This is a genomic window from Paenibacillus sp. ALJ109b (assembly GCF_010747435.1).
Lineage (GTDB): Bacteria > Bacillota > Bacilli > Paenibacillales > Paenibacillaceae > Paenibacillus > Paenibacillus taichungensis.
The window spans coordinates 115,343-172,056 of record NZ_JAAIFP010000027.1 but is presented as its reverse complement, the minus strand read 5'-3'; the positions used below and the strand labels follow the sequence as shown (position 1 = coordinate 172,056).

48 protein-coding genes and 1 pseudogene (1 of these 49 cut by a window edge) are annotated in these 56,714 nt (G+C 42.9%); 15 read left to right on the top strand and 34 right to left on the bottom strand.

Annotated elements, in window-relative coordinates:
- Nucleotides 1-153 precede the first annotated feature (153 nt).
- On the top strand, nt 154-864 hold the full coding sequence (locus G3352_RS24035; protein WP_163760713.1) for a DUF421 domain-containing protein: 711 nt from the start codon (nt 154-156) through the stop codon (nt 862-864).
- 128 nt (nt 865-992) lie between these two features.
- On the opposite strand, the gene arsC is transcribed toward G3352_RS24035, so the two are convergent.
- The 5 genes from arsC to G3352_RS24010 form a co-directional block, all read right to left on the bottom strand.
- Nucleotides 993-1,412, bottom strand: coding sequence for an arsenate reductase (thioredoxin) (gene arsC / locus G3352_RS24030; protein ID WP_163760711.1), 420 nt, complete (start codon nt 1,410-1,412; stop codon nt 993-995).
- A gap of 29 nt (nt 1,413-1,441) precedes the next feature.
- Nucleotides 1,442-2,737 carry an arsenic transporter gene (locus G3352_RS24025; protein WP_163760709.1) on the bottom strand — a complete coding sequence of 432 codons (1,296 nt, stop codon included), beginning with the start codon at nt 2,735-2,737 and terminating at the stop codon, nt 1,442-1,444.
- 73 nt (nt 2,738-2,810) lie between these two features.
- A complete protein-coding gene (locus G3352_RS24020; protein WP_163760707.1) occupies nt 2,811-3,137 on the bottom strand; it encodes an ArsR/SmtB family transcription factor in 327 nt (108 codons plus the stop codon).
- Between the two features lie 145 nt (nt 3,138-3,282).
- Nucleotides 3,283-4,683 carry an NAD(P)-binding domain-containing protein gene (locus G3352_RS24015; protein ID WP_163760705.1) on the bottom strand — a complete coding sequence of 467 codons (1,401 nt, stop codon included), beginning with the start codon at nt 4,681-4,683 and terminating at the stop codon, nt 3,283-3,285.
- 79 nt (nt 4,684-4,762) lie between these two features.
- On the bottom strand, nt 4,763-5,209 hold the full coding sequence (locus G3352_RS24010) for a MarR family transcriptional regulator (RefSeq protein ID WP_163760736.1): 447 nt from the start codon (nt 5,207-5,209) through the stop codon (nt 4,763-4,765).
- 326 nt (nt 5,210-5,535) lie between these two features.
- Between G3352_RS24010 and G3352_RS31630 the strand changes: the two genes are divergently transcribed.
- A complete protein-coding gene (locus G3352_RS31630; protein WP_345940799.1) occupies nt 5,536-6,399 on the top strand; it encodes a cupredoxin domain-containing protein in 864 nt (287 codons plus the stop codon).
- 139 nt (nt 6,400-6,538) lie between these two features.
- Here G3352_RS31630 and G3352_RS31280 read toward each other — a convergent pair whose 3' ends face one another.
- Entirely contained in the window at nt 6,539-6,664 is a 126-nt protein-coding gene (locus tag G3352_RS31280) for a hypothetical protein (protein WP_063562644.1), read from the bottom strand.
- Between the two features lie 204 nt (nt 6,665-6,868).
- Between G3352_RS31280 and G3352_RS24000 the strand changes: the two genes are divergently transcribed.
- Nucleotides 6,869-8,317, top strand: coding sequence for an amidohydrolase family protein (locus G3352_RS24000; RefSeq protein ID WP_163760703.1), 1,449 nt, complete (start codon nt 6,869-6,871; stop codon nt 8,315-8,317).
- A gap of 168 nt (nt 8,318-8,485) precedes the next feature.
- Here G3352_RS24000 and G3352_RS23995 read toward each other — a convergent pair whose 3' ends face one another.
- The 11 genes and pseudogenes from G3352_RS23995 to pdxS form a co-directional block, all read right to left on the bottom strand.
- Complete coding sequence (locus G3352_RS23995; protein WP_163760701.1) at nt 8,486-9,967, bottom strand: glycoside hydrolase family 32 protein; 1,482 nt, start codon at nt 9,965-9,967, stop codon at nt 8,486-8,488.
- Nucleotides 9,968-9,978: 11 nt separating this feature from the next.
- Nucleotides 9,979-11,223, bottom strand: a complete 1,245-nt coding sequence (locus tag G3352_RS23990) for an MFS transporter (RefSeq protein ID WP_163760699.1) — start codon at nt 11,221-11,223, stop codon at nt 9,979-9,981.
- 205 nt (nt 11,224-11,428) lie between these two features.
- The gene (locus tag G3352_RS23985; protein ID WP_163760697.1) at nt 11,429-12,412 is read right to left on the bottom strand and encodes a LacI family DNA-binding transcriptional regulator; all 984 of its coding nucleotides are present in this window, start codon (nt 12,410-12,412) and stop codon (nt 11,429-11,431) included.
- A 199-nt stretch (nt 12,413-12,611) separates the two neighbouring features.
- Nucleotides 12,612-13,694, bottom strand: a complete 1,083-nt coding sequence (locus G3352_RS23980; protein WP_163760695.1) for an ABC transporter substrate-binding protein — start codon at nt 13,692-13,694, stop codon at nt 12,612-12,614.
- Nucleotides 13,695-14,032: 338 nt separating this feature from the next.
- Nucleotides 14,033-14,599, bottom strand: a complete 567-nt coding sequence (locus G3352_RS23975) for an LOG family protein (RefSeq protein WP_163760693.1) — start codon at nt 14,597-14,599, stop codon at nt 14,033-14,035.
- 161 nt (nt 14,600-14,760) lie between these two features.
- Nucleotides 14,761-15,602: pseudogene (locus tag G3352_RS23970) on the bottom strand (RCC1 domain-containing protein).
- Nucleotides 15,603-15,795: 193 nt separating this feature from the next.
- A complete protein-coding gene (locus G3352_RS23965; protein WP_413027949.1) occupies nt 15,796-17,145 on the bottom strand; it encodes an FAD-binding oxidoreductase in 1,350 nt (449 codons plus the stop codon).
- A 188-nt stretch (nt 17,146-17,333) separates the two neighbouring features.
- A complete protein-coding gene (locus G3352_RS23960; RefSeq protein WP_163760688.1) occupies nt 17,334-19,385 on the bottom strand; it encodes a serine hydrolase domain-containing protein in 2,052 nt (683 codons plus the stop codon).
- A 118-nt stretch (nt 19,386-19,503) separates the two neighbouring features.
- A complete protein-coding gene (locus tag G3352_RS23955) occupies nt 19,504-20,802 on the bottom strand; it encodes an ATP-binding protein (protein WP_163760686.1) in 1,299 nt (432 codons plus the stop codon).
- A 1-nt stretch (nt 20,803) separates the two neighbouring features.
- Nucleotides 20,804-21,544, bottom strand: coding sequence for a LytR/AlgR family response regulator transcription factor (locus tag G3352_RS23950; RefSeq protein WP_163760684.1), 741 nt, complete (start codon nt 21,542-21,544; stop codon nt 20,804-20,806).
- Nucleotides 21,545-21,756: 212 nt separating this feature from the next.
- Nucleotides 21,757-22,641, bottom strand: a complete 885-nt coding sequence (gene pdxS, locus G3352_RS23945; RefSeq protein ID WP_345940801.1) for a pyridoxal 5'-phosphate synthase lyase subunit PdxS — start codon at nt 22,639-22,641, stop codon at nt 21,757-21,759.
- A gap of 161 nt (nt 22,642-22,802) precedes the next feature.
- Between pdxS and pdxR the strand changes: the two genes are divergently transcribed.
- Entirely contained in the window at nt 22,803-24,263 is a 1,461-nt protein-coding gene (pdxR, locus tag G3352_RS23940; protein WP_240343200.1) for a MocR-like pyridoxine biosynthesis transcription factor PdxR, read from the top strand.
- A 165-nt stretch (nt 24,264-24,428) separates the two neighbouring features.
- Here the strand turns inward: pdxR and G3352_RS23935 are convergent, their stop codons facing one another.
- The 3 genes from G3352_RS23935 to G3352_RS23925 form a co-directional block, all read right to left on the bottom strand.
- Entirely contained in the window at nt 24,429-25,697 is a 1,269-nt protein-coding gene (locus G3352_RS23935; RefSeq protein ID WP_163760679.1) for a cytosine deaminase, read from the bottom strand.
- Nucleotides 25,666-26,946 (bottom strand): cytosine permease, encoded by a 1,281-nt coding sequence (codB, locus tag G3352_RS23930; RefSeq protein ID WP_113054333.1) that lies wholly within the window; start codon nt 26,944-26,946, stop codon nt 25,666-25,668. Before codB ends, G3352_RS23935 begins: the two co-directional genes overlap by 32 nt.
- A gap of 404 nt (nt 26,947-27,350) precedes the next feature.
- On the bottom strand, nt 27,351-28,757 hold the full coding sequence (locus tag G3352_RS23925; protein WP_163760676.1) for a family 4 glycosyl hydrolase: 1,407 nt from the start codon (nt 28,755-28,757) through the stop codon (nt 27,351-27,353).
- A 197-nt stretch (nt 28,758-28,954) separates the two neighbouring features.
- Between G3352_RS23925 and G3352_RS23920 the strand changes: the two genes are divergently transcribed.
- Nucleotides 28,955-29,785 (top strand): AraC family transcriptional regulator, encoded by an 831-nt coding sequence (locus tag G3352_RS23920; RefSeq protein WP_205525034.1) that lies wholly within the window; start codon nt 28,955-28,957, stop codon nt 29,783-29,785.
- A 100-nt stretch (nt 29,786-29,885) separates the two neighbouring features.
- Here the strand turns inward: G3352_RS23920 and G3352_RS23915 are convergent, their stop codons facing one another.
- Complete coding sequence (locus G3352_RS23915; protein ID WP_240343199.1) at nt 29,886-30,992, bottom strand: phosphotransferase enzyme family protein; 1,107 nt, start codon at nt 30,990-30,992, stop codon at nt 29,886-29,888.
- 391 nt (nt 30,993-31,383) lie between these two features.
- On the opposite strand from G3352_RS23915, the gene G3352_RS23910 reads away from it, so the two are divergent.
- The 3 genes from G3352_RS23910 to G3352_RS23900 are packed head-to-tail and all read left to right on the top strand — an operon-like array spanning nt 31,384 to nt 34,817.
- Nucleotides 31,384-32,988, top strand: a complete 1,605-nt coding sequence (locus G3352_RS23910) for a type 2 periplasmic-binding domain-containing protein (RefSeq protein ID WP_163760672.1) — start codon at nt 31,384-31,386, stop codon at nt 32,986-32,988.
- Between the two features lie 32 nt (nt 32,989-33,020).
- Nucleotides 33,021-33,911: an ABC transporter permease gene (locus tag G3352_RS23905; RefSeq protein WP_163760670.1), complete on the top strand. Its 891-nt coding sequence runs from the start codon at nt 33,021-33,023 to the stop codon at nt 33,909-33,911.
- A gap of 15 nt (nt 33,912-33,926) precedes the next feature.
- The gene (locus G3352_RS23900) at nt 33,927-34,817 is read left to right on the top strand and encodes a carbohydrate ABC transporter permease (RefSeq protein WP_163760668.1); all 891 of its coding nucleotides are present in this window, start codon (nt 33,927-33,929) and stop codon (nt 34,815-34,817) included.
- A 107-nt stretch (nt 34,818-34,924) separates the two neighbouring features.
- On the opposite strand, the gene G3352_RS23895 is transcribed toward G3352_RS23900, so the two are convergent.
- The 3 genes from G3352_RS23895 to G3352_RS23885 all read right to left on the bottom strand — a co-directional run bounded on the left by G3352_RS23895 (nt 34,925) and on the right by G3352_RS23885 (nt 40,879).
- Nucleotides 34,925-36,667, bottom strand: coding sequence for a cache domain-containing sensor histidine kinase (locus G3352_RS23895; RefSeq protein WP_163760666.1), 1,743 nt, complete (start codon nt 36,665-36,667; stop codon nt 34,925-34,927).
- Between the two features lie 22 nt (nt 36,668-36,689).
- On the bottom strand, nt 36,690-38,312 hold the full coding sequence (locus tag G3352_RS23890; protein ID WP_163760664.1) for a helix-turn-helix domain-containing protein: 1,623 nt from the start codon (nt 38,310-38,312) through the stop codon (nt 36,690-36,692).
- 302 nt (nt 38,313-38,614) lie between these two features.
- Nucleotides 38,615-40,879, bottom strand: coding sequence for a glycoside hydrolase family 3 N-terminal domain-containing protein (locus G3352_RS23885; RefSeq protein ID WP_163760662.1), 2,265 nt, complete (start codon nt 40,877-40,879; stop codon nt 38,615-38,617).
- Nucleotides 40,880-41,148: 269 nt separating this feature from the next.
- Between G3352_RS23885 and G3352_RS23880 the strand changes: the two genes are divergently transcribed.
- Together G3352_RS23880 and G3352_RS23875 are read left to right on the top strand one after the other, a co-directional pair.
- The gene (locus G3352_RS23880) at nt 41,149-43,104 is read left to right on the top strand and encodes an ATP-dependent DNA helicase (protein WP_205525033.1); all 1,956 of its coding nucleotides are present in this window, start codon (nt 41,149-41,151) and stop codon (nt 43,102-43,104) included.
- Nucleotides 43,105-43,249: 145 nt separating this feature from the next.
- A complete protein-coding gene (locus G3352_RS23875) occupies nt 43,250-43,777 on the top strand; it encodes a DinB family protein (RefSeq protein ID WP_163760660.1) in 528 nt (175 codons plus the stop codon).
- A 6-nt stretch (nt 43,778-43,783) separates the two neighbouring features.
- Here G3352_RS23875 and G3352_RS23870 read toward each other — a convergent pair whose 3' ends face one another.
- A complete protein-coding gene (locus tag G3352_RS23870) occupies nt 43,784-44,857 on the bottom strand; it encodes an NAD(P)H-dependent flavin oxidoreductase (protein WP_163760659.1) in 1,074 nt (357 codons plus the stop codon).
- 132 nt (nt 44,858-44,989) lie between these two features.
- Here G3352_RS23870 and G3352_RS23865 point away from each other — a divergent pair, with 132 nt between their 5' ends.
- Nucleotides 44,990-45,865, top strand: coding sequence for a LysR family transcriptional regulator (locus G3352_RS23865; RefSeq protein ID WP_163760657.1), 876 nt, complete (start codon nt 44,990-44,992; stop codon nt 45,863-45,865).
- 87 nt (nt 45,866-45,952) lie between these two features.
- Here the strand turns inward: G3352_RS23865 and G3352_RS23860 are convergent, their stop codons facing one another.
- Nucleotides 45,953-46,417: a phage tail protein gene (locus G3352_RS23860; RefSeq protein WP_163760655.1), complete on the bottom strand. Its 465-nt coding sequence runs from the start codon at nt 46,415-46,417 to the stop codon at nt 45,953-45,955.
- 19 nt (nt 46,418-46,436) lie between these two features.
- Nucleotides 46,437-46,916, bottom strand: coding sequence for a GyrI-like domain-containing protein (locus tag G3352_RS23855; RefSeq protein WP_163760653.1), 480 nt, complete (start codon nt 46,914-46,916; stop codon nt 46,437-46,439).
- 108 nt (nt 46,917-47,024) lie between these two features.
- On the opposite strand from G3352_RS23855, the gene G3352_RS23850 reads away from it, so the two are divergent.
- Nucleotides 47,025-47,987, top strand: a complete 963-nt coding sequence (locus G3352_RS23850) for a helix-turn-helix transcriptional regulator (protein WP_163760651.1) — start codon at nt 47,025-47,027, stop codon at nt 47,985-47,987.
- Between the two features lie 187 nt (nt 47,988-48,174).
- Here G3352_RS23850 and G3352_RS23845 read toward each other — a convergent pair whose 3' ends face one another.
- Nucleotides 48,175-49,206 carry a ketopantoate reductase family protein gene (locus G3352_RS23845; RefSeq protein WP_163760649.1) on the bottom strand — a complete coding sequence of 344 codons (1,032 nt, stop codon included), beginning with the start codon at nt 49,204-49,206 and terminating at the stop codon, nt 48,175-48,177.
- Nucleotides 49,207-49,250: 44 nt separating this feature from the next.
- On the bottom strand, nt 49,251-49,994 hold the full coding sequence (locus G3352_RS23840; protein WP_163760647.1) for an acetoacetate decarboxylase: 744 nt from the start codon (nt 49,992-49,994) through the stop codon (nt 49,251-49,253).
- A gap of 161 nt (nt 49,995-50,155) precedes the next feature.
- On the opposite strand from G3352_RS23840, the gene G3352_RS23835 reads away from it, so the two are divergent.
- Complete coding sequence (locus G3352_RS23835; protein ID WP_163760645.1) at nt 50,156-51,040, top strand: LysR substrate-binding domain-containing protein; 885 nt, start codon at nt 50,156-50,158, stop codon at nt 51,038-51,040.
- Nucleotides 51,041-51,098: 58 nt separating this feature from the next.
- Here G3352_RS23835 and G3352_RS23830 read toward each other — a convergent pair whose 3' ends face one another.
- Nucleotides 51,099-51,614 carry an AAA family ATPase gene (locus tag G3352_RS23830; RefSeq protein WP_163760643.1) on the bottom strand — a complete coding sequence of 172 codons (516 nt, stop codon included), beginning with the start codon at nt 51,612-51,614 and terminating at the stop codon, nt 51,099-51,101.
- 81 nt (nt 51,615-51,695) lie between these two features.
- Nucleotides 51,696-52,607 carry a helix-turn-helix transcriptional regulator gene (locus G3352_RS23825; protein ID WP_163760641.1) on the bottom strand — a complete coding sequence of 304 codons (912 nt, stop codon included), beginning with the start codon at nt 52,605-52,607 and terminating at the stop codon, nt 51,696-51,698.
- Nucleotides 52,608-52,716: 109 nt separating this feature from the next.
- Between G3352_RS23825 and G3352_RS23820 the strand changes: the two genes are divergently transcribed.
- Together G3352_RS23820 and G3352_RS23815 are read left to right on the top strand one after the other, a co-directional pair.
- Nucleotides 52,717-53,181: a VOC family protein gene (locus G3352_RS23820; RefSeq protein WP_163760639.1), complete on the top strand. Its 465-nt coding sequence runs from the start codon at nt 52,717-52,719 to the stop codon at nt 53,179-53,181.
- Nucleotides 53,171-53,752: a YdeI/OmpD-associated family protein gene (locus G3352_RS23815; protein WP_163760638.1), complete on the top strand. Its 582-nt coding sequence runs from the start codon at nt 53,171-53,173 to the stop codon at nt 53,750-53,752. The genes G3352_RS23820 and G3352_RS23815 overlap by 11 nt, the downstream gene beginning before the upstream one ends.
- A gap of 150 nt (nt 53,753-53,902) precedes the next feature.
- Here G3352_RS23815 and G3352_RS23810 read toward each other — a convergent pair whose 3' ends face one another.
- The 3 genes from G3352_RS23810 to G3352_RS23800 all read right to left on the bottom strand — a co-directional run.
- Nucleotides 53,903-54,871, bottom strand: coding sequence for a hypothetical protein (locus tag G3352_RS23810; RefSeq protein ID WP_163760637.1), 969 nt, complete (start codon nt 54,869-54,871; stop codon nt 53,903-53,905).
- Complete coding sequence (locus G3352_RS23805; protein ID WP_163760636.1) at nt 54,868-55,362, bottom strand: RNA polymerase sigma factor; 495 nt, start codon at nt 55,360-55,362, stop codon at nt 54,868-54,870. Before G3352_RS23805 ends, G3352_RS23810 begins: the two co-directional genes overlap by 4 nt.
- 330 nt (nt 55,363-55,692) lie before the next feature.
- Nucleotides 55,693-56,714 carry the 3' portion of a Gfo/Idh/MocA family protein gene (locus G3352_RS23800; protein ID WP_163760635.1) on the bottom strand. 43 nt of this gene lie beyond the right edge of the window, so only the last 1,022 of its 1,065 coding nucleotides appear in the window; the start codon falls outside the window, past its right edge — the gene reads right to left on this strand; it ends in the stop codon at nt 55,693-55,695.

The window sequence follows — 56,714 nt, the reverse complement described above, 5'->3', positions numbered from 1 at the left end:
TGATTTGTCTCACGTTATGGGGTCAGTCCATATCGTTAAGATAGCAGGCTCCATTTTTTCTTTCCTCTAAACTTACATGTTATGTATGTTTTCAATCTAATCGAACGGGTATATATTCATCAATGATCTGTTCATTTGGGAGGTCGGGTAATTATGTTTATGGAATTAACCATCAAGCTAGTAATTAGCTTTTTTGGGCTATGGGCCATCACTTTTATTACTGGTAGAAAAACGCTCAGCCAACTTACACCACTAGACTTCCTATCTTCACTAGTACTCAGTGAAATCGTAGGGAATACGCTTTATGATGATCAGGTAAACATATCTCAACTTATATATGCATTGGCAGTCTGGAGTGCCCTCTCTTACCTTTTTGAGAAAGTAACAACCCGATTTGTAAAATTCGGCTATGTAGCAGAAGGACGGGTTGCTCTTTTAATTGATAATGGAGAGGTGAATCAAAGCTTGCTCAAGAAATATGATATTGAGTTTAAACAATTGCTCTCCATGCTTCGAAAACAGAATGTTTTTTCGCTTCAAGAGGTCAAACATGCCGTCTTAGAAATAGATGGGTCTCTGTCCGTCCTTCGCAAACCTGAATATGAACCACCATCAGCCCAAGATTTGGGACTCGAAACACATTCCGATAGTTTTGCTATCACAGTGATTGATAAAGGGGAATTACTGAAGATGTCGATGAAAGGAAAGGAAATGGATACGGATAAGGTAAGAATCGAGATGCAAAAACAGGGATATGACAATATTAAGGATATAGCTTACGCGGAATATGGGGAGGATGGAACACTTTATATCATACCGAGAAAGAGAAAGAAAAACCGAACGATCATTAGAAATATGACATAAAACCTTAACTTTTCTCAGTAGAATATCCGTTTAAGTGATTTGGATATTGAGTAGATCCATATTATTTTCATTTCAAATATTCCTTTCAAATACGAAAAGCCGGGAAAAGTTACTCCCGGCTTTTCGTATTATTTTCCAGTTTCAGCAAACGTCTTTATCCGCACCCCAATCTGGTCACGAACCCTTTGGAATACAGCCCATTTCTCCTCTTCTGTACCTTGCGCTTTCGCGGGATCATCGAATCCCCAGTGTTCTCGCTTCACTTGTGGAGGGGTCATTGGACATTTATCCGCCGCATCCCCGCATAATGTGACGACGAAATCTGCACTGTTCAGTAACTCGGAGTCAATAATGTCCGAAGTTTGGCTTGAAATATCGATACCCACTTCGTTCATCGCTTCTACTGCTTTTGGATTCAAGCCGTGAGCTTCGATTCCTGCGCTATAAATGTTCCAGTCCTCACTTAGATATTTCTTGGCCCAGCCTTCAGCCATTTGGCTGCGACACGAGTTGCCTGTGCATAGGAAATAAAGTGTTTTTTTGCTCATGTTCATCATCTTCTCCTCGTTATTTGAATTTATAGAATGCTTAACCACAGATAGAGACCCACTAGCGTAATAAGTAGAGTCGGAACTGTGATAATGATACCTGTCTTAAAGTAGGTGCCCCATGAAATCTTGACGCCTTTGGTGCTGAGCACATGAAGCCAGAGTAGTGTTGCCAGTGAACCAATCGGTGTAATCTTGGGACCTAGATCGGAACCAATAATATTGGCGTAGATCAACGCCTCCCGAACGGTTCCCGTAGCCGTTGTTGCGTCAATGGCGAGTGCGTCAATCAAAACCGTAGGCATATTGTTCATCAGAGATGAAATGATCGCAGCAATAAAGCCCATACCAATCGTTGCGACAAACAATCCTTGATCTGCCACGGCCTGGATGGCTACGGCCAGCAGATCCGTCAGACCCACGTTACGCAAGCCATAGACCACGACATACATACCGATAGAGAAAAATACGATTGCCCAAGGGGCTTCCTTAACGACTACTTTAGTCGGTACAGCAGAGCTTCGAGAAGCCATAATCAGGAAGAATATAGCCACGACTCCTGCCACAATAGATACAGGCACACCAACAAATTCACTGCCAAAGTAACCGACGAGCAGGATGCCAAGTACAATCCATGACAACCGGAACATCCTCAGATCTTTGATCGCTGTTACAGGTGCTTTCAGTTCACTGGCATCAAACCGTTTGGGAATGCTTTTCCTAAAAAAGAGGTATAACACACCGATACTTGCAGCCAGTGAAAACAGATTCGGAATAAACATTCTGCCTACATACTCCATGAACGTAATACCGAAGAAATCGGCAGACACGATGTTTACCAGGTTACTTACAACCAGTGGTAATGAAGTTGTATCCGCAATAAATCCGCTGGCAATAATGAAGGGAAACACTTTTTTCTCATCAAAATTCAGTGCGCGTACCATAGCCAGAACAATTGGGGTCAGAATCAGTGCTCCTCCGTCATTGGCAAAGAAAGCAGAAACTACAGCTCCTAAGATGGAGACGTATACAAACATCCGAACCCCTCTGCCATGAGCTGCCTTCGCCATATGTAAAGCTGCCCATTCAAAGAAACCGATACGATCCAAAATCAATGAGATGATAATAATGGCCACAAAAGCAAGCGTGGCGTTCCATACCATTTGCGTAACATCCCAAACATCATGGAAATGAACTACGCCTACAAGCAACGCCAGAATTGCTCCGCCGCAAGCAGACCACCCTATGGACAGGTTTTTAGGCTGCCAGATGACGAGCACTAACGTGATCAAAAAGATTATGCAAGCAAGAAAAGTAGAAAACAAACATATACGCCTCCGATCAAATTAATTCCATTTGCATAATCATATAACAATATACTTATATATTGCTCAAAAATTAATTACATACGGATGAAATGTTCTCTTTATTTAAAGACTTAAGAATGGCTGCAGAATCTGGCATAAATTCCAACACAGATTTAATATAAGGTGTATCCTCTACATTCAAAGAGTAATATACCCATTGTCCACGTTTATTCTCTTTGACCAAGCCTTGATCCTTTAACTTGCGCAAATGCTGACTGACCCCAGGTTGTGACATGTCCAGAATGTCCACAAACTCACACACACACCATTCACGTTCTTTGAGGAGTGTAAGTATCGTCAGACGAGTCTTATCCCCCAGCAATTTTAACTTGTCCGCTGCTTCTTGAATAGAATTCAATATCACTTACCTCCTTCTCTCTATATAAGCATATGCTTATATTATAATGCAAAAGTCTTATTGTCAATTTTAAATTCCAAGTGAACCTGAAAGTATTGGTTTACAGTTGAACCAACACTTTCAGGTTCATCAGACCTATACTATATTAATTGGAACAAGATGAACTACAATCATTTGTTTGCTCGGCTACCTGTACTTTTGGACGATTCAGACTGCATACACCCGTTTCAGGTAGATCCAGTTCTACTTTTGTAGCTGCATCCAGGTCACCTGCCAGAAAAGCTACCACCGAACGAACTTGTTCATATCCGGTAGCCATCAGGAAGGTTGGCGCACGCCCATAACTTTTCATCCCAACAATATACAATCCTTGTTCCATATGACGCAATTCCTTCTCCCCATGAGGACGAACAGTACCGCAACTATGAACATTCGGATCGATTAACGGAGCAAGGGTTGCCACACTTTCTGTGGTCGGATCGATACTCAGCCTTAGCTCCCTGAGGAAGGACAAGTCAGGCCGACTTCCGGCATTCACGATGATCTCATCTACATGTGCTATCACCTGTATCTCGCCATGTTTCTCTCCGCTTATGGTAATCTGCTTCCCTTCCTGCTTCAATTCCTGAATATGAAACGGTGTAACAACAGTAATTTTTCCAGAATCCACCAGTTCATGAATACGACGTCCCAGTTCTCCTCGCGCTTCGAGTTGATCATTCGCTTCTCCACCATATGCTTCCTCCACGTGATCTTTTCTCATAATCCAGGTCAGTGTCTTACCGGAATTTAATTCTTGAAGCTTGGCAAGATCAAGTAATGTATTCAAGGCCGAGTGTCCGCTTCCTACTACTGCGATATGTCTATCTGTGTAGCGCTCTTGATCTACTCCAAACACATCCGGAATGCCATAGAATATATGGTTACGAAGAGCTCGTTCCCCAGGAGTCAACACGCCGCTGGCGAGTACAGGGTTAGCATGCCCCCAAGTTCCTGAGGCATCAATGATAGCTCTCGCCTCATACCGCTTTGCCTCACCCTCTTCTTCAACGTAGACCATAAAGGGTTGTTTTTCTCGGCTTGCTGTTTTCATTTTGTCTGTATTTTTGCGACTAATCCCCACAACACAAGAATTTAAATGAAGATTGGATTGAATCTCCGGAAGTTCTGCGAGCGGGAGCAAATACAGATCCCGAAGTTCATGCCCTGTCGGTAAATCATCTGGAGCAGGGGCAATCCATCCCTTCTTGGATAACAATCGTCCAGCCGCTTTATCTACGTTATACTGCCATGGTGAGAACAGACGAACATGGCCCCATTGGGAGATATTTTCACCTACTTTAGTCCCCGCCTCAAAAATAATAAACGATTGGTCCGCTTCAATCAGATGAGCTGCAGCAGCCAAACCAATAGGTCCTGCACCAATGATAACAACAGGTAAATGGGTTAACTCTCCTTGGTTTAAAGATTCCGAAGGGGAAACCTTCTTTTTCTCTAAAGTAGGAGCACAGCAAGAATCAACTTGTTTGAATTCAACTTTTTTCATATCAACGTACCTCCAGTTTGTTTTAAGTATACTTGCATTTTGCAAGTATCAGAGCAATGTAACGGGGTAATGAAGCCCATTACCCCAGCGGCGTACAACACATTTTCGATTTTAGCATGCTCTCATTGAGCAGTTTAATGGATTGAATGACAGTCTCCTTTTCCGAATCCGTCATGAAAGAAAAAACCTCATCCAGATGAGTATTCATCCGATGATCTATAGCCGTTTTTACAAATGCCCCTTCTTCTGTCAAACTGAGAATGTATACTCTCCGATCCTCAGGCAGTGGTGTTTTTTGAACCAAATTTTTCTTGATCAGTGTCTGCACTTGACGACTAAAGGTTGTTATATCCATGGCGAGCGTTTCAGCAATTTGTTGCATGGACGGCTCATGTTGATGGTTAATTTCGTACAGAATATGGCTCTGAATTAGAGATATTTCATGCTCTCCAACCGTGCAACAATTTTTATCCAGTAAGCCGAAACGACGGACCATAATTTGTAGTGGCTCTCTGGGATTCTCAATATCTGACACATCATCACCTCCGGTCATCATTATAAACAAATTACTTGCATTTTGCAAATATAAAATCAAAACAGCATCCAATAATATCTAATTGAAATTTTAATGTCTAAAATTTTAACTATATATTAATTTTTAGAAAGGGGTAGCAGCAAAATGTCAAATTATCTTCATACTATTACGACAAACCATTGACTTGTCTGTGATAATAGTCATGTTGTTATGATAATTCTGATATATTAATACATGAGATGAATAATCTTGATCGTAATGTCAATGAGTAGATAACTGCACATCATTACTGTAAGGATATTAGGAGGAATAAGATTGTGTTATTAGCGATATTAAGTATAGTTATGGTCGTACTATTTACAGCATTTATTGTTCTTAAAACGTATAAGCGAAAAGAAAAACTTACAGGTATGCCTGGCATGATGATCGCGATGACCATTGGCATGATGTCCAGCCTTGTACTTGGTGTACAATTAGGCATTGTGTTTCCACGTGATTTAACAGTCCCATCAATTACCGCTATATTGTTCGGCTTAGGAGCTGGATATTTCACAGGCAAACCTATCAGTATATTGGCAGCTTTGGATGGAATGTTGGCAGGAATTATGGGTGGCATGATGGGAGCAATGCTCGGGGTAATGATTGGTCCTTCCTATATCATGATGATATTTGTTGACATCCTATTCATTTTTATTATGAGCGTTGCTCTTCAATTGTCGAATCAAGAAACGGATACTAGCGATAAAACAAATAAAAGTGGGATTGGTATGCCGTTTATTGGAGGTATACTTACTGTAGCTTTTGGAATTGTAGCTGTGGGTGCAACGTTATTTTACCAATTTCAATCGAATGATACATCGGCAATTAAATCACAAGAATCTCAGAGTGAGCAAGCCAATTCTATTCAAGAAAATTCGGGATATCAGATTGTTTCTGTCGATGTAAAATCAGACGGTTTTAGTCAAGAAAATATTGAAGTAAAAGCTGGTGTTCCAACAAAAATAAATTTTATAAAACATTCAGGTTATACATGTATAAGAAGTGTTCAGTCTAAAGATTTAGGAATAGATGTGTATCTCGAAAAAGGAGACAACTTCATTACCTTAAAAGATCTGAAACCTGGAACGTACAACTTCAATTGTGGCATGTACATGTATTATGGAACGATCACCGTAGTATAAACGAGAAATGTAGGATCATAGTAGGGAACTTTATGTCAGTTACTCATGACACAAAGTTCCCTATTTAAAATTGTTTTTATGGACTTTTATATAACAAAAAAACCGCCAGCGAAAGCCAGCGGAAGTTCAAAAGCTAGTATTAAACCAAGAAAGCTTTGGAGATGATGACCAACAGAATAAAAAGTACCAGAATCGCACCAACGGACGTGAAACCACCGTATCCTCCACCAAGTCCGCCTACATTTCCATATCCAACTTCACTCATGTTTCTTCCCCCTTTTTTGTGGTATGAGTTAGATTATTCAGGATTTGTTCATTTGACAAGGCTAAAAATAAAAATAGGCTACTGCTTCCGCCTCCCTTTCAACTGTAAGCTTTTTGTAAGAATGAATTAATAAAAAATCAGGATTCACACTCTAGAATGAAGATATATCGGTTGATATCATTCATATCTATGAGGAGGACAACAATGAGTTTAACGAGAGAATTGGGAAGTTTCAAGAAGTACATAGTAGGGTTCATGGCATTATGGATTGTGTTAGCATGCGCTACAGGTACCGGTTATGCAAGCATTGAACCTGCGACAAGGCAGACGTTAGCGCTTGAGCATGCGACGATTGTAGATGTAAAGTCCGGAAAGTTAGCCAGCGATCAGACCATTATCATTAAGGATAACAAGATCAGTTACATTGGAAGTAGCAGTCAAACGGCCATTCCCGATTACGCACAAGTACGGAATGCTAAGGGCCAATACATCATTCCTGGTCTGTGGGACATGCATGTCCATCTGGAAGATAACTATAAAAATGCTTTTCCTCTCTTTCTGGCTAATGGTGTAACCGGAGTAAGGGAGATGGGCGCGGCGCTGACAAACGTCGATATATGGAAAACGAGTATTCAAGCCGGGATGCCTGCACCACGTCTTATCTATGCAGGTTCAACTCTAAATGGAGGTCCTGCTGACGAAGCCCCACACATGTTCTACCTGAGCACAGAGGAACAAGCGCGGAAAGCTGTACGTCTCAATGTGGCAAAAGGCGCGGATCATATCAAAGTGTACTCTTGGTTGCCTCGTCCTCTGTTTCTAGCAGTCATGGATGAAGCCCAAAAATACGGTTTGCCAGTTGTCGGTCATTTGCCGGTAGAGGTTCGAGCCAGCGAAGCCGTTCAGCTAGGATTTAAGAGCATAGAGCACCTACACGGGTTGTTTATTGCCACTTCGAGCATGGAGGATGAACTTTTCAAACATTCCGATATGAGTGATTTGCTCGGTTATTCACTTGCAGAGATCGAGGCCTCTGAATCCTACGATTCCGTAAAGGCCAGCAAGCTGTTCCGCAAAATCAAAGAAAAAGGCGTCTGGCCTGTACCGACTATGGTTACGTATTTAAATATGGCCAAAACCGAAATCGATCCGCGGTCCAAATACGTACCGACGACCGTTCAGAAGCAATGGACCGAATTGATTCGCGCCACCCCTCCCGAACAAACGGAATTAATGGAGGCCATCAATTCCCTAACGCCGGGCATGGTCAAAAAGTTAAATGATGCTGGCGTGCCTATGCTTGCAGGCACCGATTCCAGTTACGAAATGACTAACTTTATTTACGGCATTTCCTTGCACGATGAACTTGAATTGCTAGTTAAAAGTGGCCTCACCCCACTCCAGGCCTTGCAGTCAGCAACGTTGAATCCGGCACGATATTTGGAAAGAGAGCAGGAACTGGGCACCATAGAAAAAGGAAAACTTGCCGATCTCGTAATTCTTGATAAGAACCCGTTAGAGGACATCCGAAATACGACAAGTATCTCCGCCATTGTCTTGGATGGAAAACTGATGGAGAAACAGACTTTGGACCATGCAGTTCAAACCTATCCCGTGATAAAAGTGGTCGATGTGAAAGTGGAAACGCAATGATCCGGATCCGGGTCATCTGCTAAAATAAACATCTATCAGAATCATTAATGCGCCAAGCCCTTCCCTTCCCGAATTTAAAGCGGAAGGGTTTTTCGTGTCCGTATCTACTCAACAAAAAAGACTGTTTCTGAGTCCATGTAATGGCTCAGGAAACAGTCTTATTCATCGTTATTCAGCTTGCCAGATATCGTTCAGCTTCCAATATGACAACCCATTTACTTGAGTCTCTCCGCCCTCCGTGATGAGTTCAATACCTGAGAGCTTCCCACTCGGATAGATACGACTTGTCATCGTAGCTTGTCCTTCATTTGCAAACATTTCAATGGATGACCGATCCATAAATACATGTAGTGTCAGCCGTCCCTCAGCATTTAAGGCTGCACGCCGAACGCCATCCGTCTTCTTCCCTGATTTGGAACAATCAAGATTAAGCTTCTGATCCGGAATGGAATAAGTGATAACCGTTTCCTCATGACCTGTACCGCGAAGCTTCAAGCCTACCCGTTCCGCACTTGTCTTCGTCAGGTCGAATACAACTTTCACTTCAAGCAGATCCGCTTCTACTTCTGTCAAGGAACTTCCAGAAATCATATGATCTTGATACACAACATGTTCACTTTGGCGAAGCATTTTCATTTCTTCTGCAGGATTCATAAGAACCTTGTCATTCTCATCCAATGTAATCACACGTGGAATCGTTAGTGCACCGCACCAACCGTCTGCTTTTGTTGGCATATCGGCTTCCCACATATCCATCCAGCCAATCGCAATCCGGCGACCTTGATCATCTAAGAAAGTTTGAACCGCGTAGAAATCATGACCATGATCAAGCTCAATAAACTCTCCATGTTTGTATTCATTTTTTTCATAATCATATTCCCCAACATAGTACCCAGTCTGGAATAAGTTATTGTACTGATCTCCTTGCGCATCAATACCTTGAGGAGAGAATATAAATACATGCTTTCCGCCTAGTTCAAAGAAATCCGGGCACTCCCACATGAAGCCCATATCTTTGTCTCCCTGTAAAAGCACACCATGATAGGTCCACGTTCTAAGATCCGCAGATGTATAAAGAATAACACGCGGTTCATCTTCTTTCGTGCTGTTACCCAGGATCATATACCATGTATCCTCATGCTTCCATACCTTCGGATCACGGAAATGCTGGGAGCTATCAGCCTGAGGCTTAGCAATCACGGGATTTTGTTGTAATTTTGTGAAATGAATGCCGTCTGTGCTTACTGCCACGTTTTGATTTTGGAAGAAAATATTGTTCGGTTGATCAATGTAGTGATGTCCAGTATAGATCAATGTCAGTTCGCCGTTATTATCTACTGCGCTGCCTGAGAAGCAGCCATCCAGATCACACGCATCTCCTGGAGCTAATGCAATCGGACAATGCTCCCAATGCACAAGATCTTTACTTTTGACGTGACCCCAATGCATGGGTCCCCAGTTCTCATCATACGGATGATGTTGATAGAAAGCGTGATATTCGCCTTTATACTGAATTAATCCATTTGGATCGTTAATCCAGTTTGCTGGTGCCATAATATGATACCCCAAGCGATATCGCTTGTTCATTTTTCCTTCTGCCTGTTTCAAAGCTTCCTCAGCTTGCTTCGTATTGTTGTGATAAGTGTTCATATGTTTTCCTCCTATGCTGGTTCAATATGCGAGTTAGGTTTAGGATCCAGCTTATTCAAGTTTTTCGGATCTCTCTTTAAGGTAAAGATTGAGATTGTCGTAAAGGCAAATACGAATATCCCCATAAGCACGTAAGTATTCGAGAAGCCTCTGATGTCATAAAGCGTACCGGCGATGGGTGAGAAGATCGAAGCTCCTACCTGACTCGTAAACTGGAAACCTACCAGATACAAGATCGATGACAGACGCGTGTCGAAATTAGCAGCCAAGTATTTGAATACGGAGATTAGCATAATGGGCAGTTCCAACGCATGAATCAATTTCATAGCCGAGATACCATAAGGTCCGATAACTAGACCGGAGCCCATGATACGGAATGCCATTAAGAACCCTGCCAATATCAGGCCCTTTTTAGCTCCAGTTTTGTTTACGATAAACGGTGCTAGGAACATCATGCCTGCTTCCAGGAACACTTGGAAAGAATTTAAGTAACCGTATACTTGATTGCCTAATGCAGTGCTCGAGAATGTCGATGAGAAGTAAATCGGGAACTGCTGGTCATACACATTGTATATACACGTAACTCCGAGCACATATAAAATGAAGAACCAAAAATGCTTATCAGCAAACAAATTACCAACTTGCTTAAAGTTAATAGATTCAGCACGTTCCATCTCGGATTCTGTCATCTCGACCTTGATTGTCATCATGATGATGAACAGAACGATAGCAGATACAGATGCAATCCAGAAGTTAATGTTAGGATTGATATTAAAGAACTGACCAGCAAAGAATGTTGCTGCCGCCCAACCTAGCGAGCCCCACATCCGAGATTTACCATATTCAAAGTCATATTTACGGCTGACTTTCTCTACATACGATTCAATAGCTCCAATCCCGGCTAAGAACGAAACACCCAAGTATAATCCACCTACCACTGCGCCAAGAAATACATTGTACTGAAGTAAAGGTCCGTAGATAAAGATATAGAATGGACCAACAAGTAAGAGCAAACCGCTGATTAGAAATAAAATATGCTTTTTCAATCCGATCTTATCGGAGATATAGCCATAAAGCGGTTGCATACATAATGCAAAGATAGCGTTTACAGTAAAGATAATGCCAGTCTCAGCACCATTCAGACTGATTTCTTGCCCCAGCCAGATGGAGAACAATGAATAACTTGCTGACCATGTAAAAAAGAAAAAGAAGAAATAGGCGCTTAGTTTCCAGTACATGCTCTTTGAATGTCTCATATCGAACGCTCCTCTAAGTTGAACATTTAATGTGAATGTAAGCACTTTAATGCGCTTGCAAAATCGATTATATGTCAACCGGTTTCATATGTCAACCGCTTGACATATTTACGAAAGAAAAAGGAGCTTCCCTTAATCCCAGAACCCTAAGGTTAGCTCCATTCGTCTTGTCTTCAAAAAATTTGTAGTAGATATGAAAATTAAATTACACTGTACCCGCTTCAATAAGTTTCACAGGCAGATACGTTTCTCTCGGGACCTTACTGAACTCACCTTCAATTTCTTTAATGACTAGCTCTACGGCAGATCTCGCAATTTCCTGTATAGGTTGCTGAATCGTCGTTAATTCAGGAAGCAAGTTACGAGTTGTTTCGGTTCCGTCATAACCAATTACACGAATATCTTCAGGAACACGTTTGCCACGTTGTTTTGCTTTAGCAATGAATGACGCTGCCACCAAGTCATTACTCGCAAACAATCCATCTACTTCGGGATGTTCATCAAGCAAACGCCCAATCGGTTCATCATGATTCTGTTGATGGAATGGATCATATACTTCATAAGTGATCGCTTCGCGACCATGCTGCTCCATAACATCTTCATATGCTTTTCTTCTTAAGCTTGCCGGAGTTTCCAATTCGACAGGTCCATTAATATGCAGGATGTGCTTGCATCCTTTCTCAATCAGCAGCTCAGAAGCCATTTTTCCGCCCATGTAATTATCCGATCCTACGACAGGAATCGTATCCGATAAGAAGCGATCAATCGCAACGACCGCAATATTTTTCTGATCATAATTCACAATGCCTCGGTTATGTGTTCCTACGATAATGCCGTCAACTTGATTGCGCATAAGCATATCCACATATGATTCTTCTTTATCCAGCTGATTCAAGCTATTACAAATCAGTAGTTTATAACCTGATGAGGCACAAATATTTTCAATATGAAAAGTCAACTCTCCAAAAAAGGGGTTGCTTGTTGTGGGTATGATTAATCCAATGAGATTGGTTCGTTTACTAAATAATGAGCGAGCTACATCATTTGGAAAATAATTCAGCTGCTGCATCGCGTCATGGACTCGATTCTTCGTTTCCTCACTAATATAGCCTCGATTATTAAGCACCCGAGAAACCGTCGTCGGTGAAACTCCTGCTAAATCTGCAACATCATTAAGTTTAGGTTTCATTGATTGCTCCCTGCCTTCTTTCCATGCCTTATGTCCAATTATCCCTCCATTTTAACATGGTTAAACGTGAAAGGACATGTTCCAGCCTATATTGAATCTTGGCTCAAATTAAAACGACAGCCCAGTAAATTACTGTTCTGTCGTTAAAATAAACATGATATTAATTGCATGCATGGTGATCAAGCGAGAGCATCTGCTCTTACAGGTTCAGATCATCTGCGAGTGCTTCAACTCCTGTGAAGATAGAATCTCCATACCCCCAGAAGTTGTTGAAATCAATAACGTAAATTTTCTTGTTCTTAATTGCATTAACACTTTGCAATTGCTTGTTGGCTAGCAGCTTTTCAATCGTTTGTTCTGGATCAATACCGCCGGCATATTTCGAAATAATCATGGCATCTGGATTGATCTCGATTAGCTTCTCCAAACTAAGTGTGCCTTCTTCGTTAATCAGCATATTATGCATATTGATTAATGACATTGCACTTTCAATAAATGTGTCTCCATTTCCGTTGTACACTCCAATGGTTCCATCACCATTATCAAAGAAAGATGCATAGTTGATCGTTTCAGCGCTTGCTCGAGCCGATAACGCTTTCTCACGTGCTTTGAGCTGATCGATATATGCCGTTGCATTCGCTTGTACGTTAAATATTTTACCTAGCTCAGTGATATCCTGATATAGATTATCTAATTTTGCATCAGTAACACTGGTACTTTGTACAAATGTTTTGATCTTCATCTCATTCAGACTGTTTACAGTGCCAACGCCCCAATCAGCATCTTCAAACAATCCCCCGCGCCCCATAACCAGATCAGGTGAAGCACCTATGGTCACTTCTTTACCTACATAACCTTCAGATAACACAGGAATTTTTTTGAAATCTTCTGCAATATCATCAGGTACATTGCCAAACAACGCCGCTACGCCAACAATCTTGTCAGTCAAACCTAGACGAATCAATAACTCCGCTGCACCTTGTGTATTGGCAACCACTCGTTCAGGTGCTTTATCAAAGGTTTGTTCCTTTGCCACCCAGGTTCCATTTTCAGTTGTATAGTTTGAAACAACGATTGGGTATGTTGTTTGAGCTGCACCTGTAGCATTTTCATCCGCTTTTTGCTCATCTGTTGAAGCATTCGTAGCGCTATCCGTCACTGCTCCCTGTAAGCTAGTGTTTGCATCTTTGCTGCTACCATTACTACTGGAGCAAGCTGCAAGCACAAAAACAAGTGCAGTAATTAAACAAAGAATTGCTCCTTTTTTTACTCGTAAAAACATTCAAAATCTCTCCCTTTTCCATTTTCTTTTTGGCCAATATGTATCATAGTCATTGTCAGTATACAGCAAATGTCGAATTACGTAAATGAGAATGATAACTATTATCACAATAAGAAATTCCGATTTATAGAGAATCACATTCCATTGGTTAAATTATCCAATACCGGTTAACTATCCATTCCATCAAGGCCGTCCGTTTCTAGTAACAAATCCGGGTAAAACAAAAAAGCCGCTATAATAGCGACTTTCAATGTGCCATAACCGATTGTGCCAGTCGAAACGTGCCGTCTTCGAACCTTCTACTCATCCGTTCGTAACATTGCCCCTGATATTAAGCATTAGTTATATTGACGAATATCAGGTGGTACATAAGTACTTATAAAAGTGTTAATTTCGTCTAAAGAATCTGTAACAAGTATCTTTTGTCTATCTGTTTTCGTTAAGAAGCCTTCTTCGACCATCTTGTCATAGAATTGACCAATCAGATCATAATAACCGTTCACATTATAGAAGATGCATGGATTGACATGCTGCCCAATTCTCCCCCACGAAATGACCTCTGTAATTTCTTCAAGTGTCCCCGGTCCACCTGGAATTGCAATATAGCAATCTGCAAGTTCAATCATTTTAGCTTTTCTCTCATGCATATTGGACACAATAATGATTTTGTTAAGCTGCTCATGGGCCAGTTCTCTCGCTTGCAAAAAGGTAGGTATAACCCCAGTAACAATGCCACTACGTTGAATCACAGTATCAGCGAGTACTCCCATTAATCCTGCTTTTCCGCCACCATAGACTAGTTCATGTTCCTGGTCAACAATCCAGTTACCTATCTCAACAGCAGCTTTCTCGTAAATGGCATTGTTACCTTTACTTGCCCCACAATATACCGCAATCCGTTTCAATTCAATTCCCCCGTCTACTCATACGCATTAAAAGATGCATACTCATTAAAAGTTGGCTCAGTTCAACCGATTATAGACTCGGTTGAACTGAGGCTAATCTATGTTATCAAAAAAAGAAGGAGCAGGCTATATTGTTATGGAAAATGAATACTAAAAGTAGATTAACTACACCAACTGCTTACATTACATTGACCATATTCATTATCCCCCACAGCAACCACCGTACCGTCTGATTTAATGCCAAGAGTATGAGCACAACCCGCAGCAATCGCCACAATGTCACTCCAGTCACCTACATTGCATTGATCGTACTTATTCCAACCCACGGCAACCACCGTACCATCCGATTGAAGGCCGATGGTATGATTACTGCCTGCCGCAATCGCCACTATTCCGCGCCAGTCGCTTACTTCGCATTGGCCATGTTTATTCCCACCCACGGCAACCGCAGTGCCACCCGATGTAAGCCCACGGTATGGAGGTACCCTGCCGCTACTTCCACGATATCGCTCCAACCGCTTACTTCACATTGGCCATACTGATTATTGCCCACAATCGTCACAGTACCATCTGATTTAAGCCCGGCGGTATGCCAGTCACCCGCCGCTACCGCTACCATATCACGCCAGTTGCTTACAGCGCATTGGCCTTCATTATTTCGTCCCACAGCAATCACCGTGCCATCCGATTTAAGACCAACGGTACGACGCCACCCCGCAGCAATTGCTACAATATCGTACCAGTCGTTTACTTCGCATTGATCATGTTTATTCCATCCCACCGCCACCACCGTGCCGTGAGACGTTAGACCGATGGTATGCGCATTACCTGTGTTGGTCGTCATATGTACATTACCAGCCGCTACCGCCACGATGTCGCGCCAACCGTTTACATCACATTGTCCAACTTTATGATCACCCACTGCCGTCACCGTACCGTCCGATCTAAGACCAATGGTATGACGTCGCCCCGCAGCTATTGTAGTATATTTAGGGTGCTTCACCTATAATGCCGCTTCAATCGGCGAATTGTAATCCATGTTTTACCTCCTTGAAATAAATTCCCTGATCCCCGAGATACAGTTTCGATATCATAATTTTTTTACATCTTACTCTACAATAAATAGTAAACACAAGGAATTAGAAAGGTCAAAAAACCGTTAACTCTTCTCAGAATTAACGGCTTGAAATCGCACCTTATTTTAATTTAGCCGGCGGAATACTTTGCGGGTTATTAAATACATTTTTCGGATCGTATTTCGCTTTTACTTTTCTCAATCTGGCGTAGTTCTTTCCATAATAGGTCGGCCCTGGATTTTTAATACCTTGGTCTGGTACGTTAATGTACGACCCTACAATATAAGGTTGCAATTTCTTTCTAGTGTTCCGAGTCAAAGCGATATTTTTAGCTGCACGCGATGGCTTCACCCATGAGCTGTTCCATTCCACATAAAATTCAGCTTTTCGCCAGTAAAACGCAGTCGCTTTAGGAGCGACTCGACTTATAGCTCCGCCCCAGTTAAGGAAATAGAAACCGGCTGGTGTACCTCCCTCTGCATTTTCCAGAAACTCACGCATGACTTTGAAGGCTTTATCCGGGAATGGCTGTCTGCCAAAGCCACTGGAAAACTGGTTGCTGTACCTTTGAGTGAGCACAGGATCGGGGGCTAGCAAAAACTTCGTGGCTGCCCTGTATGGCAGGTACAGAATGCTTTTTTTAGTAGGCGTTCCTACGCTAAGAATGGGTTCCAACTGACGGAGGGCTTCACTCTTCGAACCGAGGTATACCCCTAGCATGCTAACATTCCCGCCTTTTTTGGGACCAACACTTAATTCACTTCCCAGCTTGTTACTAGCCTTAGGCGCCCATACTTGCCACTTCTTCACGACTTTTTCGAACTGTTCCCATGGCCATGTGATACTAAATACAGTTGCTTTGGCTGGAGCGCGCCGCACTTTGAATTTATATTTAGTGTATACACCGAAGTTACCGCCTCCGCCACCACGTGTAGCCCACAGAAGATCAGAATTTTGCTTTTTGTTCGCCCGAATAATCCGCCCTTTAGCATCAACCATTTCGAGTTCGATTAGATTATCACAGATGAGACCCGTTGTCCTTTGCAGTGGACCAATTCCGCCACCAGGTGTTATTCCACCTATCCCAACCGTTGGACTGTCACCAAATGGGGCCATAAAACCTTGTCGAGCCAACGTATCCACGATTCTTCCTACCCGATTACCTGTTTCAACGACGGCCGTTCCGCTTTTTTTGTTTAACTTGATTCTCTTCATTTCGCTAACGTCGATGACAATACCACCATTGACTTGTGAAAGATTGGACTCTAAAGCGTGCCTCCCACTTCTCGGACGAATAGGGACTTTATTTTGACGCGCCCATCTTATCGCGTTGGCTACATCCTGCGTTTTTTGAGCAAATACAAAAACTTTAGGGAATCTGTCCGTATGCGGATCCCAGTTCTTCCGAGCCACTTCATAACCAGGGTCACCTTTAAACACCACTCGCCCTGTAAGCTTAACTTTTGAAATCACGTATCTATCCAACTCCTTAGTTATGAAAACACATAATTTTCATTAACAAATTAGGCTGATTCCATATAACCTATGAAGGAGTATCATGTTGTGTTTGGGCGTATACAAAAAGAAAAATATCGGATCACGAGCAACCTACGCTCGGGATCCGATATTTTCGAATGAAATCATTTTTCCTTATGCAATCACTTTAGTTGAATCTTGAAGACATCTCCCGCTTCACCACCAAAGACGATAAAACCACCTTTGGGAAGCAGCGTTGATTGTTGATTCGTTGCTTTTGAAAATTGAAGCACTTCACCTTTATCGTTATATACCGCATAACCTCCGCTCTCCGGAGAATCTACCGTTAACTTTTTGTTCGCCGAGCGGGAATCGATGGCATACCACCGAGCTTGACCGTTTGACGGGATCGTGGTGATGCCTGTTTTCCCACCGAAGATTGGTGTAATGGCCTCCTCCGCAATATACTCCTGTCCATCCTGAGTTAAGTACTCCGCTTCGTTCTTCGTGCGGAAATGCAGATCGAAAGCATCTCTTCCATTCATAACAGGAATCTGAACGACATTCTCTGCATTATCCGGATCAACAACTCTGGTACCATTCGCATATCCGTTCTCCACATCTACGGACAAGTTTTTGATCAGCATCGATGGAACCAGATAAAAGATCGACGTTATCTTTTCGTCCAACGCGTAATATTTCGAGCCGTTTCTAGCCTTCCATTTCTCTTTCGATGCAGTGTCCAGCGAATTGTTTTCCAATTTTTGATAATCATATGTGGTCATCGCCGTTTGGCCTAATCCGGGCAACGTGATATTCGCCTGAACTTTAAAATATACCTTGTCGTTGCTTTCTTTCTCGAAGCTGACCTTCACACTTCCATCGTTACTCGTAAATTTCCCTTCACCCGTGTACACGTAATTCTGCTCCGGGATAAGTCCTCCCTGCATAGCCGGAAGTGCGATCTCACCATTCTTAACCTCTATATCAAGGGTTGAACCTACCGTACCATAGAGGCCGGAATACGCCGTCAATTCCGTGGGCATCTTTGTTTTGACAGGTGGTGAGAGTGTCCGATCGGGCTCTATCTCGTCGATGATGCCTTGATCCGCAAGAACCTCCAAGAGAACTTTAGTGGCAAACATCTGATTATAGATAGAAGACCCGCCCGAAGATAGGACCGACATTGATATATCATGTTCCGGTATAGTGATTAACGAGGCGTGATACAACATGGTGTCTCCACCTTTGGCAAGTGCAGTAATGCCATAATCGCTGAACGGTGCAAGTGCTACAGCATCCCATCCAAGACCATAGTTGAAGGTATTTCTCTCTTCGGACACCCATATTCCCCGACGATATTCATGATTTTGCATGGACTCTGCTGCTGATTTGGACAGAATGTCCGGTTTGTTTCCTATCAACACTTCAGCGAATTGGCTTAATTCTTCTGCAGTCGAGTAGATTCCACCTGTACCGAGGATATTAGCATTTTCGACAGGCAGTTTCGTTTCAATTGTAGGCCAATACGTCTCGGATAACCGTTCTCTATCAAAAGAATCAAGTGGTGTCTTGGTTGCTTCCAACTCTAACGGATCACTGATGAACTTGGCAATAAATTCGCTGTAGCTTAATCCACTGACCCGTTCAACCAATATCTCAAGCAACTGGAAGCCATCATTGCAATAGACGGAATAGGCTCCCGGGTTTGATTTCAATTTCTCTGACTTTAGTTTGAGTAGTAATTCATCATGATTGCGGGTATCGGTATCGTCAAATAACATACTGTTTCCATAATGAGTACCATAGAGTCCGGAGGAATGGTTCATGAGCATTCGCGGGGTTATTTGGGTATACCGGGTATCTGCCATTTCAAAATCTTTAATATAGGAAGTGAGGGGCTGATCCAGATCCACTTTACCGGAATCCACCAGCATCATGGTGGCAGCCGTGACAACCATTTTGCTAACGGAACCTATTCCAAACATGGTATCCTTGTCGACTGGTGTCTTGGATGCTTTGTCCTTGAATCCAACACTGTCGGACAAAATGATCTTCCCTTCATCCATGATCGCATATTGTAAACCTGTGACACCATAATTCTGCACCATCTCTGTGGCGAGTCGCCCAGCCTGATCTTCAATCGCTCCCATCTTGTTCGTCTCTGCACTGACATCTGTCATCGGAATGACTACAAGTACAGCCGTACATAGCATACTAATTAGTTTCTTCATTATAATAACTTCCTCCCTTATGATACTGCTCATATAATTACATTCATCATATCGGGGAAGAAGCATATAGAACGATAACGAACCCTGAATGGAAAAAAACAATCCCCGAACGGTATGTTCAGAGACTGTTCATGTCAAAAGGAAGAACGACCATATTATTAAATGTCCGATGATGATTCTCGATACTCATATGTCCGCCATACTTGTCGCACATTCTCGATATATTGGTTAAGCCGATCCCGTGAAACTCGGGATTGGGCTTCTCACTCTTGAAGTGAGTCAATTTTTGCTCCACATGATTTAGAATCTGGATTACAAGTGCAGAAGCCGTGGAGTGAATTGCAACCAGGATATACCTGTCTTCGGCATGTCTAACTTTCTTGGAAGCTTCGATGGCATTATCCAACATATTGCCGAGCACAACACACAGATCATAACGGTCGATATGGAGATGTTGTGAATGAAGTTGAATACGGGTGTCGACTTTGATCCCATTTGCCTGCCCCACGGCGATGGTATTCGTAACAAGGGCATCGATAACAAGATTGCCGGAGTTCACCCGCTGGTACGCTCCTTCAATCTTATTCAATGTGAGTTTAATATGCTCACCTGCGGCATCAAGCTTGTTTTGCTTGATACACTCTTCAATGTACAGGAACTGCTGATTGGTATCATGGATGATGCTTTTCACGTTTTTGAAACTGTGCACTGTTTTCTCATAGTTGGCATCTTGATAATCCATCTGACGCTGTAATTGAACATTTTCATGTGCGAGCTGAACCTTTTCTACCATATTATCGAATAAATAAACAATGAACACATTAAGAAAAAGGGAGCCTAATACGGAAACGACATAATATATGTTTTTTTCACTATAAGTCGAGGCCACATTGATCTGATAGATCGTAATGGTAGGTACGATCAGAAACAAGAAATAATAACGATAATGCACAGCGAAACTTCTCCGTTTGGCAATCAAACGCACAATCTGGATAACAATGAACATGATACTGCAACCAAGCAACATCACTTTGGAGAACACCCAATGATAATCCACGTTGAAATGATCCCATATGCTGTAATCTGTGGAATCGATCGCACTTATAATATATACGGCAATGTAATTTACGGTTGTGAGCAGTACTGCATAGAGGATGGTAAAAGCAAGTTTTATGATGAATTCCACCTCATAGGATTGTGCCAGGCTGAAGATGAATAACAAAGCAAAAGCGGACGAAACGACAGGTGAAAATGAAGATACCAAATAGAAATACCCTAGTACGATAAATATAATGAAATAGATTACTCTGTATGGCTTCCGTTTGGACTTGCCCAGCACGGAATTGAAATAAAAATTCACCTGGAATGCCATAAGTAAAGGGACGACGAAGATGGACAAGATTACATACATATCCATATCACTGAATCCTCATGATCATATATTTGGTATAAGCATCCTTGACTTCCTTGACTTTGGAGCGGCCTATAGGCAATTCCGTACCATTTAACATGACGACTTGGGTACCCGCAAACTTCTGAACATGCATCAGGTTGATGATAATCGAGCGATGAATCTGCAAGAAACCATGATCTTTCAAGGCGGTGGCATAACCGGATAAGATGCCTTTGCTCTCATGCGAATTTTCCTGAGTCACAAATTTTAATTTGTTCTTGATCGTCAAACTCTTCATGACCTCAATCCAGAGAATATCATCGTACTTCAATAGAAGCTCTTCATAATCTGACTTAATCAGTACATACTTTTTGTCCAGCGCTTTAAAATATTGGCACAGCTTAATCATCTTCTCCTCGAAGATATCCGGCAGGATTGGTTTGATCAGATATTGAAAAGTAACCACATCAAAGCTCTCCACCATATACTCGGGATAGCTTGTCAGAAACATGATTTGCACATCCAGATACTTCATATTCCTGATTTCTTGAGCTGTCTGGATTCCGTTCATTCCGCTCATCTCCACATCCATGATGAGGATATGAAACGCGTCTCCAACGTTTTTATAATGTGAGACGAGCTGCTCACCGGATGTAAATAATGTAATTTGAAAATCAATATTCGTTTTTAGAGATAAGGAGATAAGCATCGTTTTCACAAGTTCTCTTTGGTTCTCCTCGTCATCACAGATTGCAACATTGAACATGTTTGAACATCCGCCTTTCATCGACATCGATGCTGAATTTCACTCTCAAATATACTATTTTATCACAGGTTCAAGGGCAAAATTAAGATGAAACGCATGATTGAGACCCTAAAGCGCAACAAAGCCGATCAATTTTTCTCATTGATCGGCTTTTCTTGATATCTATTGTGTAGAATCATAACACTACTTTAAAATCTCTGTTTTATTTACGCTTACCAACCGCGGTTGGACATGCGCTCTTCTGGAGCCAATTTAGAAATTTCAATGCCTTTCATTGGGGCGCCCAAGTTTTTGGACACTTCGGCAATTAGCTTGTAATCCGTGTAATGTGTTGTAGCTTCAACGATTGCACGGGCGAATTTCTCAGGGTTATCTGATTTGAAAATACCTGATCCTACAAACACACCGTCTGCTCCCAGGTGCATCATTAGTGCTGCGTCTGCCGGAGTAGCTACACCGCCTGCTGCAAAGTTTACGACAGGAAGTTTTCCATTTTCATGAACATCGTGCAGTAATTCATAAGCTACGCCCAGATTTTTTGCTTCAGCGTACAACTCATCCTTGGACATGTTTTTCACTTTGCGGATCTGGCTGTTAATCAGACGCATATGACGAACTGCCTCAACAATGTTACCCGTTCCAGGCTCACCTTTTGTACGAATCATCGAAGCGCCTTCGCCAATACGACGCAGAGCTTCTCCCAAATCTTTGGCTCCACATACAAATGGTACAGTGAACTCATGTTTATCAATATGGAACACTTCGTCTGCAGGCGTAAGAACTTCACTTTCATCGAGATAGTCCACACCTAGAGATTCAAGCACTTTGGCTTCTATGTAATGACCGATACGCGCCTTGGCCATAACTGGAATAGATACAACCTTCATAACCTCTTCAACGATGGTTGGATCTGCCATACGAGCTACACCGCCAGCTGCGCGAATATCGGAAGGTACCCGCTCAAGAGCCATAACAGCTGTTGCCCCTGCCGCTTCAGCGATTTTAGCTTGCTCTGCATTCATGACGTCCATAATGACGCCGCCTTTTTGCATCTCAGCCATTCCTCTTTTTACACGATCTGTACCTGTTTGCATGATTGTATTCCTCCTAATTTAATTTATTGTTTCACTTCAACCTATAATTTAGTATAAAATGAGAATGGACAACTAAAAAGATCCAATAATTTCGGTTTTTATTGTACCACTTATAAAAAACCTCTGGAGGGCATATGCAATTTCATGTAGCTTACAGTTCATATTTGAACCGAAAATATACCAAGATGAAGGCTCTCTATCATGCGATTCGTGATGCTATTCATGAAGGTAATCTGGTACATGGCGAGAAGTTACCATCTACGAGAGAGTTAGCTGCCACGTATCACATTTCCCGAGGCACAGTAAATCAGGTATACGATACGTTGACTGCTCAAGGTTACATTCATTCAGAGCATGGAAGAGGAACCTTTGTTGCTTATCAGTTGGATTTAAGCAATGATGCGTCCACCGTGAAAGCTTGCGCTCATCACTTATCAGCCTGGGGGAATCGTATTCAGCAGTTTGAACAGCACAAATCTCAAAGGAATTCACAAACCAATGCACAAACAAGTGATTCCAGAATAGAAAGCGACGAAGTTATTGACTTTAGCAAATATCAGCCTGATTTCTCCAAATTCCCTTACGATGAATGGAACAATCGATTGTATGCAGAGATACGGCATCGGGAGCATCACATCGAAACAACCTCAGCTCTTGTTAGTTCAACAGGGGAGCCGAAATTGCGAGAAGCCATTGCTGCCTACCTACGGCGGATGCGGGGGATTCAAGTCGATGCAGATCACATTGCAGTGACTGCAGGTTCTATGCAAGCTATAGCTCTACTCACTCAATTACTTGCAGATCCCGGGGATCATGTCGTGACGGAAAGTCCTTGTTATATTGGAATTTCACAAGCCATTGTAGCTGCGGGTGCAAATTTGATTGAAGCCAATCTCGATGGTCAAGGTGTTGTACCCCAAAACTGGGATGCACGTATGTTATTTGTCACGCCATCACGACAATTTCCTACCGGCGAAATGCTCAGCCTTGAACGCAGACAAACTTTGCTGGAGTGGGCACATCGTCATGATGCTATGATTGTCGAGGATGATTATGATAGTGAATTCCGATATCGCGGAATGCATGTTGAACCGCTGAAAACATTGGATAAAGCGGGACGCGTAATCTATCTGGGCAGCTTCACGAAAACCTTGCCCTTAGAAGTACGGCTTGGTTATGTGGTTCTCCCTCCCACTTTGGCAGACATCTTTAGAAAAGCACAGGCATTATACGAGCCAAGACCTGTCAATCTGATCGAGCAGCGGGCATTAGCAGCATTTATGACAAGCGGACAATATGAGCGTCATCTGCGTAGGATGAATCGTTTATACAGTCGCAAATTTCATCTGTTACTTAAACTTTTGAACCAACAACTCTCTACATGGTTTGATTGGGTAGAAAATGAAGCGGGGCTGCACGTGTTTGGCTGGTGGCGAGGTGATGCGTCCACTTATGAAGTCTTTCGGGCATCCGCTAGATCTGAAGGGGTTGTATACTCAGAAGTCAGCAGTTCAACGTCTGACGTTACGAAGTATGGTATCTATTTATCATTTGCACATTTGTCAGATGTTCAATTACAGGAAGGCGTATCCAAATTAAAAAATGCCGTCACAGCTCCATTGTGAGGTACTCTCTCTCGTCTCTACCGACTTTCAAAACGGAACACCAAAAATCCCCTCTTTTGTACAGGAAGATTCCACAATCATGGAATCTCTATTGACCTGTGCACCCTGAGGGGATTTTTTGGCTAATGCGAAGTCACTGGTTGATGCATCGCACCTTTCATTAAATTATTTATTGAACGTAACTTTCTCCGAACCACCTTCGAGAATGATTGACGTGTCCCGCGGCTTTGTTTCCGCGATTTTACGGCCACCTCTATATGAGTAAAGTACACCAGCCTGTTTGCGGACAGCCTCGTATTCGTTCTCTGCTTCAAGAACGATGAAGTTGGCAGGTTTTCCTACTTCAATGCCGTATACATCCTCGATATGCAACGTTCTTGCGCTGTTTTTCGTAATGAGATCGACCGAATTTACGATTTGATCATAACCCAGCAACTGCGAAGCATGAATACCCATATGTAGTACTTGGAGCATGTTGCCCGTTCCTAGCGGATACCATGGATCAAAAATGTCATCATGACCGAAGCACACGTTAAGACCAGCTTCCTGCAGCTCTTTGACGCGAGTCAGACCTCTTCTTTTTGGATACGTGTCGAAGCGTCCTTGCAGGTGAATGTTGACCAACGGATTGGAGACGAAATTGAGGTCAGCCATCTTCAGCAATCTGAACAATTTGTACGTATATGCGTCATTGTAAGAGCCCATCGCCGTCGTGTGACTTGCTGTTGTGCGAGAACCCAGTCCACGTTCGTAGGCTTCCTTGGCAACGACTTCAACGAAGCGGGATTGCTCATCATCGATCTCGTCGCAATGGATGTCGATCAAACGGTCGTATTTTTCGGCAAGGTCAAAAGCAACCTTCATCGAATCTACGCCATATTCTCTCGTGAATTCGAAGTGCGGGATGCCGCCGACAACATCAACGCCCATTTTCAGTGACTCTTCCAGCAGTTCTGCACCGTTTGGATAGGAATGAATACCTTCCTGTGGGAAAGCCACAAGCTGGATGTCGATGTATGGTGCCATCTCTTCTTTTACTTCAAGCATCGCTTTGACTGCCGTCAAGCTTGGATCTGTAACGTCCACATGTGTCCGCACATGTTGGATCCCCTGCGCCATCTGCCATTTAAGTGCTGTTTTGGAACGGGTTTTAACATCTTCATGTGTCAAGAATGCTTTGCGTTCCGACCAACGTTGGATGCCTTCAAATAGCGTTCCGCTCAAATTCCATTCCGGCTCGCCAGCCGTTAACGTTGTATCCAGATGGATGTGAGGCTCAATGAATGGTGGCAATACAAGTGAACCGTTGACGTCAAGTATTTCCTCATTTGCAGTGGCTTGCTGCTCCTGCGTAATTTGTTCGAACTTCCCGTCCTTCACGACGATATTCCATAGACCTTCTTTACCCCGCAATTTTGCGTTCTGTATAATCATTTATTTTCCCCTTTTCTTTGTTGGATTCTTTGTTAGGAACGATCAGCATCAACACGATGTAGGCCACCGCCGTACCGAGCAGTGCATTCAGTGGTGTTACTCCTGGAGCCAGTTGAGCAAACGCAACGCCGATGGCCCAAGCAACCATTGCTACCCAGTTTACAGTTTTGAAACTCATCTCGGCAAACGGTTTATAGTTTCTGCGCTTTACGAAGAAGTAGTCCGCGATGATGATGGCACCAATGGACGGTACCGCCGCGCCCAGCACATTCAGGAAGCTGACGAAATTGTTGTACATCCACATGGCAAATACTGTACCCACAATGCCGTTTACGATGACGAAGAATTTTTTCGAAATTTTAGTGATGTTGGCAAAACCAAGACCCGAAGCATATAAGGCATTATCGTTGGTTGTCCAGATATTGAGTCCAAGAACGATGATCGCGGGAATGAGCAATCCTTGCAGGAACATGACCTCCGAGATATCAGCCAGGTTATATGCCATTGCACCAACTGCCCCGAACAGGAACATAAGTGAGTTCCCAAGGAAGAAGGCAATAACTGTTGCGGTAACCGCCTGCTTGGACGTCCGGGAAAACCGAGCAAAATCGGGCGTCAGCGTTCCGCCACTAATGAATGAACCGATACAAATGGTCAATGCTGCTGCGGCGGTGAGTGTCTCTGTCGGCGTGTAATCGAGCAATCCTTGCAGACCTCCCAGTGAGCCTGCACCTTCGAACATGGAGTAACCACCGAGAATGGCAATAGCAGGAACCGCGATATAACCCAAGATGACGAGCGACTTCATACCGAAGATGGCTGATGCCGTCATAGCAAGACCAAACAACAAGATTAACAGGTACACGTTCCAATCCATCGCTTTGGCAACCGGAATTGCGAACATAGCCACGCCTACCCCGAACCATCCGACCTGTGTGAAGCCGAGCAGGAACGATGGCAGGTACGATCCTTTCGCACCAAACGCATATTTAGCAAGTAAATGTGTGGAAAGGCCTGTCTTGGCAGCGATATGCGCCAGTGCTCCTGTATAGATACCGAGCACCAGATTGCCCGCAAGCACGATGCCAATGAACTCCATGAACGTCAAACTGACTCCAAGCGTACCCCCTGCCAACATACTCGCCGAGAAGAAGGTGAAACCCAACATTACGGATAACGTCTTCCAAAAATGATTTCTCTGCGTTTTTGGCACCTCTTGCCATGAAAACTCTTGATCTTGTTTGCTCATCAGAATACCTCCAGCTTAAAGTGTATCTGATACCAAAAAAAGCAGAAAAAAAAGGCTACTCGTCAAGTTATACACTGACAAGTAGCCTCTTTTTGCATCATAATCCGCGCGAAGACACAGAGCATCCCTGAGGGGATCCTGATTCACGCGTGATTATAAAATCCGCTGCCCTTGCCAGCCTCTCTGGACTGAATTAAAGGTACCAGTATTCAATTACATTTATTATTTTAGAAAAAGCTGCACATGTCAATGTCATTATTATCCAACCGTTATAAATCCCTTCTACAGCAAGCTTTTTTTATACCTATTTATCTTTTCAAATGAACTAAAATTTATTAATAAAATCAAAGACCACGTAGTTTCCTTCAGAAGGGTCAACGTGGTCTTTGATCGTTATCTATACTCTAGGTATACTGCAGTCTGTCCTTGTACCAGACGTCGGGAATCATATCACGCTCCAGTTCCAATAATTCATGAATGATCTTGTCCGCGTCACTGATGGAACTCACGAGCGGATCGGTGAGCATCGCCCTTCTCAGCTTCTCGTAACTCTGCTCCAGAACAGCTTCGACCGTCAGCTCATGCGTATCCAGTACAAGTTCTTGCATTCCTCTTACTCCACGCGGCATCTCGCCTACATGAACTGGCTTAACTCCATCCATGCCCACATCGCACAGCACTTCCAGGAACGAATCGGCATTCATATTGGTTACCGCGCCTTGATTAAGCGTATTGATGAAAAACTTCTTCCCCAAATTCCCTACCATGTTCTCAATGATATCAGTCGCATGATCTGGGCCAAAGGTGCTCATGTAATCGGCAATCGGGATATTTCCCGCAAGAAAGTCATCTACCTGACGCCACATTTCGTCGTGACGCTGATACCTGTCCTCTGTCTCCCATATGGATAATGGCGGAATTGCGTCTGTAGTCTTGCCGAGACCTTGCCAATACCGAACGTATTCCTTCGTATGCGCCGTGCAAGTGGGGATGATTCCGAAAATATCATACAGTTCGTAGGTAATCGCATCGTTAAAAATAGCTTTTGCTCCGCGATCACCGCCGTTGTTCTCATCACCTGCCATTTTGCGCATGGCTTCCGCGATTAGGGGCATCACATTTTCCCCTTCGAATTCCGCTTTAAGCAGCCAAGTGAAATGATTGACGCCAGCGATGCGGAAATCGAATTTCTGATCGATCTCATTGGTGAACTCATCTGTCTTTTCGATGATTCCAGCTCTTACAGCGTAATAGGCTTTCTTATGCGGCATATGATGACTATCGCACAGGGCAAATGATTTAAGCTTCGGCGCATAACGATGTAATGCGATGCCATGAACGGTAGACGGATTAATATAATTAATTACCCAGGCATCAGGACATAGCTCTTCAATGTCTCTGGCGCATTCCATAATAACCGGAAGCTCTCTCATAGCCCTAAAGATTCCACCCGGGCCAATCGTATCGCCGGAACACATGCGAATGCCGTATTTTAGAGAGACTTGGCAGTCAATTCCCCGGTATTTGACTGATTGCTCTGCAAAGCTAAGCACAACGAAGTCAGCTCCCGGAAGCACTTGTCTTCGGTCCACCGAGCCCTCAATCTTTAAGGATACGTTGTTCTCCCGCGCGACCCTCTCTGCAAGGGTTACCATTTTCGAGAGCCGCTCCTCGTCCGTATCCACTAAAGCTAAAGTTCCCTGGTTCAAGTATGGTGAGTGAACCATCTGCCAGATGGATTGACGACCGAAAAACAGGCTGCCCGCCCCAATAACTACTACCTTTGGATGCTGTGTGTTTGTAGCATTCATCAATAACCCTCCTCGTAACGATATAAGTTCATTATAGGTGAGTGGGCTGGAATCGGAATGTGTGATAGTTTTCAAAACATGTCATATGGTACGATAGATAACAAGAGATAAATCCTTTGCTACATTATTAAAAAATGAAGGATGTCATAAAGTGGAGGGGTGATGAGTTGGATCAGACGCATGCAGGGATAGTAAATATGAGTATAATGGACGAACTTTCGGAGTATATAACACTTCGCATGAGCTCTTATATGGAACAAACTCACGACAGCAATTGGATGGAGCACAAGTCTCATTCCGATTATGATCTGTGGTTTATTACAGCAGGCTCCGTCCAGATCACTATTGATGGAGTCGCGCATACAGCGGACCAGGGTGACGTAGTGTTTTTTTATCCGGATATGCCCTATCTTGCTTCCGCTACCGGAGAACTGTGCCGATTCATATACATGCACTTTGATTTCAGCATTGCCGAGCAAAAGCGAATTCTGGGCGAGTTTCAACTACCGGGCATCATACCAGGCAACCTGGTTCGGGAGGAATCAACACTGTTCACCTCGTCCTATCGAAGGTTCAAGCAGGACAGTGGCGCTTCCGGAAGTTCACTTTATTTGAAGGCTTCTCTGCTTCTCGTCATTGCAAAAATTTTGGAGCTGCACGGGCAAGGTCTGTACAATGGTGAATTTCTAAAAGACCAAAAACCGAGGAAAACGGAAGGAAGTCTGGAGGTTCTGCAGAACGTATTCCCATATGTGGATTCGAATCTGCATCGTGTCATCCGAGTTAACGAGCTTGCAGCCATTGCCGGTGTCTCTGAGAAATATTTTATTTCTTTGTTCAAGAAAATTCTGGGTATTACACCGGGACAGTACATCAATCAAATCAAGATGAACCGGGCACGGGACTATCTGTATGAGAAAAAATATACGGTCCAGCAAATTGCCGGATTTCTGGGCTATCCAGATCCCTTCACCTTCTCCAAAGCATTTAAAAAATTTTACAACGTGCCTCCTTCCAAATTTGAATAGAGTGCCATAGCTAAACAAAGAGGCAACCGGTCTATGCCGGCTGCCTCTTTGTTTAGTCACTGGTTATTCATGCTTCATGTGAATGTTACTTCAGCGGTCCTCATAACGTAAAGGGTGCTTCACTCGAATACATGTCATGGAAAAATCCCCTGTACGGTATATCCTCTTCCAAACATTTAATGAGATACAACACTTCTTCGTTATCTTCCAGTTCTTCGCCAGTATGCTGCATTTCCTCAAATTGACCTAGTATATTCTCCAAGAGGGTGACTTGAATAAATAAAGGCAGCTTCTCCAACATCGAATCTTCGATCTTGGTTTCAGAAGTATAACCAGCGAGGACGGTTTCAAAATAATCATGCATGAACGCTTTGCGTTTATCAGCGTCAGGTTCAAATTGTATCCAGCCCACACCGTGTGTCCATAGATCTGCCAGATCATACATATACCAACCGAAGCATGAATTATCGAAATCATACACGGTGATCTGACCGGTATCAAAATCGATCGAGTAGTTCCCGTCGTTATAATCGAAATGGATCATCCCGAATATTTCCTGGTTTGTATCCAAACCTTTTAAGGTATTCAGGAGCTCAACCATCTTCTCCTTAAGCAGAGAGAATGATTCAGGTATCAAGTTATTGATATATTCACCTTTGTAATTATCAAAAAAATGATGCCGGCGATGGACGGGACTATATTCTTTCGATACTTGGTGCATTTTCCCCAGGACTTTACCGCAATTATAATAATGCTCGGTAATTGGAACGCCTTCCCGGTACTGATAATTGTTCTCTACTAGCAATTTTCCCTTAGCCTTGTTAAACAGGCTGACAAAAAACGTATGATGATCATAAGTGATCTCTTCCAGCAGATTGCCCTGCTTGGAACTCACCACATTCGAAACGCTAGCTCCATGATCAAACAGATACTGGACATATTCCAGTTCGGCAATGTAATCTTCCCGCTTTCTGTCAGGCAAAAAAGACACTCGGAGAATTAGCGATTCACATCCCTCTTGCTCACAGGTGTAAACGACATTCCGCCCACCCTCATGAGGTGGAATAAGCTGAATGTTATAACCCTCCAAATCGAATAACTCGGATACCAATGCCAGTACGTGCGTATTGCTGATGATAACAGCTTCGTTAAAATTAATAATAATCTCCTCCAGTAAACATTGATGGGACGGTTTCCCGCACTGCAATGTCCACAAAAGGAATCCCTGTTACGCAAATATCCTTCTGTGAACCTAAAGCACAACCACCTTGTTAGACATTAAAATTCGCTCCTTTTTGTTCAGATGTATATATCTTATCCTATAATTCCATATTATTCTATTGTTTTTGTTAATACTGCTGCCACGTAATAATATCGAATCAAAATGTCCTGGTCGTCTTCATTGGGCCATGAGTAAAAAAAGAATTGGTGAAAAGTAAAAAAAGTGCACAAACCACTTTTATCATTTCTCCGCTTTAACCCAAAAGTAAAAAAATATGCGGGTTCTCGTCAATAACCTTTATATCCCGTTCTCCCTTTCTCGTTTAGACTATTTTCAAGAAAACGTATTCAAATATGACGCTTAAGGGGGAAAGGAAATGAACAAGAAAACCAAGACTTTAATGTTGTCTTTATGCCTGTCGACCTTATTGGTCGCCGCTTGTACGAATGGAAGCAGCACCCTGAAAAGTACATCCAATACCGATTCGGATGCCAACGAGGGCGGAATAACAACCATCCACACCGTAACGTCAGAATATACTTCTGCCAAATATCCAAAGGGCGATGATATCACAAACAATGTGTGGATTAAGCGATACAAAGAGCAGTTTAATATCGATGTCAAAACAGACTGGGTCAGCGACGAGTATGATACCAAATTGAATTTGGCTATAGCATCGAATGACCTCCCCGACGTGTTTAGGGTTAATCCATCACAATTAAGGCAGTTGGTCGAAGCAGATATGGTAATGGACCTTACCGACGTATTTGAACAACACGCTTCAGAACGTCTAAAAGGCTACATGGAAACGGATGCGGACAGTTATGAATCTGGTAAAAAGGACGGCAAGCTGTACGGGATACCGCAAATGCACTGGGGATTAATTGAACAACCCGATTTTATCTGGATTCGGAACGATTGGAAAGAAGAACTAGATCTTCAGGATCCGAAATCTGTTGATGACATCAAGAACATAGCACTGAAATTTATGGAAAAGCACGGCGGATATGGCATAGCAGTGGATCAATCGCTCGATTACCTCAACCTTCTCGCCATTGCATGGAATGCGCATCCAGATATGTGGATGGAGGATACCAGTGGGAAATTAGTGTATGGCTCAATCCAGCCTGAAATGAAGAATGCACTGGCTGAGTGGTCGGAATGGTACAAGCAAGGCATTATTGATCCGGAATTTGCAATCAAAGACTTTAATGCGATGAACGCGGATATCGTAGCCGGCAAAGTGGGCGTACAGCCTTATTACCAGTGGTGGGGTTATAATCCTGGTGTTGATACAGTAGCCAATCTGGGTAAAGATGCGATCTTTTATCCGTATATCATTCCCACCATTGATGGTAAGGAAGCGAAACAATCCATCTTCTTCGCCAACAACAATTATATTGTCATGAAAAAGGGATTCAAGAGCCCTCAAGAAGTGATTAAGATTTTGAATGACTATGCTTATATCGTTGATGAAGGCAATGGCAAAGAGTCCAAAGAAACACTATCCGCTTTGCTCGACAATGATATTGCCCATGTGGTCGGGGCGTTCCGTGTACTTAATCCGAATTCAGATTACGAGCAGTTCGAGGCTGTATCAGCAGCCCTTCAATCCGAGGATACCCGTGGACTCACAACTTCGGGAATGTGGCAGAAATATAACAACAGTGTTGAGTTTATGAAGAATGCAACACCGGGAGCAGTTGGTGATTATTTACAACAAGGTGCTCCAAAGAATGCGTATGGACTGGCTAAGAAAGTACTCGATAGCGAGAACTACACAAAGACGGCACTATGGGGTGTTTCACCGGAGGTGCTGTCGAGCTACGGTACAACGCTGGATGATATCCTGACGGAAGGCTTCACCAAGATCATTATGGGCAGCGAAAGTATTGATTATTTCGAAGCTGTTGTCCAGAATTGGCGAGCAGCCGGAGGCGATGAAGCAACCCAGGCAGTCAATGACGCCTATGGAAAATAATAATGCGGTTGCCAAGAACGGAGGAATAATGAATGCTGAGAAAATGGAAACAGCAGAGTCCCTACCATCTCATGTTGATCCCGAGCCTAGTCTTGGTCTTCATCTTTAGCTATATCCCTTTTTATGGGCTTATCATTGCATTTCAAAAATACAATCCGGGTCTCGGCTTTAACTCTCCATGGGTCGGATGGGACAATTTTTCGCATGTATTTAGTCAGCCGAACTTCGTAAGAACCATATGGAATACGCTGTATATGTCCGTCTTCAAGATTATCGGCGGCATTATCGTGCCCGTTATTTTCGCTTTACTGCTTAACGAGGTACTGCAAAGTGGAATCAAACGTACATTTCAAACACTAGTATACATTCCGAACTTCCTCTCTTGGGTCATTATGGCCGGCATCATGCTGGATATACTTAGTTCCGATGGCATCATTAACACATTTCTAGGTGTATTCGGGATTGCACCTATCTCTTTTCTGGGCACACCGTCCATATTCCCTTGGACGATGATCGTGAGTGATATTTGGAAAGGCTTCGGATTCGGCACGGTTGTATATCTAGCAGCCCTGACCAGTATTGACCCTGGTCTATATGAGGCTGCGGTAATTGATGGAGCCAAACGGTGGAAGCAGACTATCTATATCACTTTGCCCCTCCTCATGCCAACGATTGTCTTAATGACTGTGTTGGCACTTGGTAACGTCCTCAATGCCGGATTCGATCAAATCTATAACCTGTATTCCCCTGTCGTGTATCAGACTGGAGATATTATTGATACCTATGTGTACCGTCTGGGAATTCAACAGGCACAATATTCGATTGGTACAGCTGTCGGATTATTTAAATCCATTATTTCTAGTGTTCTCGTTGCCGTTTCGTACTTCCTGGCTTACAGGGTTGCCGGCTATCGTATCTTCTAAGGAGGAACTATCATTATGATCTATGATAAAAGTATGGGCAGGCGTTTGTTCCATATCCTAAATTACACGATATTGCTTCTAATCTCCCTACTCTGTATCCTTCCATTTATCAACCTGTTGGCTGTTTCATTCAGTAGCAGTTCCGCTGTATCTGCGGGAAGTGTTACGTTCTGGCCAGTTGAATTCACAACTAAGGCTTATGAATTCGCATTAACTGGAGGGTCATTTTTCTCCTCTCTCTGGGTGGCGATCCAACGAACCGTTCTCGGAACGTTTGTAAATCTGGTTCTGATCGTGCTCACGGCCTATCCACTATCCAAATCCAAACAAAAATTGATGGGCCGTAATATCTATATGGGATTTTTCATTGTGACTATGTTATTTAGCGGAGGATTAATTCCTACCTATCTGGTGGTCGTCAAAATGGGATTGATTGATTCAATTTGGTCTCTGATTCTGCCCGGAGCTCTGCCCGTGTTTAGTATGATAATTCTTATGAATTTCATTAGAGGTTTGCCAGAGGAGATTGAAGAATCAGCGATCATCGACGGAGCCGGGCCTGTGCAGGTATTGCTTCGTATTCTACTGCCGCTCCTCAAGCCCGCTCTCGCAACGGTCGGTTTGTTCAGTATCGTAGGTCATTGGAATTCATGGTTCGACGGCATTATCTATATGAACAATCCAGCCAATTATCCATTACAAAGCTACCTGCAGACCCTGCTGCAGAGCTTTGAGCAAATCATGCTGAAATCTGGATCAGACTATACTCAACTGTTATCGATGATGAATGCCAGAACTGGGCGCGCCGCTCAAATGTTCTTGGGTGCCATTCCGATTTTGCTCGTTTATCCGTTCTTGCAGAAATACTTTACCAAAGGTTTGGTACTCGGTAGCGTCAAGGGATAATTAAAAGAGCTTGCAGTTATCCTGCAAGCTCTTTTGATGTGTTCACCCTACGAAACATAGTTGGAATCGTTCTACTATGGTAAACATATGCATCAATTCATGTATGACTATCTTATTTCTATGATGGCAGGTAACAGAATGGTAAAAGTCGTGCCTTCTCCAATCTGACTAGCCACCTGTATTCCATAAGACTTGCCGAAATGAAGTTGAATACGTCGCTGCACATTATGCAGGCCGATTCCTGTTCCTTTGTCTGCTTCGAGCTTATCTTCCATAAAGTTCTGGATCGTATGTTGATCCATACCAATGCCATTATCGCAGACTTCGATCACAATATCACTGCCCTGCGGTTGAATTCGAATGGCAATGATTCCGTCCTCTTCAATTTCGGCCAGTCCATGAAAGATCGCATTCTCCACAATGGGCTGCAGAATCATTTTGGGCATACGATAATCAAGCAGTCTATCCTCAATCTCATATTTCATCTGAATACAATCGTAGTATCTGACATTCTGAATCGTCACGTAATTCGCTATATTATCGATTTCCTCACGAATCGTTACAAGGGTTCCATCGGATCTAGTTGCATAACGAAGCATCGAGATTAATGCATCAGTCATTTCCACGATTTTGTCAGCCTGCTGCATGGAGGCGATCCATTTCACTGAACCCAAAGTATTATACAGAAAATGAGGCTTGATCTGGTCATGAAGCGCACGCATCTCGGCCTTTGCTTTCTCTATCTCTTCCTGTTGCATCCGCTCAACCATACGTTTCAATTCATGTGACATCTTGTTAAATCGAACCGATAAATGCCCAATCTCATCGCGAGAACGAATATGTTCAACTTGTTCAAACTGCCCCTTCTCTACCAAAGAGATATTGCGCAGCAGCTTCTTGATGGGGGTGGTGATGACATGAGATAGAAAAATCGAAATAATGGCAGCAAAAAGAACCAGGACAATGGACAGTGTCACCAGATTATGCCCTAATATTTTGCCGTCGGCAGTCAGCTCATCCAAAGGCATGTATAAGTAAGTAGTCCATTTCTGCTGACTAAGTGGACTGGTCACCACAACATTTAATGATTCCGGAGGACGAACGTTGTCCCGAAACAATGTACCGATTAAGCGGTCATTCACGTTATATACAATCTTGTCATTCTCATCGACGATCATAAACCTGGAACGTAGCCCTTCCTGCAAGTTACGATTAACGATTTCGATGAACTTTATATCAATGCTGACGACAATCACGCCAAGCAGTTCCCCGCTAGCCACATCATGAATTTTACGAGCGTGTGACACTGCCAGAATTTTATTCTCCAATTGCTCATCGATTCGGGTTGTCAATGTGATGGTTCGATCATTTTCATGCATGAACTTTTTAAACCACAATTCGTTCGCCACTTTGAAGTCTGGATCAATAGGCTGGTTCGGACTGACGAACAGATCTTTTCCACCATTCAAGTTGTAGAGGTAGATGGAAAATACGCGATCCTTCATCATGATATAATTCATCAAAATATTGTACGCAGCAATCTCATGTTGTTCATCACCCTTTCGCAGAAAATCCTGGATCGGAAAGCTTCCTTCATGGGTTGCAGATAAATTGTCGCTAAGTCCATTACTAGCAAGCAGCGTGATTTTCTCAATCTCCTTTAGGAACTCGTCAATGCGAATATTCGTCTGTTTGGCCAGATCATTGAGCAGATTAGTATAATTCTGTGCCAGTAATCGCTCAGAGGAGTAATACGAACTGATCGTCATCACAAGTACTGGAAGAATGATGACTGTAATGCATATCACCATGATTTTGTACTTGATTGGTAAGAGCCGGGAATGCTTCATATGCTGCACCTCTATTCACGGATTACATGAATTCCTGCTGTCGTTCTCGATATTCCTCAGGAGTAAAACCTACCGATTTTTTGAAAATCTTACTGAAGTACGTGTAATTATGGTAGCCCACCTTGTCAGCGATTTCATATACTCTTAGTTCCCTGCTCAATAGGTAAGCCTTGGCATGTTCAATCCGAACACGTGTCAGGTAGGTGATAAAGTTCTCTCCTTTTTCCTGCTTAAACAATCGGCTGAGATACGAAGGATTGACACTGATCTGGCTAGCAATACTTTGCAACGAAATATCCTCGGCATAATACTTGTCCATCAACTCAATTGCGAGGTCTGTGTAGGAACGTTCCTGCATGATCTGGGAATCGGTTTTAAAGTAATACGCAATATGAGCCAGCATATCTTGGTGAATATCCTCCCAATACTCCCCCCTCAAAACGATTTCGTAAGGCGATCTTTCAGTACATGAAGGCTTGCCTCTTTCAGTAGCTCGTGAGAGATGGGAGTGTATGGTTTCCATCACCCTGATATATTGCTTGCGAATACTGCTCTCATCTGCACGTTGCACCTCCAGATCAGAGCGAATTTCTTCAAGGAATTCCTCCGCCTTTGTGTCATCTTTACTCACCCATAATTTGAGGAAATCTCGTTCCTGCTCCGGACTGAGCACTCCATTCACTTCTCTCCGAGATGGAGCTTGAATCACGTCCGCGTAATACAGTATCTGGCTACTGCCTTTAAAGAAACTTTGTTTTAGAGCAAATTCCGCTTCTCGACATGCCTTTCTTAAGCCATGGAAATCGGAAGCGATTGTGCTTACACCCGCTGAGAGTGACAGATTCATAAAATCCTTGATTGAAGACAGAAGCTTATTACATAGTTTGTTTAGATCAGCTTGCACAGACTCACTCCCAGGAAGAACATTGACAATAACCCAATATTCAGAGGAGCTTTCCACGAAAATCTCTTTCTCCCATTTGGATGGAATGATCTCTTCCATAATATTCAGAATAGAGAATCGAAGTAATTTTTCCCCCTTCTCGACATATTTCCTCTTCGCTTCCTCGTAATAGTTCACAATAAACTGGATGACGACCAACTTGTCTGATCGTATACGGAAATGCATTTCTTCAGCTTTGGAAACCATATCCTTTTCATTTATGAATCCGCTTACAACATCTTGGAAGAAGCTATCTTTTAGATGTCTCAGGCTCTTGAAATAGTCATGTGTCATAAATGGTACGTTGGTCTTAGTGTCACGTTCACTTTTTAGTTTCTCTTCAATGGTGGTAAGAAGATCAACTAGAGAGGTTTCTGTAATCTCACTTTTAATCAAGTAGTCTACAGCCCCAAGCTTCAGTGCCTCTTTTACATAATGGAATTCGTCAAAATTGCTCAGGATGACATATTTACAGGTTTTCAATAAACAAGATGCCTCTTGTATGAGCTCTAACCCATCCATGATCGGCATCTTGATATCGGTAATAATTAGATCAGGGGTCACTTCTAACGCGAGTTCCAACGCTTCCTTCCCGTTCCCCGCTTCTCCCGCAACATAGAAATTGTAATCTTCCCAGTTTAGCATGGAACGAATTCCAACCCGCATGAGCAGTTCATCCTCTACGATCATCAGTTTATACATGAGCATCCTCCAACATGAACCATTTTCACTATTTTACCATTAAACCAATTATTGCAAAGATGTCTAGCCGCCCTATTAATTGTGATTTTTAGGCATGGAATTTGAATGAGTTCGCAAAGGATTCATACACGAAAACGATGAATGGACAGACCATTTGGTTTATTACAAAAATTCCAGTTACGAGCGTATCACTGTTCAGAAAAGATAATGCCTTAGCATGATCAACGAAACGCAAACCCAAACACTAAAAATACTGATTCCGTATGTTGGAATCAGTATTTTTGGTCATCACTAATCGTGCTTTAATCCGTTCTCACAGGTAACTTGCCCCCAGCTTTCCGTTGGCCAACTAGAACTTTAATCCCTGCTGTCGTATTGGGCTCCTGCTTTCCATACACGGCAAGCCCTGAGCGCACATTCTGCAAATAAATCATCTCGTACGGGTTGCCAAGCGACAATAGGGAGTAATGCTGATTACGCCTATTCATCGTATCAATCAAGGTTTGATAATCGGACCAACCGAACTCACTGGCCACGTTACGGAACTGGTAAGATGCGAGAATGACGTAGTCGGCCTGTCCAATCACCTGAAGGACTTCATTCGTCTTCCCTTGTCCAATAAGAGAAATTTCTGTCTTTAAGGATAGGTTACTTGCAGCTTGTATCAATTGCTTCTCGAGCTGCTTTCCCTGTTCCTGTTCGGCTGCGAGAATAACAACCCGGTCGCCTTGCTGAATTTGATCCGGAAGTATACCCTCGCGGCTGGCCAATACGGTGACCGCTCGCTCGGCAATTTCCTGCTCCACCGCCCGATGCTGCTTCGATCCAATGACAGCGTTAAGCTCGGTTAGTTTTTGCACTAGAGTCTGGCTGTGTTCAAACAATCCATATTTGGCTTTCAGCTCCAAAATCCGCTTCACTGAAGCATGAATGGTTTCATCTGGGATCTTCCCGCTCTTCACTGCGTTCACCAACGTTTGATGGGCAGCTGCCGGATCTTTTGGCATAAGGATGATATCAACACCTGCGGAGACAGCACGTTCCACGGCTTTATTCTCCCCAAAATGCTCCGCAATCGCATTCATGGTAAAAGCGTCAGAAATGATCAGACCTTCGTATCCCAGTTCCCCCCGAAGCAGTCCGGTCAGCACCTTTTTGGATAAGGTGGCAGGTATGGGCACACTCTTTCCATCTTTGAGTGAAGTGACATGCTCGTTATCAATGGCAGGGAAAGCAATGTGTGCAGTCATGATCATCTCGACCCCGTTCTCAATCGCATCCCGAAATGGTTTTAATTCTACCGCATCAAGTCGTGCGCGGTTATGTGTTAGCACAGGCATACCGAGATGGGAGTCTACGGTCGTATCCCCATGCCCTGGGAAATGCTTGACTGCCGCGATCACACCAGATTGCTGTAGACCCTTTATCGTTGCGAGACCAAGCCGCGTCACCAAATCCGCGTCTGAACCAAACGATCGTATGCCAATGATTGGGTTGTCTGGATTGCTGTTAATGTCGAGCACTGGCGCAAAGTTGATCTGTATCCCCAGTGCCTTCAACTCCTCTCCTGTCAGCTGACCAGCCGCTTCAGCTAGTGCTGTATCTCCCGTTGCGCCAAGCGCCATCTGCCCCGGCAGATTCGTCCCGCCCGGTATCCGCTTAACGACGCCTCCTTCTTGGTCGATGCTAAGAAATAAAGGAATGTCGCCGGCTTCCCTTTGCATGTCATGTGTGAACGTTGTAAGCTGCCTGATATCTACAATATTTTTGTCGAAAAGAATAAGCCCGCCCAAATCTTGATCATGAATGCTGTGTTTCAGTCCTTCATTAACGGTCGTAGTCACTTTACCGTTCCATTGCCTAATGTCAGGCATAAGCATCTGGCCGACTTGCTCGCTTACGGTCATATAGGATATCAGCTTGTCCCAATCTTGTGTACGAATGGCTGCTTCACGTTCGAATCGAATCACTCGTGACATAAATACAGCATATTCCGCTCGCGTGACCGTTTGATTCGGACGATAAGTACCATCCGAATATCCGCCGACCAAGCCGTTGGAGCTCAAGATCAGAATAGGCGCTTCAGCCCAATGTTGTTTCGTATCTGTCCAATTGGCTGTTTGCTTGCCTTCCAAGAGTGAATACGCACGCGTAAGAAATGCTGCAGTTTCGGCACGGCTAAGCGGTGCATCCGGACGGAAAGAGCCGCCAGGAAATCCGCTGGCAAGTCCGTTTTTTGATGCTAACGCGATTTCCCGATAAAAGGGGTGAGTTGTCGGAACATCCGAATAAGTCGTTGTACCTTCCACCGGTTTCTCCAGCTCTTGAGGATAAAGCTCTCGCACCATAAACGTGACGGCTTGTGCCCTTGTTACTAACCCTTGGGGCTTAAATATTCCATTTCCATATCCTGCGACTGTTCCTCGTTCGGCCATATACTCGATACCGTCTTCTGCCCACTTCGAATGCTGCAGATCGGTAAAACGTTCTTCCGCATCTGCACTTCCTGCCCATATGAGCATAGAACCGAGAACGGCACCGAATATCGCTATCATTTTTAGTTGCATCTTTTTCACCCCTGTTGCTATCTTTGTAAGAAGAATAGACGCTATTGATATATGTTTTGTTGCGTTTGGTTGCTGTTCTTATCGCACTGGTACATGATAGACCCCTATGAACACTTGACTGTTATCGAAGCATCTAAGATAATTACAGTTTGACTAAAAAATTCCTTACTAGAGGATCATTCATTTGGAAGGGGGTGCTCGTTATTAACTGGTTAAATGATCTCTATAAGATAAATAAACGGGAATCAAAAAAGGAAATCGAACGATCTTTGGTTAACGCCATCTTCCGAATCTATGATCGGTTCCCTCGAATTGGTCTTAGAGAGCGAATCGGGCAGCAAGAAATGTCTCTCGATATAGCCGATGCTTATATCCACGGGCATAACGCCATGATTGAAGCTGGTGTCGGAATCGGCAAGTCTTTTGGCTACCTGATACCGAGCCTGCTCATGAATCAAATGTCGCAGAAACCGGTCATTATAGCTACATCCTCCATTCAGCTTTCGGAACAGATACATAAAGATTTAAGGGTCATTGGTAGCCGGTTGGGCTTCACAACGGTTCGCACTGTCGTTGGGAAAGGTATGGGCCAGTATGCCTGCCGAAGTAGGGCCGCGGAATGGATCAGGCCTGATGATCCGAACACCTCACTGTCTACCCTTGCCCAGCGCATTTTAGATTTTGAAATTGATGAAAGAGCGGATATTAAAGCTGGAATTAGTGATGCCGAATGGTCCAACTTTTCCGTAAATGATTGTAAATTTGAACGTTGCCATCATAAAAATGCATGCTTGTTTTACGATATGAGAGCTAAATTAAATGCAAAGGCTCATGAGATTGATTTTATTATTGTGAACCAGGACCTGCTCATACGGGATTTGATGAAGAAAAAAGAAGGCACCAAGAGTATCATCTCGGAACAGCCTGCCCTGATCGTCATTGATGAAGCGCATAATCTGGAAGCAAAAGTTCGAGATGCCAGAACGCTCGAGTTCACTTATCGGGGAATCAGCCGCATTCTGGATACCACTGTGCAGCTTCTCACGAAGCAGTCCGGGGATAAAAGTCTCTTCTCACAATCCAAGTTTATAAAAAAATGTGTTGAACGAATCTTCCTACAAATAAACGCGGATCTGCACCACCATGCCAAGCAGGATAGCGACCGTATAAAAGTGTCGGAGATCAAAGGAATACCGTTATATCAAGTCTCGAACGATTTGAAAGATCTCAGTCTTCGCCTTTCCATTTTGACCTCCCGTCACGAGCGGGAGATTGATGACGCTTTTGAAGCTATAAACGAGCTTATTAACCTCATCCATGTTTTGGCTGAAATAGAGGATAACTATCTCATATGGGCAAGCAGTCCCTTGGGAGTAGCCACGATCAGCATCTGTCCCAAAGATATAAGCCAATTTCTGAAGTATGCTTTGTTTAATGGCAAGGCGCATGTTATTCTAACGTCGGCTACGCTGTGCCAAGGTGGGGAGACACTGGAGGAACAATACTCTTATTTGACGCAGTCCCTCGGTTATAAGGGTGATTTTATGGATCGAAAATCCTCCCCTTTTGATTACACCAACCATACCATGATGTACATCTCGAACGAAGTCCCATATTACCACCATGACCAGCGCGAAGACTATCTTGAAGCAGCCTACAACGAATTGGTTCAACTCTGTAATTTAACACAAGGAAGAACGATCGTCCTTTTTTCAGCAAAAGAGGACATGAGGTACATTCATAAGAAGTTGATTTCGAGGACGAATGAATATCCATGGGCAGTTCATGTTCAGAAAGAGGGATCTTCCCAGGACAGTGTCATCGCCGAATTCAGGAAAAGCAAAGGTGTGCTCCTGGGTACCGGTGTATTCTGGGAAGGCGTGAATATCGAGGGTTCTGACCTGTCACAGGTCATTATTTTCCGGCTGCCCTTCCCTGTTCCTTCAGACCCTATTTATGAATATAAGGCATCTGTAACGAAGAATTCGTTCATGGAGGTGTTTGTACCGGATATGCTTCTCCGGTTACGGCAAGGAACTGGACGCTTGATTCGCAGTGAAACGGATCTTGGCATACTCAGCATACTGGACTCCCGTCTCAGCGCAGCGGCAAAAAAGAGTTACCGGGAACAGGTGCTGGACACGCTACCATTCAAAGAAGTGACTGAGGATTTTTCGATTTTGGAGAAATTTGTTCAACAAAAAGGGATACGACGTACAGATTGAAAGTGGAACAGCCCAACCATAAAACTGTGCAAATCACATGAAATCGGCCCTTCCGCCCATAAAGCGGAGGGGCCTATTCAATGCTTGAAGTAAGATGTATGCTACAATATATTCCAGATCTAAGAATCCCAAAGGAGGCATTTACATGGTTGAAAGACCGACTACAGAGGAGTATGCAGCTTTTTATGAAGGGTACATCCAGCTTGTTCCTGAAGGGAACATCATCGAACAGTTAGAACAGCAGGCCAACATCGTACAAACTTCGCTTTCTTCATTGACAGAGGAGCAAGCAAACTATCGTTACGCCGAAGGCAAATGGAGCGTGAAAGAGGTCATCGGCCACCTTTTGGATAACGAACGCATCATGAGCAGTCGATTGCTTCGCATCGCCAGAGGTGACAAAGCGAATCATCCTGGCTACGATCAGGACGTGCTTATGCAGAGCCAACCCTTTAACGCGTATACCGTAGCCGATTTGAACGAAGAATATGCCGTCACACGCCGTTCAACCATTCTTATGCTCCGCCACCTCACGCCGGAAGCTTGGCTCTGTAAAGGGATCGTCAGTGATAATCCTGCTTCAGCTCGATCGATCGCCTACATTTTGGTTGGACATGAGCTTCACCATTTATCAGTACTTCGCGATCGTTATTCGCTGGATGTGAAATTATAATCACAACTAAATTATATTTCTGGCTTCTTCTACAATTTGATTGATGATATCGCCTGCCGATTGGTTATCTGTTAACATTCTCGTTCCCTGACCTGCCCAAAGGGCCATATACTCCGGATTATTTTGCTTAGCAGAAGCATTTCTAATCTCGCGAGTTAATGTATTTTGGGTAGGAAAGGTTAGCGGCTTAATACTGGATGCTTCCCAATGTTGTATAAAGTCGTTCTTGATGCCACGCGCTGGTCGGCCAGAAAAAGCATTCGTAATTACGGTGCTTTCCTCTGTGCTATGAAGTAATGCACGTTTGTATACCTCATGTGCGCCAGACTCAACTGATGTTAAGAAACGAGTCCCCATTTGTACACCTTGAGCTCCCAAAGCGAGTGAAGCCACCAGTCCTCTGCCATCCATAATTCCTCCGGCAGCAATGACTGGAATATGGACGTGATCTACAATTTGTGGGACAAGTGCCATAGTTCCGATATTTGCTCCACTGAGCTGAGATGATACATCAAAAGTTCCTCGATGCCCTCCTGCTTCACTACCTTGTGCAACAATGACATCACTTCCGCGCTTCTCCGCTTGAATAGCTTCCTCTACCGTGGTGACCTTACTCATAATTTTGATGCCTAACGATTTTGCCTTCTGCATATGAGACTCGGAAAGCAAGCCAAACGTTGTACTAATAATCGGAACTTTTTCGTCCAGCAAGATGGCAAACTGTTCTTCAAAATGATTGGGTGTACGTATTTCATCTTGAGCACGCTGCTTCACACCCAAGGATTCTCGAATCGGTGTCAACTCTCCGTTTACCGCCTCAAAATTCGTATAATGATCCGGTCCAATATGAGCAAAAATATTTACGGCAAACGGTGCTTGCGTCAGTTTTTTTATCTCGTGTATAGCGTTTCTTAGTTCCTCAGGACTCATATACGCAGCGCCTAACGTCCCTAACCCACCTGCATTAGAAACCGCAGCGACTAGGGGTGCCATGTTTGCAATACCGGCCATCCCTGCAAGAACGATTGGATAACGAATATGGAAGCTTTCACAGAACTTACTGTTTAATTGAATAGACATCGAGGTTCCCTCCTCATCAATTCGGATTCCATTCTTTATAGTTTACATCGAGTTTATCCATCTTGTATAATCCGTAAATCAGATGTTACATATCATGATTTCAGATAGATTGTTTTCTAAAGGAGGGTCAACTTGGATATTCACTTGCTGGAGATTTTCATCCAAACCGCTCATGAAGGAAGTATTTCCAAAACAGCTAAAAGCCTAAATTATGCTCAATCCAATGTTACACACAAAATTCAACAGTTAGAGGCCGATCTTCAGACCGTCTTATTTTACCGTCACAAAAAGGGAGTTACGCTTACTCCTTCTGGACAAGTTTTAGTAGGTTACGCCGAAAAGATTCTAAATACCATTAACGAAGCTAAAGCCGCCGTAGGAAGCAGCTCCACTCCTTCAGGTCCTCTCATTATCGGTTCTATGGAAACAACTGCAGCAGTCCGGCTGCCTTCCGTTTTCGCGCAATATCATTTGAAATATCCAAATGTAGATTTCTCATTAGTTACAGGGCCAACAGAAAAGCTGCTTCATGGAGTCCTGCATTATGAACTGCATGGAGCTTTTGTTTCCGGTCCGATAGAACACCCAGATCTCACGCAGGACAAAGTCATTGAAGAGAGGCTTGTTCTTGTTACTTCACCCAACCATCCCCGGATACAATCGATTCATGATTTACAAAATCATACGATGCTCGTTTTTCCCAAAGGATGTTCATACCGAGCCAAGCTTAACACTCTCTTACAAGAAGAAGGATTATTGCCTGTGAAATTAATGGAATTTGGAACCCTGGAAACGATAATTGCTTGTGTTAGTGCAGGTATGGGTATTACTTTACTTCCTTATTCCATCATTGCGGATTATGAAGTACGTGACAAGGTAACCTGCCACTCCTTACCGGAAAAGTATTCTTCAGTAACGACCATGTTTGTTAAACGAAAAGACACCCTCATTACACCGGCGCTATCTGCTTTTTTAGATGAAACTAAGAAAGAAATTCTCCAAAGCTAGCTGCACCGATAAAGCAAAAAAAGCCGCTAAACCAGCGACTTTCAATGGGGCTATGCTCTGCTTTCTCCACATGCGCTTTTGCCCACTTCAATACTCTCTCTTGATTACAAAAAATGAGCCCCGAATGGTTCCAGCTAACTTAGATTTCTGTCTGGCAAACTTAAACTTGCCTTCCAACTCCGCTGGAACTTCCATCCCCTCAGAAAGCTTAAAACCCACGGCCCGCTTCTTAGGGTCATCCACCGTATACATGACATTGAGTCCAAGACCATCTTCATAAAAGACGTAGGAAAATCGAATGTTTTCTACTTGAAAAGCCGACGTTTCTAAAGGCTTGGCTGCAAACTCAATATCACGTTCTTCCTTCAAAATTCGTGTTACATAGTCAAGGGTGTCCTGACTTTCGCCAGCAGGAACAACCGTAAATTCATGCTTATATTTGTTCATAAAGTAACGGGCTTCATTCGCACGCAAACCTGCAAGTGCTGCTGCTACTGGTGAAGACTCTAATCCGACCGTAGACACATTTTTAAAATCAACGATATACGACATTTTGATCTCTCCTTCAAGTTTATTTCTTAACAACAGGAATCCATATTTCACCAAATAACAAGCCGTTACGTTGTCCCATCTCAACCGTAGTATTTGGCCCACCGACATAAGCATAATCCGTTTCCGTTGGAAGGACTTGACCAAAAGCAACCCCAGTAAGGTTATTACTTAACTCATCAGATGTTGCTCCTTCCCCCTTAACGATCAGGTATTCACCTTTAGGAAATTGGATCACTCTGGTTGCTTCTGGCAGTGTTTCTTCTGTCATGACGCCAGCATAATGCATCATCTTGTTATTCACCGCTTCGTTCACGGCAAAAATATAGTCATTTGTCGCTATTGCTTTTAAAGAGTCCAGACTTCCATCTTCTTTCACACCCGACCAAAAATCAGCCTTTTCTTTGTTAATACCAGCATAGTCTGTGTAGTTGCTCTTAAGCTCAGTTCCAATACCCAAAACGATAAAGCTGTCTTTTTCTTCAAAATTATAATTACTCATTCGTAACACCATCCTCTTTTAAATTTATCAATGCATTTGTCTTTTCGCTTGATGGGTTTATAATAACCTTAAATCATGTCAAATTATGATACTGTTTAGGAGGCCCCGATGAAAAAAGTTGAACGGATTAATATCATCATGAGATATATTAACAACCGTGCTCACTTTACCATTTCTGAAATCATGCGGGAATTTAACATCTCTCGTTCGACTGCTATTCGAGATATCCGAGAAATTGAAGCTATGGGTATGCCACTTGTCGCTGAAGTTGGAAGGGATGGGGGTTATTTTGTCATGAACAACTCTGTCTTGCCCACGGTCCGCTTTACGGATAATGAAATTAAAGCTCTTTTTCTCGCCTTTATGGCAACCCGAAATCAACAACTCCCTTATCTAAAGAGCCGTCAGTCTTTAACCGAAAAGTTACTGGGCCTCATCTCCGAAAATCAGCAAGATGACCTTGTTCTTTTAAATCAAATATTGCTTTTTGAAGGGACCAATCCCCATAATCCCGACTTGCTTGATCTGTCAGACCTGCCCCACCCTATGTTGGAAAAACTCATCCAGCTTCTTCTAATAGAAAGCTCTTTGTTGGTTACCGTCCAAGAAGAAAGGGAAATAAAGTCGTATCCCATTTATCTCCTGCACCTTTATCGCGAAAAAAGCCTATGGATCATTGAAGGCTTCGACTTAGAGGAGGAAAAGAGAAGGATTTTATCTGTCGACAATCTCACCCATATTGAACCCTTTCCTACGAAGAAAAAGGTAAGTAAGAAAAAGATTTTAGAAAGATTAAGTAAGCAGGAAGAAATGATCAACCTTGTCCTTGAACTTGGTCCAAAGGCGATTGCACAGTTTAAGAAATATCATCCTTTAAAGCTTTCACTTTCTTATACGAACCCTTACCAAACTACAGCCGTGATAAAGACGTTTATCAACGTTCATCATGCAGAAGAATTAACGGAAATAACCAATTGGTTGCTTTTCTTAGGTGGAGATATCAAAGTTAAGGAGATGCCAGAAGAAATTTTAGCAGGTGTACAAGAGAGATTAAGCTTATATTGCCCTTAAGTAGCGGATAGTTAAAACCAGACTTTGAACTTAATCGTGCTTTTTATTATCTGCTGTTTCTACTGAGATCTACTATGGGACATTATCCCAATTGCCCTAAGCTTTAAGGAAACGTTTAGCGATAAAAAAAACGCATTGAGGAATTATCTCCTCAACACGTTTTCTGGCGATCTACAAATCGCTTATATCATCTGTTATTGTTAAGCTCTTCAAAGCACTTAATATTAGTCTCGAAATCAGGCACAGTTTGAGATTCTTCAGCTTGTTTAACTAATCTTACAACCATATCATTATAAGGTGTTGAGATTTGTTTGCCTGAAGCTGACCGTGGAACTACTCCATTGATATAATCAATTTCGGTCTGCCGTTGCTTTTCGAGATCCTGTAGCATGCTTGCTTTTAACAGTCTGGAGGACTCCATGAGAACCCGAAGTGTTTTAATTCGTTCCGGGATATCCTTATCACTTTGTATTTCCAAAGATTCAATATCAAAGCCACCCATCGTGGCAAATTTCACACCATTTGCGTGTCCAACTTTGATCGTTTCATCGGCAATACGAACGGCACTTATAATACTAATATCATGATCAAGCACGACGCCATACTCCACGTTTAGTGCTGCAGATAGACCGCTAAATGCATTGTTAATAAGCAATTTAGACCACTTCGTGCCCACCAGGTTATCGGAAATATGTGTTCCACCCACAAGGTCTAGTATAGATTTGATCTGTTGAATTCTTTCGGTTGTTTCACCATTTAATTCGCCGATTTGAAAAGCGTACTGCTTAAAGCGATTGAACTCTGTTGTAAGTCTTGATACTCCCGGTTCAATAAACGTAGCACCAAATTCAACAGATCCGGCAATGACCCGTTCTCGGCCAACAATGGAAGCCACCTTTTCTTCAGGGATACCGTTTTGCAAGGAAAGCACAACACTTTGGTCATCTAAAAACGGCAACAGGTCTTGTAGAACGGACTCGTTATATAGCTGTTTAGTTAAAAGCAAGACTAGATCATAAGTTCCTGACATGTCGTCAGGAGTAATGGCCTTCACCTTTGCCTGAAAATCCGTAGTGCCAGTAATTTGGGCCCCTGTCTGGTTTAATGCGTCAACATGTGCTTGATAGACATCGATCAACTCTACATCTTGTCCGCCGGCAGCAATATATGCACCAGCAATGGTTCCTAAGGAACCTGCTCCTAAAATTGCAATTCTCATATGGAATTCCCCTACCTTTTCTGTTTGAATGCTTTTAATGACGTTTATTTTTCATCAGCTAAATAATCATATATAACTGTTGGAGAAGGCAGCGAAAGCTCTGTTATGATATGGGAAGCCGAAACAACCTCAAGTACAGGCAAATCTGCCATCGGCGCAAGAGCATGAGCGAATAGCTCCAGTCTTGCAGGGCCTGACCAGGCACCTTGTATTTTAATATCCGTAATTTGGCTCCGTACCAATTCACAGATTCTTGGATATCCGTCATAACCAGGCATCTTTTTCAGCATATAATTTGGTTTAACAATCTCTTGTAGCGCCTCCGAATGATCAAGTGGAAAATGCTTATAGCCCATGGTCGCGGTAGCCACTCTCAAAGAGCCATAATCCATAAGTCCAACCAATGTGTCGGAATCTACATACAAACTGGGTTTACCCATTTTTTTAGGATAGGCACCTATTTCCCTGCCTGATGCGATTGCAGGAAAACTGTTTACGTACATTGCGTGGAGATAATCTCCTTCCTCCCCTTCAAAGCTCACAGGTATCACCTGACCACACTCTGTATAGGAACCAAGGCCTGTTACATCCGGCATTTTCATAATTTCAAACCTTACAAGCGGAGAGGTAACCTCCAATGGTTCCGGAACGATTTTTCTTAAGCGTTCCAGATCAGTTCTATATAAAATGTTCAGGTATTCGCGATTATAAAAACGATATGGCCCCAAAGGAAATGCCCCTGCATCCAGGGGAGTTGTAAATTGCTTAACCACTTCTTCCTTTCTCATCTGAACGACACCTTCCGATCTCTAATTTCTTCATTCTGTTGTCTGATTCCTCTATCGAAATGATGATTACAAAACCCATTTTACATCTCAATTTACATTTAATCTAATACATGATAATATATAAACTCATTTATTATAATAAATATAAGAGGTGCACTATAGTGGAGCTGCTTCAGTTGAAATACTTTCAGACCGTCGCTTATACAGAACATATTTCTAAGGCTGCCGAACAATTAAATATTGCTCAGCCTTCTTTAAGCCTGACGATAAAGAGACTTGAGGATGAGTTGGGGACAACCTTATTTGATCGGAAAGGGAGAAATATACAATTGAATGCATCCGGAAAAATCCTCTTGAACCATGTCAACAGGATTTTCACCGAAATTGAAAATGCAAGAATGGAAATACAGACGAAAGATATGGCAATTGACCATACCATCAAAATATCGATTTCAAATCCCAGATTCCTATCTGGATTGATCAGCAGGTACATTACCCAGTGGCCGGATACCAATATCCAACAAGGACTTGGAGCTAGAAATGACATCCTTGCAAACTTAAAAAAAGGGGATATTGATTTGGGGATCGCAGGTCCACCTATAGCGGACGATGAGATTGAGAGTTGTGTCCTTATTAATGAAGATATCGTGCTAGTTTTACCATCCACTCACAAGTTTGCGACAAAATCTGAAATTTCGCTAAGCAAAGTGGCCGATGAATCTTTTATTTCCCTTGCTAATAATGAGGAATATAGCTTCTTTACAACCGAGCTTTGTAAAAAAGCAGGATTCACTCCTAAGAATATATTCGAGGTAGATTCTCATTTACTGGCGGAAATTATTAAGGTTAATCAGGGCATCGCACTGCTCCCAATTTCGGTCTGTAGAAAATTGGATTTGATTTACGTCAGAATCGCGGATATTAATCCTACCTATCCAGTGGGACTATCTTGGGTGAAGGATAGACATTTGACTTCTTCGGCTAAGAATTTCCGAGACTTTATTATTGCATATTTTAATGATCATTATGCATTGTACAAAGTTTGAAAACTACATATTCGGAGCATTCTGTGACTTTTTGCAACTTGAAATTAGTCATTGGTTTTCATCTATAGTGCTGTAATATATCATTCACTGATTGCTCAGGTGACTGCTCCGAATTGTCCAGCCAAAATCCCATTTGAGGCGTTTCCTTCAAAAAGTCTGAATACAAATTCTCTACCGTAAAGCCAGTGTACCCTACCTTTCCTCTTGACTTTTCACGCTCTTTTACCACCTCTACCTTAGGACACAGCACAACTAACTGAACCGGGTAATCCTTTAACTGCTCCATCATATAGACTAATTCCGCACCGTAATAATTATCCTGCAAAACTACAGAAAAACCATTCTCATAATAGGTTTTTGCGGCATTTGCGGCTAACTGATAACGCAAATATAATTGACGGACTGCTTCTTCCGACGGTTCAGCGGACATGTCTTCGCGGCCGGATACAATCATGCGACGGAATATATCACCACGCAGATGTACGGCTTTTCCCAGCTTGGAAGCCAGCAGCTCCGACACTGTTGACTTACCAGAAGCCATTACGCCTGTAATTAAGTAGATCGCTTTTTCCATAACTAAATACCTCCTTCTTATCATAAAAAGAAACAACCCTATACAAAGCAGAAACATTCAACTGAATTAAGATATGGGTTCTTAGACATATTTATTTATCATGGCATTTAGAAACTCTCGAAATTCTTCAACATATACTTTAGGTTCTAAAATTTCCAAATCCGTTCCAAAACTAGCTAAAAACCGGAATCCAAAGTGGTTTTGCGGCATATCTATTTCGGCTATAAGGAGTTCAGAATTGTAAGCTTCAATCCTTTTGTGACCGTACCTTTCAATAAACTGATCTTTGATTCGATGTGAGATCAATACTTTAATTGTAACAAGTTTCGGTTGATAATATTGCTCAGTTTTCTGTTCAGTCATATAATCTCTAGCAACAAATGTTTCGATATCGATATTCAGATTATCCGTTCTGGACAATTTAAAAGTTCGATATTCCATTCGATCTAAACAAAACCCCTTCAAATACCAACTCATTTCACTAAAATGAAGCTGGTATGGCTCGACCCGTCTCTGCGACTTGACCCCACTTTGATCTATATAATCGAATGTAAGTAACCTTCCTTGCTCTATTGCTTCCTGACAGGTCTTTAAGATTTGGACAATTTCAGGACGACCATCCCAATTGTAAAAAGACAGTTGAATTGTACCTCCCGAAGTCTTTGAACCTATCATCGATTCAATCTTTTTAAGCGTTGATTCTACTTCGTCACTAAATAGAATTTTCCCCAATCCTCCCAGTGCAGTTAGTATATTTTCTAAGTCTTTGCTACTTAAAAGTCGTTTGTCTATTTTGTATTCATCCATAATCCCGTATCCACCGTTCACTCCATTTATAGAATAAATGGGAATGTTAGATAATCCGAGTGTTTCCATATCACGTAGAATCGTTCTTTTGGACACATTGAATAATTTCGCAAATTCGGTGGCTGATACCACATTCTTTTGCAGCAAGATCATTATGATCGATATTAATCTTTCAATTTTGTTCATGATAGTCCTCTTTAGGTAAATAAATTTCGAATATAGCTATAATAGGTGACAATCTAGCTGTCACCTATTATAGCTTACACTTCATGTATTACAAGAAGGAGGTTTTATCATGTCAGTTATTGCATATTTAAATTTTGATGGGAACACAGAGCAGGTTATCGCGTTTTATTCAGAAGCTTTAAACGCAAGTAAGGTAAAAAAAGTGAAATTCAAGGATTTTTCACAAGATCCAAACTCCCCTTTGCCAGATAATGAGTTGAATATGATTATGGAGTCATCGTTAGAATTCGCTGGTGGGAAAATAATGATGTCGGATCTTCTTCCTTCGATGAAGAATGTAACGGGTGAGCTGGTTAAAGGCAACAATGTAATCATTAGTATCATTATTGATGATAAACAGGCAATGGAAAATTACTTTTCTAAGTTGTCTGTAGGTGGCTATGTAATCATGCCTTTATCAGAGATGCCTTGGTCTTCCTGTTTCGGAATGTTGGTTGATAAATTTGGTATCGTTTGGAAGTTTAATAGCGATGCTAATACATTCCTGGATAGCGTAATTTCTAATGCTACTTAATGTACTGCTTCCAGCAAAGTCAAAAATCGAATTGAGATCTTGGTTTCAAGAACACTGCTTGACTGAAAATTCTTGCTGGATCGTTGTGAGTATGAAATCAACACCAGGTACGCTGCTGTATCTGGATGCTGTTGAAGAAGCCTTGTGTTTTGGATGGATTGATGGACAAAAAAAGAAAATTTCCGAGACTCAATTAGCTCAAAGACTATCTCCTCGAAGCAAAAAAAGTTCATGGACTGAATTGAATAAAGAACGAGCCCGTCGCCTTGAATCGTTGGGATTGATGACAGATGAAGGTCGAAAGGCTCTCCCAGATCTCAATTACGAATCATTTAAAATTGACCCTATTATTGTGCAGAGGTTAAAAGAGGACACGGATGTGTATCAGAGTTTCTCCGCATTCCCAGATCTTTATAAAAGAATTCGAATCGACACCATCCAAAGCTATAAAAATCAACCTGAGTTATTTAACAAAAGATTAGATAAATTTATAACAAACACCAAACAAAATAAAATGTATGGCAATTGGAATGACAATGGACGCCTTTATGACCAAAACACCTCACCTTGAATATTCAAGGTGAGGTGTTTCATGATAGAAAGTAACATTGATCGAAATCGGAATTTAAATATTTCAATTATCATTAGAAATTTTATCAGTCAAAAAAATCCGATTGGTGGAGTTGCTTTATTGGATTTGTTGAGTCAAACTCCATGATTATTACTCACCCAGGTTGTTCCAGAACGCTTGGAAGGCACCTTTCTCGATTTCGAAGAATACCGGTACATTGCCGTAACGTACCAGTCCTTCCCCAAACAGGACTAATTGGACCTGCGTCTTATCTTCGAGCGTCAGGTAGATGATCTTGCGATCTTCCTGCCCGTAAAGGCGCTCCTCCAGTTCAGGGCTTGTTGCTACCGGTTTGGCAGCGTATAGCGCTGAGATAAAGCTGTTCAGCGATTTGTCCGCTGCGAGCGGCTGCAGCTGCTGCAAGCCATTGTTCCAGCTGGCGAAGGTCTCCCACTGCGCCGAAGTGACGTTGCCTTCGAGATGGAGCTTGCCGATCAGGTCTTCGCCGCTGCCGATAGTGATGCCGTTGCTCTGATCAAACAGTTGGGCATACCCCTGACCATCGATCTCGGTGTAGGACATGATGCGGAAATTCGTGTCGTAGCCGTTGACCGCATAGATGTCCGCTTCTCCAATGTTGGAGGCCAGCTCCGTGTACTCACCCTTGTCGCTCAGCTCATGAATTCCCCCGGTCGTAGTACCGAGCTTCTCACCTCGCAGGGCAAGCGCATCCGTACCGTTAAGTGATGTAGCAGACTGTGTATAGACATTGCCTTGATAGACCACCAGTTGAAGCATATCGGCTTTCACGCCATTCTTGGAATCAGGCAGCTCTGTCTTCGGAATCACCACCGGATCGAATGACGCGCCCGGAGTGACCTGTGTCACCTGCTTCGCTGGCGCGGTCGGTCCACTCACTTGCTGCCATATGCTTGGCGCCGCAAGTCCAACACTGGCAGCAATGACGACGCTCGCTGCAATGTATAGAGGCTTTCGCTGGCGCTTTTGTTCATGGCGTTGTGTGTTCAAGGTTTGCTCTATCCGTTTTTTCATTTGGTCATTTGTTTTCATATGGTCCACCGCTTTCTTATAGTTACGTTTGAATTGTTCCTCGTTCATTGGGGTTCTTCTCCTTCCAGCTCCAGTTTTAACAGCTGTCTTCCCCGCTTTAACCGCATCTTCACTGCAGACTCGCTGATCTGCAGGATCTCGCCGATTTCCCGGATCGGATAATCTTCGTAATAGTACAAATGAACCACCGATCTATACTTGACGGGCAGTGACAGCACGAGTTCAATCAGTGCCTGATCTTCGGGGTTGTCTGTCGTAAGGGGATCTGCTCCCTCCAGCTTGACCTCCCGTTTGCGCCAGCCTCTGCCTAATAAGGATTTACAATGATTGGTGATGACCCGGATCAACCATGCTTTCTGATGTTCTGCATCATTGAACGTAGGGGCTTTTTCCATTAACTTGATGAAGGTATCCTGGGTGGCTTCCTCCGCATCCTCTCGCCTGCCGAGGTGCACCATGGCAATCCGGAACAGCGTATCCGCGTAAGTTTCATAGACTTTCATCATATGATCTCCCCGTTGGGGCATTGATCGCTGCATGGTTGTTCTGCCCTCCTTTATATCTCTAACACTCTCAAGGACGGCATTTGGTCACATTTTGTTGTAAATTTAATATTTAGATATTTTTCAAACGAGTGACCAGATCAACCTCTTGTTCTCATGGACGGATATGGATTTGTAAGAAAAATAATAAAAAGCCGCTAAAATAGCGACTTTGACGATTAAAATCCGATTGGGATTCATCATAGAACGGAGCTTCTTTTGGCAACGATTGAGCCTTCTGAAAATTTAGACAGACAAAAAGCCGTCATTATGACGGCTTCATGTTTTAACGCATCTATGGTAGTTACAGCAATAACATAAAGCGTGTTAAATACTTCTATGGATCACACTTTTGGTCTCTGCTGCCTCAAAAATGGTCTCAATCAGTACAAGTACTCTGTGAACTTCATCATTCTTAATTGCAATTTCAGATTTCCCTTCGAGTACAGAGACGAAATTTTCATAGAAGCTTTGCTCCTCCAAGTCCGGCTTTTCTATCGCAAACTTTAGTGTGGACTGTTCGGACGGCGGTGCCATCGTTTTGGTCAATCCCTGCCCCGCTTGGATAGGTTTCGGCTCTATATGTGCAACATCCGGATTTCGAGTGATAATCTCTCCACTTAAATCCCAGTCCCTAATCACTGCTGTACCTTCCGTTCCTTTGAGATACCATCTCGGTAACTTCACATAATTGGTTGTTCCCACTTCAATAAGTGCTGTCAGGCCATCTTTAAACGTTATATAACTCGTAAAACCATCATCCACTTCGGTTCCCAAAATATAACTTAAATTAGCCGCAACACTTTCAATTTGACTATCTGTAATCTGTAGCAGTTGGTCCAGCAAATGCACGCCCCAATCCAGCAGCATACCTCCACCATAATCCTTCAGCTGACGCCAATCGCCAGGAATGCCGTTGGCTCCTTGAACCCGGGATTCCAAATGGAACAGCTCGCCAAATTTCTTTTTATCGATGATGTCCTTGGCAGTCCGGAAATCTTCATCCCAGCGACGATTTTGATGGACCGTAAACACACGATTCTCCTCGTTCGCTACCTTAACGATATCATTAAAATCCTTGCTGGTTATTGTAACCGGTTTTTCGCAAATTACATGTTTTCCAGCCTGCAGAGCTTGAATTGCTATTTCTTTGTGAACATCATTAGGAGTAGCAATCAAAACGATATCCACCAGATCATCTGTTAGAACAGCATCCAGATTTGCGTATGTTTTATAGCCGGCTTCCTTTCCCAATTCCATCCGATATTCAACAGTATCGTATACCCCAATTACGGAAATCTGTGATACAGGCTCAATTAACTGGCAATGATAGCTGCCCATCCCTCCAA

Excerpts from the sequence above, each read along its gene's own strand:
- G3352_RS24035 (WP_163760713.1), top strand. The coding sequence starts at position 154 with ATGTTTATGGAATTAACCATCAAGCTAGTAATTAGCTTTTTTGGGCTA.
- arsC (WP_163760711.1), bottom strand. The coding sequence starts at position 1,412 with ATGAGCAAAAAAACACTTTATTTCCTATGCACAGGCAACTCGTGTCGC.
- G3352_RS24015 (WP_163760705.1), bottom strand. The coding sequence starts at position 4,683 with ATGAAAAAAGTTGAATTCAAACAAGTTGATTCTTGCTGTGCTCCTACT.
- G3352_RS31280 (WP_063562644.1), bottom strand. The coding sequence starts at position 6,664 with ATGAGTGAAGTTGGATATGGAAATGTAGGCGGACTTGGTGGAGGATAC.
- G3352_RS24000 (WP_163760703.1), top strand. The coding sequence starts at position 6,869 with ATGAGTTTAACGAGAGAATTGGGAAGTTTCAAGAAGTACATAGTAGGG.
- G3352_RS23995 (WP_163760701.1), bottom strand. The coding sequence starts at position 9,967 with ATGAACACTTATCACAACAATACGAAGCAAGCTGAGGAAGCTTTGAAA.
- G3352_RS23990 (WP_163760699.1), bottom strand. The coding sequence starts at position 11,223 with ATGAGACATTCAAAGAGCATGTACTGGAAACTAAGCGCCTATTTCTTC.
- G3352_RS23985 (WP_163760697.1), bottom strand. The coding sequence starts at position 12,412 with ATGAAACCTAAACTTAATGATGTTGCAGATTTAGCAGGAGTTTCACCG.
- G3352_RS23980 (WP_163760695.1), bottom strand. The coding sequence starts at position 13,694 with ATGTTTTTACGAGTAAAAAAAGGAGCAATTCTTTGTTTAATTACTGCA.
- G3352_RS23960 (WP_163760688.1), bottom strand. The coding sequence starts at position 19,385 with ATGAAGAAACTAATTAGTATGCTATGTACGGCTGTACTTGTAGTCATT.
- G3352_RS23955 (WP_163760686.1), bottom strand. The coding sequence starts at position 20,802 with ATGGATATGTATGTAATCTTGTCCATCTTCGTCGTCCCTTTACTTATG.
- G3352_RS23950 (WP_163760684.1), bottom strand. The coding sequence starts at position 21,544 with ATGTTCAATGTTGCAATCTGTGATGACGAGGAGAACCAAAGAGAACTT.
- G3352_RS23935 (WP_163760679.1), bottom strand. The coding sequence starts at position 25,697 with ATGATTATACAGAACGCAAAATTGCGGGGTAAAGAAGGTCTATGGAAT.
- codB (WP_113054333.1), bottom strand. The coding sequence starts at position 26,946 with ATGAGCAAACAAGATCAAGAGTTTTCATGGCAAGAGGTGCCAAAAACG.
- G3352_RS23925 (WP_163760676.1), bottom strand. The coding sequence starts at position 28,757 with ATGAATGCTACAAACACACAGCATCCAAAGGTAGTAGTTATTGGGGCG.
- G3352_RS23920 (WP_205525034.1), top strand. The coding sequence starts at position 28,955 with ATGAGTATAATGGACGAACTTTCGGAGTATATAACACTTCGCATGAGC.
- G3352_RS23910 (WP_163760672.1), top strand. The coding sequence starts at position 31,384 with ATGAACAAGAAAACCAAGACTTTAATGTTGTCTTTATGCCTGTCGACC.
- G3352_RS23905 (WP_163760670.1), top strand. The coding sequence starts at position 33,021 with ATGCTGAGAAAATGGAAACAGCAGAGTCCCTACCATCTCATGTTGATC.
- G3352_RS23900 (WP_163760668.1), top strand. The coding sequence starts at position 33,927 with ATGATCTATGATAAAAGTATGGGCAGGCGTTTGTTCCATATCCTAAAT.
- G3352_RS23895 (WP_163760666.1), bottom strand. The coding sequence starts at position 36,667 with ATGAAGCATTCCCGGCTCTTACCAATCAAGTACAAAATCATGGTGATA.
- G3352_RS23890 (WP_163760664.1), bottom strand. The coding sequence starts at position 38,312 with ATGTATAAACTGATGATCGTAGAGGATGAACTGCTCATGCGGGTTGGA.
- G3352_RS23885 (WP_163760662.1), bottom strand. The coding sequence starts at position 40,879 with ATGCAACTAAAAATGATAGCGATATTCGGTGCCGTTCTCGGTTCTATG.
- G3352_RS23875 (WP_163760660.1), top strand. The coding sequence starts at position 43,250 with ATGGTTGAAAGACCGACTACAGAGGAGTATGCAGCTTTTTATGAAGGG.
- G3352_RS23870 (WP_163760659.1), bottom strand. The coding sequence starts at position 44,857 with ATGTCTATTCAATTAAACAGTAAGTTCTGTGAAAGCTTCCATATTCGT.
- G3352_RS23860 (WP_163760655.1), bottom strand. The coding sequence starts at position 46,417 with ATGTCGTATATCGTTGATTTTAAAAATGTGTCTACGGTCGGATTAGAG.
- G3352_RS23855 (WP_163760653.1), bottom strand. The coding sequence starts at position 46,916 with ATGAGTAATTATAATTTTGAAGAAAAAGACAGCTTTATCGTTTTGGGT.
- G3352_RS23850 (WP_163760651.1), top strand. The coding sequence starts at position 47,025 with ATGAAAAAAGTTGAACGGATTAATATCATCATGAGATATATTAACAAC.
- G3352_RS23845 (WP_163760649.1), bottom strand. The coding sequence starts at position 49,206 with ATGAGAATTGCAATTTTAGGAGCAGGTTCCTTAGGAACCATTGCTGGT.
- G3352_RS23840 (WP_163760647.1), bottom strand. The coding sequence starts at position 49,994 with ATGAGAAAGGAAGAAGTGGTTAAGCAATTTACAACTCCCCTGGATGCA.
- G3352_RS23830 (WP_163760643.1), bottom strand. The coding sequence starts at position 51,614 with ATGGAAAAAGCGATCTACTTAATTACAGGCGTAATGGCTTCTGGTAAG.
- G3352_RS23825 (WP_163760641.1), bottom strand. The coding sequence starts at position 52,607 with ATGAACAAAATTGAAAGATTAATATCGATCATAATGATCTTGCTGCAA.
- G3352_RS23820 (WP_163760639.1), top strand. The coding sequence starts at position 52,717 with ATGTCAGTTATTGCATATTTAAATTTTGATGGGAACACAGAGCAGGTT.
- G3352_RS23815 (WP_163760638.1), top strand. The coding sequence starts at position 53,171 with ATGCTACTTAATGTACTGCTTCCAGCAAAGTCAAAAATCGAATTGAGA.
- G3352_RS23810 (WP_163760637.1), bottom strand. The coding sequence starts at position 54,871 with ATGAACGAGGAACAATTCAAACGTAACTATAAGAAAGCGGTGGACCAT.
- G3352_RS23805 (WP_163760636.1), bottom strand. The coding sequence starts at position 55,362 with ATGCAGCGATCAATGCCCCAACGGGGAGATCATATGATGAAAGTCTAT.